Below are 56,877 nucleotides of genomic sequence, written 5' to 3'. Positions count from 1 at the left end.
CTGATCGCCCGACTGCAACGGGACCTGGCCGGCAAGGCCGACCAACTGGCCCGGGCGTCGGTGCAGACGGTGGCCCGGACGGTGGTGGAGCAGTTGGCCGCCCCGTTGCGCGCCGAGTTGGCGACCCAGGAGGCCGAGGAGCAGTCCGGGCCGATCTCCCGGCTGCACGCGGCGCAGCGTGAGGTCGACGAGCTGCGCCGCTGCTCCACCCGGTGGCAGAACACCCTCAGCGACGAGATCGCCGATCTGCTGTCCGACATCGAGTACGACCTGCGCGACCGGACGCGGGAGATCCTGCGTACTGTCGACGAGGCGTTCGACACGGCTGATCCGTTGGTCGCCTGGGACACCTTCCAGGACTGGCTGGAGCGGAGCATGGTGGAGGCGGCGGAGGCGAACCACGAGTGGCTGATCCAGCGCTGCGACTGGATCGCCCGCCGGGTGGCCGCCAACTTCAACAGGTACGGCTACGACGTGCTGCCGCCCTGGTCGATGACCATGCCGGAGGACATCGGGCAGCGACTGCCCGAGTTGCAGATGCCGACGATCGACAGGTTCACCACGGGCCAGAAGCTGTTCACCGGCATGAAGGGCTCGTACGGCGGCATGCTGATGTTCGGTCTGGCGACCACCCTGGCCGGCATGCCGATGATCAACCCGGTCTCGGTCGGCATCGGGGCGCTGTTCGGCGGCAAGAGCATCCGCGACGAGAGCAAGCAGCTGCTCCGTCGTCGTCAGGCGACCGCCAAGACGGCCATCCAACGACATGTCGACGACTTCTTCGTCCGGATGATCCGCGACTGCCGGGACACCGCCCGCCAGGTGCAGCGGATGCTGCGGGACCACTTCACGGGGCTGACCGAGGAGCTTCAGGAGGCCATCGTCCAGTCGTTTCGCAGCGCCAAGCAGGAGGCCGACACCGATGCGTCGCTGCGTGAGCAGCGGCAGCGCGAGATCCGGCTGAAGATGACCCGGTTGGCCGCGCTCTACGAGCAGGCCCAGCAGTTGACCGGCACCCGTTCCGCCCCGCTGCTGCTGGAGCCGCAGGGATGACCGTCGGCCTGCGCCTGGACGAGGCGGCCTGGGGCCTGTTGCACCAGGCCATCGACCTCTACCAGGACCACCCGCGGGCCGTCGGGCAGCTGCGCCACCAGGTGGCCCGCCTGGAGCAACCGCTGCGGATCGCGGTCGCCGGGCCCTGGCGATCCGGCAAGTCGACGGTGCTCAACGCCCTGATGGGCGAGGAGGTCGCGCCGGTCGAGCGGGCGGACGGGGCGTTCACCTGGTACGAGGACGGCGCCGAGCCGCACGCGACCGCCTATCCGGCCGGTCAGCCTCCGCAGGAGTTGGCGGTGGTCAAGTCGGCCACCGGCCTGCGGGTGGATCTCGGCTGGGGCGCGGGGGACGTGCGCGACATCGTGGTGCGGTGGCCGACGCGGGCGCTGCGACAGGTCACGCTTATCGACACCCCGGCGGTCACCGCCGGCGCCGAGCAGGGTCGGTCGCCGGTGTTGGAGCGGGTGTTACGGGACGCGGACGCGGTGTTGTATCTGACCCGCGACGCGCGCGACAGTGATCTGCGGGTGCTGGAGTCCGGCCGGGACAGCGTGGTCGGGCAGGCCGCCCCGGTCAATGTGATCATGGTGTTGTCCCGGGCGGACGAGATCGGCGGGGGCCGGATCGACGGCCTGCTCACCGCCCGGCAGCTCGCCCGTCGGCACTACCGCGACCCACGGGTGAGCGCGCTCAGCGTGAACGTGGTGGCGTGCAGTGGGCTGCTCGGCCTGGCGGGCCGGATGCTCGGCGAGTCGGACTTCGCCGCGCTCGCCACCATCGCCCGGGTGCCCCGGGCCGAGCTGGACGCCCACCTGATCTCCGCCGACCGTTTCCTGCACGGCGAGCTGCCGGTACGGCTGGAGACCGAGGTGCGTGCCGCGCTGCTGGATCGGTTCGGGCTCTTCGGCGTCCGGTTGGCGGCCACGTTGGTGCGCAGTGGCTTCGACAGTCGGGTGACGCTCTCGGCGGAACTCATCAGGCGCAGCGGTCTCACCGAGCTGCGTGAGTCGGTGACGCGCTGCTTCATCGACCGCGCCGACGCCCTCAAGGCCCGGTCCGCGCTGGCCGCGGTCGAGGCGCTGCTGCGGTCCGAGCCCACCCCGGGTTCCGCGGAGCTGGCCGGCGCGGTCGAGCGGATCCTCGCCGGTGCGCACGAGTTCCGCGAGCTACGCCTGCTCGTCGCGCTGCGGAACGCCCGGCTCGGCTTCGACGCGGAGTTGGCCGCCGAGGCGCAGCGGCTCGTCGGGGGTGACGGGGTGGGCCTCGCGGCCCGACTGGGCGTCGAGCACGAGGCGACAGTGCAGCGGCTCTGGGAGGTGGCCACCGACGCGCAGTGGCGGTGGCGGGACCGGGCGGAGGACCCGCTGCTTCCGCTGGCGCAGCGGCGCGGCGCCCAGGTCGTCGTCCGTAGCTGCGAGGGGATGATCGCCGAGTTGGTGGCGGGCGGCCGTTGAGCGGACGGCGTCACCCGCGAGCCGGCCGGTCCGTGGCTTCCGCGGCCCGAAAACCGTTATTCGATCTTGCTTGGCACAGTCGCCCGTGACCTGCGGAGATAACGCTCTCACGGATGACGGAAGAGGCTTGACGCGCCGGTGATCCGGACGCCACGATGCATTCACATACCTCGTTCCACCGCCAGGCGTGATCGGCGCACGCCGTCCCCGCACCACGAAAGGACAACCGTGCGCAAATCCCTGAGATCGTGGCTCGGCGTCGCGCTGAGCGCGATCCTCGTGGCGGGCGGCATCGTCGCCGCGCCACCCACGGCCAGCGCCGCACCGTTCACCGTGCTGGTCTTCAGCAAGACCGCCGGATTTCGGCACGGATCCATCGCCCCGGGCATCACCGCCATCCAGCAACTCGGCGCCGCCAACGGTTTCACAGTCGAAGCCACCGAGGACGCCGCCCAGTTCACCGACGCCAACCTGGACCGGTTCGCCGCGGTGATCTGGCTGTCCACCACCGGCGACGTGCTCAACGCCGCCCAGCAGGCCGCGTTCGAGCGCTACATCACCGGCGGTGGCGGGTACGTGGGCGTGCACGCCGCCTCCGACACCGAGTACGACTGGCCCTGGTACGGCGGGCTGGTCGGGGCGTACTTCGCCTCGCACCCGGCCGAGCAGACCGCCACCGTCAAGGTCGCCGACCAGGTGCACCCGTCCACCGCGACGCTGCCCCAGCGGTGGAGCCGGTTCGACGAGCTGTACAACTACCGCACCAACCCCCGGGGCGCCGCGCACGTGTTGGCCACCCTGGACGAGAGCACCTACACCGGCGGCAGCATGGGCGCCGACCACCCGATCTCCTGGTGCCAGAACTACTCCGGCGGTCGAGCCTGGTACACGGGTCTGGGCCACACCGACGCGTCGTACACCGAGGCGACCTTCCGCCAGCACCTGCTGGGCGGGATCCGGACCGCCGCCGGCGCGGCCGAGGCCGACTGCGGCCCCACCGTCACCAGCAGCTTCCAACAGGTCGAGTTGGCCAAGGGCGCGGCCGAGACCGGTGAGCCGATGAGCCTCACCGTCCTGCCGGACCGGGGCGTGCTGCACACCTCCCGCAACGGCGTGATCCGGCACACCGACGCCGCCGGCAACACCAAGGTCGCCGCCACCCTGCCGGTCTACACCGGCGACGAGGAGGGCCTACAGGGCATCAAGGCCGACCCGAACTTCGCCACCAACCGCTGGGTGTACGCGTACTACGCCCCACCGCTGAACACTCCCGGTGGCGGCGCCCCGGCCACCGGCACCCCGGCCGACTTCGCCGTCTGGGACGGCGTCAACCGGCTGGCCCGGTTCACGGTGAACGCGGACAACACCATCAACCTCGCCAGCGAGACGCTGATCCTGAACGTGCCGACCAGTCGGGGCATGTGCTGCCACGTCGGCGGCGACATGGACTTCGACGCGGCCGGCAACCTCTACCTGTCCACCGGTGACGACACCAACCCGTTCGACTCGGCCGGGTTCACGCCCATCGACGAGCGGGCCGGACGCAACCCGGCCTCGGACGCCCAGCGCACCGCGGCGAACAGCAACGACCTGCGCGGCAAGGTGCTCCGGATCAAGCCGAGCGCGGCCGGTGGCTACACCATCCCGGCCGGCAACATGTTCGCCCCGGGCACCGCGCGGACCCGCCCGGAGGTCTACGCGATGGGCTTCCGCAACCCGTTCCGGATGAGCGTGGACAAGGCCACCGGCGTCGTCTACCTCGGCGACTACGGCCCCGACGCGGGCACCGCCGACCCGAACCGGGGACCGGCGGGCAACGTGGAGTTCGCCCGCATCGACCGGCCCGGCTTCTACGGCTGGCCGTACTGCACCGCCCGCAACGACGCCTACAACGACTACACCTTCCCGTCCGGTCCGTCCGGGCCGAAGTTCGACTGCGCGGGCGGGCCGGTGAACAACTCGCCGAACAACACGGGCATCACCCAGCTGCCGCCGGCCATCCCGGCGTGGCTGCCGTACGGCGGCTCCGGCTCGCCGCCGGAGTTCACCGGCGGCGGCCTGTCGCCGATGGGCGGCCCGGTCTACCGGTACGACCCGAACAACACCTCGCCGGTGGCGTTCCCGGAGTACTACGACGGGACCTACTTCGCCGGTGAGTTCGGTCGCCGCTGGATCAAGAACATCAAGCTCGACCCGGCCGGCCAACCGCTGAAGATCAACCCGTTCCCGTGGACCGGCACGCAGGTCATGGACATGGAGTTCGGGCCGGACGGCGCGCTCTACGTGCTCGACTACGGCACCGGCTGGTTCAACGGCGACGCGAACTCGGCGCTCTACCGCATCGAGTACGCCCGTGAGGGCAGAGCGCCCGTCGCCAAGGTGTCCGCCACCCCCACCAGCGGCACCGCGCCGCTGACGGTGGCCTTCTCCTCGGCCGGCACCCTCGATCCGGACGGTGACCCGTTCACCTACGCCTGGGACTTCGACAACAACGGCACCACCGACTCGACAGCGGCGAACCCGAGCTTCACCTACACCACCAACGGGACCCGCAGCCCGACACTGACGGTGCGGGACACCACCGGCAAGACGGCCACCGCGAGCGTGGTCGTCACGGTCGGCAACAGCGCGCCGGTGGTCACCGTGAACACCCCGTTGAACGGGCAGACGTTCGCCTTCGGGGACGCGGTGCCGTTCAGCGTCACTGTCACCGACGCCCAGGACGGTGCGATCAACTGCGCCCGGGTGAAGGTGAACTACGTCCTCGGCCACGACTCGCACGGCCACCAGCTCGGCAGCGCGCAGGGCTGCACCGGGGTCATCCAGACCACCGCCGACGGTGAGCACGACACGGCGGCGAACATCTTCGGCATCATCGACGCCGAGTACACCGACCTGGGCGGGGGCGGCCAACCGGCGCTGACCACGCACACCCAGGCGGTGCTGCAACCCCGGGTCCGTCAGGCGGAGCACTTCGGTGACTCGTCCGGCGTCCAGATCGTCGCCGGGGCGGCCGGGCACGGCGGCGCGGCGGTCGGCTACATCGACAACAACGACTGGATCTCGTTCCGCCCGTACAACCTGACCGGCGTCCAGTCGTTCAGCGCCCGGGTCGGCGCCCCGGCCGGCGGGGGCGGCACGTTGGAGCTGCGGGTCGACTCACCCACCGGGCCGCTGGTCGGCTCGGCCACCGTCACCCCCACCGGTGGGTACGCCACCTTCGCCACTGTCACCGGCGGGGTCACCGCCCCGACCGGCACCCGGACGCTGTACCTGGTCTTCAAGGGCGCCGGCCCGTGGTTCGACATCGACGAATTCACCCTCTCCACCAGCCCCGGTGGACCCGGCCCCGACCCGGACCCGCCCACCGGGAATCTGGCACGGGGCAAGCCGGCCCGCGCCTCCAGTTTCGAAGGTGGGTATGTCGCAGCCAACGCGTTCGACGGCGCGACCGGCACCCGGTGGAGCAGCGCGTTCAGCGATCCGCAGTGGGTCGACGTGGACCTGGGCGCCTCGTACGCCATCAACCGGGTCAAGCTGACCTGGGAGGCGGCGTACGGCAGCGGGTACCAGATCCAGACCTCGCCGGACGGGGTCACCTTCACCACGATCCGCACGGTGACCGGCGGCGACGGCGGGGTGGACGACCTGACCGGGCTCACCGGGACCGGCCGGTACATCCGGCTGTTGGGCACCACCCGGGGCACCGCCTGGGGTTACTCGCTGTTCGAGTTCGAGGTGTACGGCGGCACCGGTGGTTCCACCGGCGGCAACCTGCTGCTGAACAAACCCACCTCGACGTCCAGCAACGAGGGCGCCGACGTGTCGGGCGCCCAGGCGGTCGACGGCAGCCTCACCACCCGCTGGTCGAGCACCTTCTCCGATCCGCAGTGGATCCGGGTCGACCTCGGCAGCCCCACCGCGATCGGCCGGGTCAAGCTGAACTGGGAGGCGGCGTACAGCAGCGCGTACCAGATCCAGACCTCGAACGACGGCACCACCTGGACCACCGCGAAGACGGTGACCGGGGCCGACGGCGGCGTGGACGAGCACACCGGGCTCGGCGCCAACGGTCGCTACCTGCGGATCTACGGCACCGCCCGGGGCACCGGATACGGCCATTCGCTCTGGGAGGTGGAGGCGTACACCAGCTGAAAAACCGCCGCTGACGTGGCCGGCACGGGCACCCCGGGCCGGCCACGTCCGGCACTCAGCTGCTGGGGGTCGGTGCGGGCGTCCGGGTGAACGGCCACGGGTAGTCCCCGAACAGGTTGGTGCACGCCGTGAGTAGACCCTTCCGCGCGGTGGCGACGCGTTGGGTGGCGGGTCCCTTGTCAACTGTGGGGTCGTTCAGCACCCAGAGTTCGGCGACCTCCTTGGCTGTCGACCCCAGCCGCTGACCGGCCTCCCGGACGCCGGGATCGGTCGATTCGATGGCGCGCACCGCGGTGCCCGCGTCCCCGAACGGGGGGGCGTCCGACTCGATGTCGAGGACCACGCGGGTGCACGCGTTGGCGGCGGACTTGTCCGAGGGGGTGGTGGAGCTGGGCGTGGGGGAGGGCGCCTCGGCGGAAGAGCAGCCGGCCAACAGAAGGGAAGCGACAACGAGGGTGCGGATCACGGCCGGGAGCTTAACCATCGTCGGCCCGCCAGGCGACATTGCATATACCGATCATCGGTATATGCTCCTGCCATGACCGACAGCCCCCTTCGGGAACCGACGTTCCTGGTGCTCACCGCGCTCGCCGAGGCGCCCAAACACGGATACGCGGTCATCGAGGACGTGCTGCGTATCTCCGACGGCCGGGTGCGCCTGCGCGCCGGCACCCTCTACGCGGTCCTCGACCGGCTCCGCGCCGACGGCCTCATCGAGGTCGAGCGGGAAGAGGTGGTGCAGTCACGACTGCGTCGCTACTACCGACTCACCGCCCTGGGCGCGCGACGGCTCGCCGACGAGGCGTCCCGCCTGCGACACAACGCGGAAGCCGCGCGCACCCGGCTGCGCCGCGGCGGCCTGCTGGCCGACGGGGGGATGGCGTGAGCGGCGACGATCTGGAACGCCGTTACCGGCGCCTGCTGGCGGTGTATCCGTGGGAGCACCGTCGGGTGTACGAGGACGAGATGGTGGCCGTGCTGCTCGCCGAGGCGCGGCCGGGGCAGCGCCGACCGGCCGCCGCCGACGTGCGGAATCTCCTCGGCGCCGGCCTGCGGGCTCGGCTCCGGGTGGGCGCACGGGGGCTCACCACGTCGACCTGGGCGGACGCGGCGGCGGTGACGGGTCTGCTGGTCGGGCTCGTCCTGCTCGCCCTGGCCGGGAAGGCGACGCTCGACCAGCTCATCCACTCCCCGAGTCTGCCGCCCGGGTACCAGCCGGGCGGCCCGGACCTCGTCGACTGGCTGCGCGTCGCCGGTTGGGCGGGCGTCTGCGCGGCGGTGCTGCTCGGGTGGCGGTGGCTGGCCGCGGGCCTGGGCTGGGCCGGGGTGGTCGGTTGGGCTGTGTTCGTCGCCCCCGAGGCGAGCGCCAACCCGACGTACGTGGTGGACACCCTGCCGCAGTTCCTCCTCGCCGTGGTGGCGGCCGCCGCGCTCACCGTGCCGGCGCCGCGCCGCCGGGTGGTCGTGCTGTTGGGCGTACGCCGGCTGGTGGTGCTGCTGCTCGCGCCGGTCGCGATGGTCGCTCTCCTTGTGCTCAATCGGGTGACCAGTCCCACGTTCGACTTCGTCGACGAGGTGTCCTTCCGGGTCTTCTACGGCATCGAGGCGGGCAGTGCGCTGGTCCTGTGGCTCTTCGTCGCCGGCCTGGCGGTGGCCGCACTGGCCATGCTGGTCGCGGTGGCCCCGCTCACCCCGGGCGTACGCCGACGGATCGTCGTCATGCTCTCGCCCGTGGCGACCCTCGCCCTGGTGATTGACAGCACGCTCGCCGGGTGGTCCACCTCGACGATGAACATGGGACACGTCATCCCGCTGGTGCCGGCGCAGTGGGCGGTTCTGCTGCTCGTCCCACCGGTGACCTTCCTGGCCGGAGCACTGCTCGTCGAACGTCGAGAGGAGACCCTGCGCATGGTCGCCCTCGGCCGCGACGCGGACCGGGAACAGCCGGTGGACCGGTAGGCGCGACGCTCGGGCCGGTGGCGACGTCAGTCGTCGGCGACGGCCACCGGCTCCGAGCCGATGCAGCGCACCTTCAACTCGTACTCGCGGGTCGACCCCGCGAACGTGACCTCGACGTCGTCGTCCGGGCCCCGGTCCACGTCGCGGACCCGGTAGCCCTGGGCCGGCGCCCAGGAGACGAGGCGTACGCCGCCGGCGCCGCACTCGGCCACGGCCGTGCCGCCGTCGGTGGCGAACCCTCGACGGACCCCGGGGCTGGCGCTCGGTGCGGTGCCCGTCGTGCCCGGAGCGGCCGAGCCGACGCCCGTGGTGCCGGTGGGCACCGGCTCCGGCGAGGCGAGCGCCCGTTCGATCTCCGCGGCGCTGCGCACCCCGCCCGGGGTGCCGGTGATGCTCTCCCCGACCAGCTGGATCGCGCCCAACCCGATGAGGGTGGCCACGGCGACAGTGGCCACCCACCCGGCGGCGACGAGAATCGAACGACGGCCCATGCGCTGACTATCCCCGATCCGTCCTTGTCGTTGGCACATCCGGACGCTAAGGCATGGTTAACGTGCGCCTCACCGCCAGCGGTAGCGGTTAACCTGCCAGCTGTGGCCCGCCTGCTGCTCATCGAGGACGACCTGACGATCCGTACGCCGCTGATCCGGGCGTTGCGGGAGCGCGGGCACGCGGTGGCCGCCGCCTCGACCGCGATGGCCGGCCTCCGTGACGCCCTGGAGGACCGACCCGATCTCGTAGTGCTCGACCTGGGTCTGCCCGACCTGGACGGCCGCGAGCTGCTGCGGATGCTGCGTGCGGTCAGCTCCGTGCCGGTCATCGTGGCCACCGCGCGCGACGACGAGGCCGAGATCGTCCGGGCGCTCGACGCGGGCGCCGACGACTACGTGGTCAAGCCGTTCACCGCCGCGCAGCTCGACGCCCGCGTCCGGGCGGTGCTGCGGCGGGGCCCCGCCGGCGCGGACGGGCAGGACCCGTCGCTCGTCGTGGGCGGCCTGCGCGTCGACCCCCGGTCCCGACAGGTCACCCTGGACGGGAGCACTGTGGAGCTGACGCCGCGCGAGTTCGACCTGCTGCACCACCTCGCCGGCCGTCCCGGCCAGGTGGTGACCAAACGGGAACTGCTCACCGAGGTCTGGCAGATCCCGTACGGCGGCGCGGACAAGACCGTCGACGTGCACCTGTCCTGGCTGCGCCGCAAGCTGGGGGAGAATGCCCAGCAGCCGCGCTACCTGCACACCGTGCGCGGGGTCGGGGTGCGTCTGGAGGCGCCGGCGGCGCAACCGTGAGGGCCCGGCTCGCGCTGCTGGTCGCCGCGGTCAGCGTGCTCACCCTCGTCGCGTTCCTGGTGCCGCTGGCGCTGCTGGTGCGCACCGTCGCGGAGGACCGGGCCACCGTCGCGGCCACCGCCGACGCGCAGAGTCTGGTGCCGGTGGTCGGCACCGCCGACGCGGCGACGATCCGGCTCACCGTCGAGCAACTTGCCGCGGAATCCGGGCGACCGGTGAGCGTCTTCCTGCCTGACGGTTCGGTGCTGGGCGCGCAGACCCCCCGTACGCCGGCGGTGGCCCTGGCCGCGCGCGGGCAGAGCCTCACCGGGGAGTCGGCGGCCGGCCGGGAGGTGGTCATCGCCGTGCAGGGGCGGGCGGACGGCACGGGGGTGATCCGGATCGTGGTGCCCCGGCACGAGCTGACCGCCGGGGTCACCCGGGCCTGGTTGGTGCTGGCCCTGCTCGGCGTGCTGCTGGTGCTTATCGGTCTGTTTGTCGCCGACCGGCTGGCCCGTACCCTGGTCCGGCCGATCAGCGACCTCTCCGCCGTGTCGCACCGGTTGGCGAACGCCGAGCTGGACGCGCGGGTCACCCCGGCCGGCCCGGCCGAGCTGCGCGAGGTGGCCGGTGCGCTCAACCATCTCGCCACCCGGATCCAGGTGCTCCTGGTGCAGGAACGCGAACAGGTAGCCGACCTGTCGCACCAGTTGCGTACCCCGTTGACGGCGTTGCGGCTGGAGGCGGAGTCGTTGCGCGACCGCGACGACGCCGCCCGGATCACCGCTGCGGCCGACGGTCTCGAACGCGCGGTCACCGGGCTGATCCGGCAGGCCCGGTGGCGGCACTCGCCGACGGCGCAACCGGCCGCCTCGGACGCGGCGGCGATCGTCGCCGACCGGGTCGCGTTCTGGTCGGTGCTGGCCGAGGACACCGGCCGGGCCGTCACGCTCGACCTGGTTCCCGGTCCGCTGCCGGTCGGGGTGGCCGCCGACGACCTGGCGGCGGCGGCGGACGCCCTGCTCGGAAACGTCTTCGCGCACACCCCCGACGGAACGCCGTTCGCCGTCCGGCTCGCGCGCGACGCCGGGCAGGTGGTCCTCACCGTCGCCGACGAGGGGCCGGGCCTGCCGCCGGGCGCGGTCCGGCGGGGCGCCAGCGCGGCCGGGTCGACCGGACTCGGCCTGGACATCGCCCGCCGCGCCGCGCAGGCCGGCGGCGGTCGCCTGGAGTTGCGGACCGGCCCGACGGGCGGGGCGCGGGTACTGCTGCGGCTCGGTCCACCAGGCGCCCGGCGGGAGGCATAGGCGCTGCGGTGCCGGGTAGCTGCCAGCTATGGCGCGGTATACGAAACCCGAGCTCAGAGAGCAGATCAAGGAAGAGGTAAAGGCTTCCGACAAGGGCGGTAGGCCGGGGCAGTGGTCGGCGCGCAAGTCGCAGCTTGTCACTCAGGAGTACAAGAAGCGCGGCGGGGGATTTCTTGGCGAAAAGGACGAGCGGCAGAAGTCGCTCCAGCGCTGGGGCAACGAGAAGTGGCAGACGAAGGAGGGCGACACCCGCGCCCGCAAGGGCGACACGACGAGTCGGTACCTGCCCAAGAAGGCCTGGGACGAGATGTCGGACAGCCAGAAGCGCGCGACCGACACCAAGAAGCGGGCCGCGTCCCGATCCGGCAAGCAGTACGTCGCCAACACCGGGCCGGCGAAACGGGCCCGTCGAGACGCCACAACGGCCGGCCGGATCTCGGAGATGTCCGTCGCCGAGGCCGCCAAGTTGGTCCGTGGCCTCGACACGCGGCAGCTCAGGACCGCCCTGCGCAACGAGCACGCCGGCAAGGACCGCAAGACGCTCGTCCAGCGACTCGAAGCGGAACTCAACAGGCGCGGCTAGCCGCGCCGGTACGGTCAGGGCGCCTGACCGGCGGCCTCGAAGCCCGTTGCGGTGATCCGGTCGTCGTCTCGGCGGCGTACGATCCGCACCTCGGTGGTGGCCCCGGTGTCGGTCAACGGCAGCACTCCCACCGAGGCGGGCACGACGGCGGCGATGCTCGCCGGCGCGATCGTCACCCCGAGGCCGGCCGCGACCAGGTGCGCCACAGTCGTCCAACTGCTGGCTTCCTGGACGATGCGCGGGGTGTACCCGGCTTCCAGGCACGGCCGGAGATTGCGCTGGTAGGCCCGCTCGCCGGCGACCCGTGGGATGAAGACGAAGGGGTCGTCGCGCAGTACCGCGGCGTTGATCGCGAGCCTTCCCGCGTGCGGGTGGTCGGCCGGCAGGACGGCGACGAAGGATTCGGTGGCGAACGTGGTGGCGACCAGGTCGTCGTGGTCGTCCGCGTCCCGAACCACGCCGAGATCGACCTCGCCGTTCAACAACCGGTCGACGATGTGCGCCGTGTACGCCTCGTGCAGGCGCAGGTGGACGGCCGGATAGCGTTCGCGGAACCGACGGATCGGCCCTGCCAGCCCGAGGTGGATCGCCGAACTGACGAAGCCGATGTCGAAGCGCCCCTGCTCCCCGCGTCCGATCCGGCTCGCCTCGTGCACGTCGTCGGCCACGGCGGCCAGCACCCGCCGGCACCGGTCCAGATACGCCTCACCCGCGGGCGTCAGTGCCACCGACCGGGAGGTGCGAACGAACAGCGGCGTACCGATCATCGCCTCGAGTTGGCGGATCTGCTGCGACAGTGGCGGCTGGGCCATCCGCAGGCGCACCGCGGCCCGACCGAAATGGAGCTCCTCGGCGACCGCGACGAAGTAGCGCAGGTGGCGCAACTCGGGTTCCATACGTCAAGGATACGAATGACCCCGAACAAGATATTGGACGTTCGAATGGCGGCGGCCGGAGAATCGAACCATGAAGCCGAGCACGCTGACCGTCACGTCCATGACGACCGCCGAGGAGGCCGAGGCCTTCCGCACGCTGAACGAAGAATGGATCTCCCACTTCTTCACCATCGAGGAGTCGGACCGCAAGACGCTCAACGACCCGTTCGCCGCCATCGTCGACCGGGGCGGCGACGTGCTGATCGTCCGTGCCGGCGGGGAGATCGTCGGCTGTGTCGCGCTGGTCCGCAGCTCGGACGACGTCTTCGAACTGTCGAAGATGGCGGTGGCTCCGGCGGCGCGCGGCAGGGGCCTCGGGCGTCAGCTCATCGAGGCGGCGATCGGGCGCGCCCGCCAGCTCGGCGCCGCAACCCTGTTCCTGGGCAGCAACAGCAGGCTGGCGAACGCCGTGCACCTCTACGAAACTACCGGTTTCCAGCACGTCAGCCCGGAACAGATCCCGTTGCCGCCGTACGCCCGCGCCGACGTCTTCATGCGGATGGCGCTCTGACCGGTGCCGGCTGACGCTCCGGCTTAACCCGGTCTTAGCGTTCGGACAGCGCGGTGCTATCGCGATTCGACCGATCCTCGGAGTCGACAACCGAGGAAAGGTGGACACCACGATGAAGCGCACCAATCTGCTTCTGGCGACGGTCGGCGGGTCGGCGGTGCTGGCGGTGGCCGGGGTCGCGCTGGGCGTCGAGGCCGCGAACGACACGCGGCCGGGCGGCACGGCACTCGCCGCGGCGACCGTCGCCCCGTCGGCCACTGACGCGCCGGAGGGCGGGGCGACCACCGCCGCGCCGGGAGCCAGCGGTACGCCGTCGGCCGGCACCCCGTCGGGTACGCCGTCGAGCGTCGCGCCGACCACCGGCAGCGCTGTCGACGAGAAGCGCGCCGGTGAGATCGCGCTCGCCAAGGCCGGTGGCGGCCAGATCGTCGAGGTCGAGGCCGAGCAGGAGAACGGCCGGCCGGTGTGGAGCGTCGAGATCGTCGCTGGCGACACCGAGCACGAGGTGGACGTCGACCGGGACAACGGCTCGGTGGTCAAGGCCGAGCAGGAGCCGGTCGACGGCGACGACGAGGACGACGACGCGGACGACAAGTCCGACGACGATGACGACGACAGCTCCGACGACGACTGACACCCAGCCAGCGGCGCCCCGACCGGATCCACCACCCGGCTCGGGGCGTCGCCGTGTTGTCGCCGAGTTGTCGTGGCGGGGGAGCGGACGCCGCGCGGGCCGCGCGGTGGCTGGCTAGCCGGCAACGCCCTCGACGCCGGAGCGGGGCTCGAGCACCACCACTGCGGTTTCGGACGAGCGCAGCGCGGCGAAGGCGTCCAGGTTCGTGTCGATGTCGCGCCAGCGGGCCCAGAGGCGGGCCCGCTCCTCCCCGGTCGCGGCGCGCCCACGGACCAGCCGCTGACCGTCCACCAGGTCGACTGTCGCCTCCGGATGTGTCAGCAGGTTGAGCCACCAGGCGGGCTCGCCCTCGCCCCACCCGTTCATCGCCAGCGTGAACAGGTTCGGCCCATCCTCCAGGTACGCGACGATCACGCCGCGTTGCTGTCCGGTACGGCGGCCGGTGGTGGTCAGCCGCAGGGTGCCCCACCGGTCCGGGCGGGGCCGCCAGAGCCCGACTCGGCCGCGGAAGACCCGGTAGAGGCCCCGGTGCACCGACCAGGCCGTCCGGATGAACCAGCGTGGCGGTAGCTTCGGCTTCTTTGCTCGATCCTCGATCGACACGACGACCTCCCGCACCTGTGGGGCGATGGTACGAACAGGATGCCAGCCGCGCCCGCAGCGCGAAATGGGGCGATGCCCTGATCGGTGGGCGCCGGGGCGCCGCGCGTTCGTCCGGTACCGTTGGCGGGCGGTGTGCGGACACTGTCGAGGTCCTGGTTGAGTGGTGGAGTGGGTGGTGGCTGTGTGGGCGGCGGGTAAAATCATCCGGTTCGACGAGGCGCGGGGTTACGGCTTCATCGCGCCGTCGAAGGGCGGCGAGGACATCTTCGTCCACGCTAACGATTTCGGCGAGCAACGGCATCTCGTGCATCCCGGCATGCGGGTCGAGTACCAGGTGGAGGCCGGTGACCGCGGGCTGAAGGTGGCGTCCCTGCGGATCATCGAACCGGTCGCGGTCGCCCGGCCGGAACGGGTGCCGGACGTCGCGCCGACGCGAACCGGGCAGACCGGTGAGGACGACGGCATGTGCGACGTCCTGTCGCCGCGCGAGTTCAGCTACGAGGTGACCGAGCTGCTGATCGAGCGGGTGCCGACGCTGACCGCGGCCCAGATCTCCGCGATCCGGCAGTCGCTCGTCGACCACGCCCGATCACACGGCTGGGTCGAGAGCTGACCCGGTGGCCCGTTCCGGTCGACGGTGACCGCCGGTCACCCCGGTCCTGAGTGGGGCGCTACTCGTCTAGGCGTGTGCGCGCAGGTAGGTCTCGGCCAACTGACGCAGGCGGGTCCGGTCGAAGCTGTCCCCGTGTCCCGGATGGACGACGGACACGTCGAGGTCGGCGAGAGACTCCATGCTGCGCCGGTAGGCAGCCACGTCGGAGTTGGGCAGGTCGTCGATCAGGGCGCCCTCGTAGATGATGTCGCCGGAGTACAAGGTCCCGGTGCGCTCCTCCAGCAGGGCGATGCTGCCCGGTGTGTGGCCGGGGAGGTGGAGCACTGTCAGTGTTCGGTCGCCCAGGTCGACGCGGTCGCCGTCGTCGAGCAGGCGGTGCAGGGTCAGGGGTGCGATGCGGTAGGCGGCCGGGTCGTAGCCGGGATCGGGCAGGACGTCGATCATCAGCTCCGGGACCGGTTCTCCCGCTGCGTCGATCCCGAGCCTGTCGTAGAGTTCCGCGCCGTACAGGCTGGCCGGCACCCCCGCCGCCAGGACTTCCGCCTCGGCGGGATGCGCGGCCCGGTCCGCGAACTCGGCCGCCCCACCGACATGATCCAGGTGCGCGTGGGTGAGCAGGACCATCGGATCGCGGTCGAACAGGGCCGGAATCGCCTCCCGGAGGGCGACGACCCCGAGCCCGGCGTCGATCACCAGGTCGCGATCGTCGCCGCGCAACCACCAGAAGTTCGCCGACAGAAGCTCGTTGACGTGCGGTTCCGAGATCCTGATGACGCCACTACCCGCCTCGGCACGGGTGTACCAGTCGACCATGTCGACAAGTGTGTCAGTGGCGAGCCGGCGGGTCGGTCACAGCCCGGCGTGCATGGTCAGGCTCTGCCGCAGGTGCAGTTTCGGCCTGGACCCGACGATCGAACCGACGACCTCGCCCCGGCGGAACACCAGCAGCGTCGGCAGGGACATGACGCGGTAGCGCCGCGTGGCCTGCGGGTTGTCGTCGGAGTTGAGCTTGGCGATGACCATCCGGTCGCCGAACTCCTGCGCCAGCTCGACGAGGCTCTTCTCGATCATCTTGCAGGGCGGGCACCACTCGGCCCAGAAGTCGACAACGACGGGCCGGTCGCTGGCCAGCACCAGCTCGGCGAACGTGGTGTCGGTGACGGTGATCAGGGAGCCGACTGTCGTCTCCTGGGGCATGTTTCCTCCCGGTGTGCGATGGCGTGGGTGAGCTGGGCGCGCAACTGCTGACGGACCGCTGTGAGCCGATCGAGGTAGTCGTCGACCTCGGCGAGCTTGCGTCGCAGCACCAGCACGGAATCGGGGCAGACGTCGCCGGACGCGTTGCCCGCGCGCAGGCAGGCGACGAACGGACGGACGTCGTCGAGGCCGAAGCCGACGTCGAGCAGCGCCCGGATCTCCCGGACGACCCGCAGCTCCGCCTCGTCGTAGACGCGGTAGCCGTTGGCCGAGCGCTGCGGGCGGACCAACCCGTGGGCCTCGTAGTAGCGCAGCGTCCGGGTGCTCGTGCCGGCCCGTTCCGCCAGCTCACCGATCAGCATCAGACCTCCTCGACCTGCCCGTCGCGACCAGGCTAAACCTTGTCATCAGCGTCAAGGCAAGGTCGCGCCCGGGGACGGCTCAGGGCGCCGCGAGGCGGCGCCCTGAGCGTCTGCGCGTACCGGAGGAGAGTCAGCCGATGCGGAACTGTTCGCCGTAGACGGCGAACGTCAGTGGCGTGTTCAGGTTGAAGTTGCCGTTGTTGAGGAACACCCGCTGGGCCGTGTCGACGCGGGAGGTGTCCGAGTGGGCCTCCTCCTTCTTCATCTCGACGACCCTCTCGTCGAGGAACGCGTTGAGCCAGGTCCGCTCGTCGCCGCCCTGCGCCGGGGGCTTCGCCCGGGTGAGGGCGCGGCTGCGGATCTGACGCATCCCCTCGTACCCGTGCATGACCGCCGCGTCGTAGTAGGCGAACTGACCGAGTGCCCGGACCTGGTCGTTCTTGCCATCGCGTACCGACGGGTTGAAGTAGACCCGGTCCCGCTCGGCCTCCTGGGCGGCGCGGAACACCGAGTCGTTTGCCGCGGTCCGCCAGTCGCGGGGGAAGTTGGGGTCGAGACCCGAGTGCGAGGCGGTGCCGTTGACGGCGCGCAGCGCCGGCAGGTACCCGGCCAGCACGTTGCCGGGCTTGGTGGCCGTGTACGCCTCCACGAGTTCGAGCATGTCGCCGGTGCCGGAGCAGAAGCCGATGATGCCGGCGGTGTAGCCGCGACCGTCGCCGATGTCCTCGATGTAGGAGAACTGCGCACGCCAGTCGAGCGAGGAGTTCTCCGCGGCCGAGACGAGCTGCATGGCGACGTCCTTCTTCGCCGGGTCGTCGAGGTTGGCGCCGGCCGGCGCGGTAGCGGTCGGCGTGGGGGTGGGTGTGCCGCCGCCGGGCAGCGTCCACTGCTGGTTGGTGGTGCCCCCGCAGGTCCAGATCTGCAACCGGGCGCCGTTCGCGGTGCTCCGGTCGGTCACGTCGAGGCACTTGCCCGAGGCGGTGTTGACCAGGGCGCCGTTGCTGGGCGTCCACTTCTGCGCGCCGGTGTTGTTGCAGTCGTACAGCTGGATCTTGGCGCCGTTGGCGGTCGACGCGGCGGTGACGTCGAGGCACTTGCCGAGGGCCCGGATCGAGGCGTCGGTGTTGCCGACCGTCCACGTCTGGGCCGCGCTGCCGTTGCAGTCGTAGAGCTGGACCGGCGTGCCGTTTGCCGGGTTGGCCCCGGCGACGTCGATGCACTTGCCGCCGAGGCCGATGATCGGGCCGGCGGTCGCGGCGCTGGCCGACGGCAGGCCGTAGCCGACCGCCGCGACGCCGGTCAGCAGGGTGCCCACGACGTAGGCGGCTGTTCTCTTGCGCACCATGGTGTTCCTCGGGGAAGGGGCGGCATGCCGCCGGCCGGTCGGTGGCCCGGCGCGGCGATCGGCCCCGGCGGGCACCGCGAGCATCAGGAAACTGTATTAACAGATATCAGTACGTCGGTGCGCCGTCAATCGACGACCGCAGGCCGTGACGACGCGTGTTCGTCTCGTTGTCGGCGGGCGTTGCGCGCGAGGACGGCTACCGGGGTACCCAGTCGCCGGAGCACCCAGTCAGATGGCGTGAGCAGTGCCGCACCGCCCAGGTCGGGTAGGGCGACGGGAACGCGGACGGCACCCGCCGGGGTGCCGTCCGCGTGCTCACTGCTCGCGATAGGTGGCCAGGTCGAAGTCGGCGTACGCCCCGTCGCCGCCGAGATCCTGCACCCACAGGCCGACGAACGCGCCGGTGAAGCCCCAGGCGGCCGGCTCGCCGTCGATGATCAACGCGGCGTGCTCGTCGGACAGGATTGTCGCGTCCAGGTCGACCGGGAGCCGCTGCCAACCGGCGCCGAGGTCGTAGTCGAAGCGCACCACCGGCCCGTCGAACACCGCCCGCAGACCGACCCGGGTGATCCCGCTGGCGTCGACGGTCAGCTCGGGGTACGGGGTGCGTCGCCCGTTGTCGGAGCTGAGCAGCTCCAGCACCGCCCGCCCGTCGTCGGCGCGGGTCAGGTAGAGGTGGTGCCAGTTGAGGGTGTTGTAGTAGGCGGTGATCCCGGCGAGCTGACGGTGGTCGGCCGGGTCGAACTCCACGACCGTCTCCAGGGAGCAGTGCGTCGCCTCCACGCGTCGCGCGACCAGGCTGGGGGCCTGCCGGCCGACCGGTGACTGCCCGCCGTGCACGCGCAGGTGCGACGGACGCGACCGCAGGTCGATCCAGTCGTCGGCGGCCGGCCGGCGCAACGTCGACCAGCACGAACCCAGCTCGGGGGCGTCGAAGTGGTCGGTGTCGGGCTCCGCCGGCCACGGGTGCGCGGGCAGGTCCGGCGCGACGACCTCGTCCGCGGGCACCCCGCCGGGGATCCGGGGCCAGCCGGCCGCCGGCCAGTCGACCCGCTGGATCGCGGTCTCCCGGCCCAGCACGCAACTGCCCAGCGGTGAGTAGGGACGAGCCACCAGGTGGGCCAGATACCACTCGCCGCCCTGGGTGCGTACCAGGCTGCCGTGGCCGGCCTTCTGCAACCGCAGGTCGGGCCGGCCCACCGAGCTGAGCAGCGGGCCGTCCGGGTCCACCTCGTACGGCCCGAACAGCTCCCGGGACCGTGCCACGGTGACCTGGTGCTCCCAGCTGGTGCCGCCCTCGGCGGTGATCAGCCAGTACCAACCGTCGTGGCGGTACAGGTGCGGACCCTCGGTGACCCCGACCGGGGTGCCGGTGAACAGGATGCGGGGGCTGCCGACCAGTCGGCGCGTTGCCCTGTCGTACTGCTGGATCTCGATGCCGCCGAAGCGGTCCCGGCCGGGTCGCCAGTCCGCGCTCATGCTCAGCAGCCAGGTGCTGCCGTCGTCGTCGTGGAACAGCGCGGCGTCGAAACCGCGCCCGTGCAGTTTCACCGGATCCGACCAGGGGCCGGCGATGTCGTCGGCGGTGACCAGGAAGTTCTGTGGGTCCCAGTAGCCGCTGGCGAAGCTGGCCACGTCGCTGTAGACCAGGTGGAACTGACCGTCGTGGTACGTCAGGTCGGGTGCCCACACCCCGTTGGAGTCACCGCAGCCGCGCAGGTCGAGCAGCCGGCGGTCGGTGATGATCCCGCCCAGGGTGCGCCAGTTCACGAGATCACGCGAATGGTGCACACGCACGCCCGGGTACCACTCGAAGGTCGAGGTGGCCAGGTAGTAGTCATTGTCGACGCGCAGGATCGACGGATCTGGATGGAACCCGGCAAGGACCGGGTTGCGGATCGACCGGGCAGCGGTCGCCACGTCAGCGATGTCGGTCGACACGGGGGCTCCTCTGGACGGCTGTCTGGAACTTTCGGAAGAATTCTCCGGAAGTCCTGCCTACGCTAGCCGGTCTTTTCGCAATAGGACAGAGGTATTGACCGTCGCGGCCGCAGCTCGTAGCGTGCCGGCCATCGATCGTCGTTATCGGCGAAGCAATGAAAGTTCCGGAGATCCATAAGTCCCACCCCCGCTGACTTGGCGGGCGTCCGAGCACCCCGTGAGTCCCCGAAAGGATGGATCATGTCTACGCACCTCTCCCGCCGAACGCTGCTCGGCCTCGCCGGTGCCGGCGCCGGCGCCTACCTGCTGAGCGCCTGCGGTGGCGACGACAAGTCCAGCGACCCCAACGCGCCGCAGACCATCAACTGGTGGCACATCCAGAACACCGAACCGATGCTTCCGGTCTGGGCGGCGCTTGCCAACGAGTACAAGACCGCACACTCGAACGTCACGATCGATATCCAGCCCCTGGAGAACGAGGCGTTCAAGGCCAAGCTCACCACCGCCACCCAGGCCGGCGACCCGCCCGACCTCTTCCAGTCCTGGGGCGGTGGCGTGCTCAAGCAGCAGGTGGACGCGGGCCTGGTCAAGGACATCACCGACGACGTGAAGCCGTGGATCGGGGGCCTGTTGCCCGCCGCCATGGAGCCGTACACGATCGACGGCAAGATCTACGGCGTCCCGTTCGACATCGGCATGGTCGGTTTCTGGTACAACAAGGACCTCTTCGCCCGCGCCGGCATCACCGCGACACCCACCACCTGGGCGGGCGTGCTCGAGGCGGTCGGCAAGCTCAAGGCCGCCGGCATCACCCCGGTCGCCCTCGCCGGCAAGGACAAGTGGCCGGCCCACTTCTACTGGTCCTACCTGGCCATGCGGATCGGTGGCGTGGGCGCGCTGCAGAAGGCCGTCGACGACAAGAACTTCGACTCCCCGGAACTCGTCGCCGCCGGCGAACGCCTCAAGGAACTGATCGACCTCCAGCCGTTCCAGAAGGGGTTCCTCGGCGCGGCGTACGGCACGCCCGACGGGCAGGCCGCCACGATGGGCAACGGCGGGGCGGCCATGGAGCTGATGGGGCAGTGGGCGCCGGCGGTGCAGGCGTCCAGCTCCACAAGCAAGAAGGGCATCGGCGACAAGCTCGGCTTCTTCCCGTTCCCCACAGTCGACGGCGGAAAGGGCGCCACGACCGAGGTGTTCGGCGGCGGCAACGGCTTCGCCATCGGCAAGGATGCCCCCGCGGCCACCGTCGACTTCCTGAAGTTCCTGCTCAGCGCGGACAACCAGCGCAAGTCCGCGCAGACCGGCGCGGTGCTGCCGACAGTGAAGGACGCCGCGTCGGCCATCCCCGACGCCAACGGCAAGCTCGTCGCGCAGACCCTGGCCGCCTACACCGGCTTCCAGCTCTACCTCGACCAGGCGTACGCGCCGGCGCTCGGTTCGCAGATCAACGACAGCGTCGCCGAGCTCGTCGCCGGCAACAAGCCGCCCGCGCAGATCGTCAAGGACATCACCCAGGTGGCGAAGACCGTCTGACCGTGACCACCCACCCATCCGTAGCCGGCAAAACCCCAGTGGAGTAGGCATGACCAGGCCATCGACCGTGTCGGAGACCAGGCCCGGCGACACGGCGACGGACCCACCGGCACCGGGGCCGGGCACCGCGCGACAGCGCGGCCGCCAGCCCCGGCCGGGCCGCGGCGGCGTCCTCGCCATCTTCCTCACACCAGCCCTGGTGCTGTTCCTGCTGCTGGTCATCGCCCCGATCCTGGTGGCCAGCTACGCCAGCCTCTACAAGTGGAACGGCTTCGGGCTGCCGGAGAACTTCATCGGGCTGGACAACTACACCCGCGCCTTCCAGGACCCGACCTTCCGGGGCGACCTGTGGCGCGGCGTGGTGCTGGTGCTGCTGTCCCTGCTCGTCCAGCTGCCCGCGGCGCTGGCCCTGGCCATGCTGCTCAATCAGCCGCTGCGCGGCCGGGCCGCCTACCGGCTGATCTTCTTCGCCCCGTACGTGCTCTCCGAGGTCACCACGGCGGTCCTGTTCGACCTGGTGTTCTCACCAAACCGGGGCCTGGGCGACGCGATCGCGACGTGGTTGAGCGCCGACGCCGGCGCGGTCTTCGCCGACCCGGACACCGTGCTGTACGCCGTCTTCCTCGTGGTGTCCTGGAAGTACTTCGGCCTCTACATGATGCTCTTCCTGGCCGCCCGGCAGGGCATCCCGAAGGAGTTGTCCGAGGCCGCGGTGACCGACGGCGCCTCCGAGTGGCAGGCGTTCCGGCACGTCACCCTGCCCCTGCTCGGGCCGACGATCCGGATCAGCGTGTTCCTGTCGGTCATCGGCACCATCCAACTGTTCGACATGGTCTGGGTGCTCACCCGTGGCGGCCCGATCCACTCGTCGGAGACCATGGCCGTGACGATGTACGAGTTCGGCTTCCGCCGCTTCGAGGTCGGCTACGCCAGCGCGATCAGCATCATCATGTTCCTGCTGAGCCTCGTCTTCGCCCTCTTCTACCAGCGCATCGTGCTGCGTCGGGACACCGCGGGCGCGATCACCAACCAGGGAGGCCAGCGATGACCGGCACGGTGCGTAGCGCCCAGCGGAGCCGCAGGCTCGTACTGCACCTCGTCTGCGTCGTCGTCGGAGCGCTCATCGTCGTACCGGTCTGGTTCGGCGTGCTCGGCGGATTCAAGGACAACGGTCAGCTGTCCACCAATCCACTGGGGTGGCCCGACCCGTGGACGCCGTCGAACTACACCGACATCCTGACCTCCGGGGTGTTCTGGCGGCAGCTCGGCAACAGCCTGCTCATCGCCGTGAGCAGCACCTTCATCGTCGTCGCCGCCGCGGCGATGGCCGCGTTCGTCTTCGCGCGGTACGCCTTCCGGGGCCGCGAGTTCCTGGTGACCCTGTTCGCGATCGGTCTGATGTTCCCGTTCGCGGTGGCCATCCTGCCGCTGTTCGTCCTGCTGCGCGGCATGGGCCTGCTGGACAATCCGCTCGGCGTCATCCTGCCGCAGGCCGCGTTCGGGCTGCCGATCACCATCATCATCCTGCGCCAGTTCTTCCGCACCATCCCGGCCGAGGTGGAGGAGGCCGCCGTCCTGGACGGCTGCGGTTCCTTCGGGTTCTTCTGGCGGGTCCTGCTGCCGATGGCCCGTCCCGCCCTGGCCACCGTGTCGGTGCTGGCCGTGGTGACCAGTTGGAACAACTTCATGCTCCCGCTTGTCGTCTTCACCGACCAAAGCTGGTGGACCCTGCCCGTCGGGGTCCAGGCGTTCCAGGGCCAGTATTCGGCCGAGACCGCACGGGTGCTGGCGTACGTCGTGCTGTCCATGCTGCCGGCCCTGGGCTTCTACGCCGTGGCCGAACGGCAGCTCATCGGAGGCCTCACCGGCAGCGTCAAGGGATGACACCGCACCACAGCGAGCAGGCCTGAGGATTCCCGGCAGACGAAGGAGCGACAGTGGGCGCGGAGAACGGCCGAAACGTCACCATCGCGATGATCGCGCGGTTGGCCGGTGTCTCCGTGCCCACGGTCTCCCGGGTCATCAACGGACGGTCCGACGTCGCCCCGGACACCCGGGAACGGGTCGAGGCGCTGCTCAACCGGCACGGCTACCGCCGCCGGTCGCCGGCCCGGCGCACCGACGCGGCCCTCATCGACCTGGTCTTCAACGACCTGGACAGCCCGTGGGCCGTGGAGATCATTCGTGGGGTGGAGGACGTCGGCCAGACCAGCGGCGTGGGCACCGTCGTGTCGGCCATCCACTGGCGCATCTCCTCGGCCAAGCAGTGGCTCGACAACATGCGTACGCGCTCCACCGAGGGCATCATCTTCGTGACCTCGATGGTGAACCCACCGTTGCAGGCCGAGCTGCGCCGCCTTCACCTGCCGGTGGTCATCATCGATCCGGCCGGCGTCGACCCGCAGGAGTCGCCCACCATCGGCGCCACCAACTGGGCCGGCAGCCTGAGCGCCAACCAGTACCTGATCAGCCTCGGCCACCGCCGGATCGGCTTCATCGCCGGGCCACCGCACCTGATGTGCAGTCGGGCTCGGATGGACGGCTACCGTGCCGCCCTCGGCGCCGCCGACATTCCCCTCGACGACAACCTCATCCGTCCCGGCAACTTCTACCACGAGGCCGGGTTCAGCGCCGGTACCCAGTTGCTGGCACTGCCCGACCCGCCCACCGCCATCTTCGCCTCCAGCGACCAGATGGCGCTCGGCGTCTACGAGGCGGTCCGCAAGCGCGGGCTGCGGGTGCCCGACGACATCAGCGTGGTCGGCTTCGACGACCTGCCGGAGGTCCGGTGGTGTTCACCGCCGCTGACCACCGTCCGTCAGCCCCTGGCCGAGATGGGCATGTTGGCCGCACGGACCGTGCTGCGCCTCGCCGGCGGGGAGCGGACCGAGAGCCCTCGGGTCGAACTCGCCACCGAGCTCATCGTGCGCGACAGCGCCGCGCCACCGCGGCGGCCGGCGCCGTCGGGGCGACCCCGGTCGTGAGGCCGGCCAGCTCCCCTCGCGGTGGCGGGGTTCGGTGGGCAGGGGAGAGCCTGCCGCGCCTCGACGGTTGACGCCCTCTCGACACTGACAATCGTCTATGGACATACGTGTCCTGTTAGCGCTAACGTGACGGACAGTCGTCGATTCTCGACTGGCTCCGGGCGATGGTGAGCGTTGTGACTCCTGGTCCGGAGACGCCGACGGCGGCGTGGGGCGGGTGGGACGTGGCCGACGCGGGACGGCCCCGGAACCACCACCGGGTGACCCGCGCGCCGTCCGTCCGAGGCGTGGTCGGCCACAGATCGCGCAGGGCAGAGCAACGGCCGGGACCGTCGTGTGACAACGGACCTGCCCGCCGTGCGCGGCTGAGCGTTGGCCCTGGCTGCGCCGGGGATCGTCGGTCCCGGCCCGGGTGGCCGGGTCGCGTCTGGTAGTCCCGCTGTTCGGAGTCCGGGCCCGAGCAGCGGGACTCCACCCGGGCTGAGGTCCACCCACCGAACGCACCCACCAGGAGACCTCGTGCGACAAAAACCACTCCATCACCGGCGGCCGGCGATCGCCGCCGTCGCCGCCACCATCGTCCTCGTCGGCGCGGCCGTCAGCCAGACCAGCGCCGCGGCGGCGGCCACCGGCTGCCAGGTCACCTACTCGGTCAGCTCCCAGTGGCAGGGCGGCTTCGGCGCCAACGTCACGGTCACCAACCTCGGCGACGCCGTCAACGGGTGGCGGCTGACCTGGAGCTTTGCCGCCGGGCAGACCATCACCCAGCTGTGGAACGGCAGCCACACCCAGACGGGCGCGCAGGTCACCGTCACCAACGCCGCCTACAACGCGGCCATCCCCACCAACGGCAGCACGAGTTTCGGCTTCAACGGCGCGTGGAACGGCAGCAACCCCGCGCCGACGTCCTTCGCCCTCAACGGCACGACCTGCACCGGCGCGGTGGACCCGACGACCCCGCCACCCACCACGCCGCCACCCACGACCCCGCCGCCCACCACGCCGCCACCCACGACCCCGCCGCCCACGACCCCGCCGCCCAGCACGAGCCTGCCCTGTGACATCTACACCGCAGGTGGCACGCCCTGCGTCGCGGCGCACAGCACCACCCGTGCCCTCTATGCCGCCTACAACGGCTCGCTCTACCAGGTGCGCCGCTCGTCGGACAACACCACCCGGAACATCGGTGCGCTGACCGCCGGCGGGCGGGCCAACGCCGCCAGCCAGGACAGCTTCTGCGCCAACACCACCTGCGTCATCACGGTGATCTACGACCAGTCCGGGCGCGGAAACAACCTCGGCTACCAGGGTGCCGGTGGGATCGGTGGCGCGGTCCAACCCGCTGTCGCGACCAGGGAGTCGTTGACGGTCGGCGGCGACAGGGTCTACTCGCTCTACATCCCCGGCAACAGCAGCTACTGGCGTGACGGGCACCTGACCGGCATCCCGACCGGTGCCGCGCCCGAGGGCATGTACATGGTGACAAGCGGTACGCACGTCAACAGCGGCTGTTGCTTCGACTACGGCAACAGTGAGACCACCCGGCGGGCCGACGGCCGAGGCACGATGGACGCCATCTACTTCGGCACGAGTTGCTGGTTCGGCGGATGCTCCGGCAGCGGTCCGTGGGTGCAGGCCGACCTGGAGTGGGGTCTCTACCCGGGCGGCAGCAGCTCCTGGAACCCGAATCAGCGAGCGTTCACCAGCAAGTTCGTCACGGCGACGCTGAAGAACAACGGGACGTCCCGCTTCGCCATCAAGGGCAGCAACGCCCAGTCCGGCAACCTCTACACGCTCTGGGACGGCGCGCTGCCCTCGGGCTACAGCCCGATGAGGAAGCAGGGCGCCATCATCCTCGGCAGTGGCGGCGACTGCTGCATCGACAACTCCAACCAGAGCGTCGGCACCTTCTACGAGGGCGCGATGGTGGCGGGCTATCCGTCCGACGCGACCGAGAACGCGGTGCAGGCGAACATCACCGCCGCCGGCTACCGCTGAGCCCGCGTGGCCGCCACCCCGCCCGCCGGCGGGCGGTGGCCCCGAACAGACCGGTGGCCCGGCCCGGGATCCCTCCCGTGCCGGGCCACCGGCCGTCCGAGCAACAAACGGGGTACGTCGGCGTCGGTCACCGCATCAGCTGCGGCTCCACCGCTGGCTGTTCGTGCCGTTGCAGGTCGAGAGGACCAGCTGGGCGCCGTTGGCGGTGCCGCCGGCGTTCGGCGCGAGGCACAGGCCGGACTGCACGCCGGTGACCGTACCGTCGGTGTTGAGGTTCCACTGCTGGTTGGTGCCGCCGTTGCAGTCCCAGATGATCGCCCGGGTGCCCGACGTGGTCCCCGCGCCCTCGGCGTCCAGGCACTTCGTGCCGTACACCTGGAGTTGCCTCGCGGAGGTCGGCGTCCACTGCTGGTTGGTGCCGCCGTTGCAGTCCCACAACGTCACCTGGGTGCCGTTCGTCTGCGACCTCGACGGGACGTCCAGGCACCGACCCGCGTTGACGTTGCGCAGCGGCCCCGCCGTGCCGCCCGGTGGCGGGGTGGTCGGGTTCGGCGGCGGGGTGGTGGGACTCGTGGTGTCGAAACCGAGGAACCGGATGGCCTGCGCGGCGTCGAACGGAATCGAGTGGCCGTACCCCTGGAAGCTGATGGCTTCGACCGGGGCCGTGCCGCCGGTGCCTCCGTACCGGGTACGGGTGGCGCTGGCCTGCGGGGAGTCGGTGTAGGCGGGGGTCTGGGACACGCCCGTGACGTTGGTCCACTGCTTGATCTGTTCGCCGAAGTTGACGTAGCTCAGCGTGGTGTCAGTGGTGCCGTGCCAGATCTGCATGCGGGGGCGCTTGCCGGTGTAGCCGGGGTAGGCGTTGCGCACCAGATCGCCCCACTGTTGCGGGGTCCGGACGATGCGCCCGCCGGAGCACTCGCTGTTCCACTCGGCGCCGTTGGTGGTGGCGAAGCAGCCGAACGGAACCCCGGACGAACTGAACCCGGCGTTGAACAGGTCCGGGTAGAGGCCGGCCATCACGTTTGTCATCATGGCGCCGGAGGAGAACCCACCGACGGCGATCCGGTTGGCGTCGACCGGGTAGCGGCCCCGGACGTAGTCGACCATGGACTTGAGGCCGATGGGGTCGCTGCCGCCGTCCCGCCGGAGCGCCTGCGGGGAGGAGACGTCCCAACACTTGCTGCTCCGGGTCACCGACGGGTAGATCACGATGAAGCCGTAGCGGTCGGCGAGGGTGCTGAGCCCGAAACCGGAGTGCACCGCCGGGCCACTGCCGGTGCAGTAGTGCAGGGCGAGGAGGAGGGCCGGCTGGGCCGCGACCCGGTCCGGCACGTACAGGTGCATCTGTAGGTTCGTCGGGTTGGTGCCGAAGTTTGTCACCTGGGTGAGCGTCGCGGCCGACGCTGGGGTGGCGGCCGTGACCACGGCCGTCGCCGTCGCCAGGGTCGTCGCGAGCGCGGCGGCCAGCAGTGCGATCCTTGATTTCATCGGCGCTTCCTCTTGTGCTGGGTCGGGGACTCGGCGGCAGCACGGGGTGCTCTGGTGGGGGTGCGGACGCGCGTCGTCCGCCGCGCGTCGTCGGCAGCCGCGGTCAGGTCCTGATGCGACGTCCGCCTGCCCGGGGGACGTCCTGATGCCGAGGCTGACCAGCGGGGGCTCACCCGGCGAGCCGCGAACGCTGTTCGCCTCGACATCGACTGTGAGCGATAACATGCCGTTCGTCAAGCTGTAACGTATGACGTCTGTCGACCGGCGCGGCCTTGAGTTTGCCGCGCCGACCGTGACATTCTTGTGCGTCGATGATCGGCCGCGCGCGGGCCGAGGTCCGTCCAATGGGCAACAGGATCCGGTACGGATGCTGGGGGACGGTGCGACGAGCGATGGACCGTGGAGAGCCATCCGTGCACTCATTCCCACGAAGGAACCCCAGCCCATGCAGAACCAGAAGAGGCGCGCGTCAGCGCTGGCGAGCGCGCTGCTCGTCGCGACCGCGCTCGTCGGCATCAACCCACCGGCGGCCAGCGCGGCTCCCGACCCGGTCACCGTGACAGTCAACGCCCGCGCGGGGCTGGCGACCGTGCCCGACACCGCGCTGGGCGTCAACCACGCCATCTGGGACCAGAACCTGGGCACCACGGAGACGTCGGACCTGCTGCGTGACGCCGGTGTGCAGATGATGCGGTACCCCGGCGGGTCGTACGCCGACATCTACCACTGGAAGGACCACACCGCTCCCGGCGGCTACGTCGCGCCCGGGACCGACTTCGACACCTTCATGGCGGCGGCCCGGCGGGTCGGCGCGCAACCAATGATCATCGCGAACTACGGCACGGGAACTCCCACCGAGGCGGCCGACTGGGTGCGGTACGCCAACGTGACGAAGGGTTACGGCGCGCGGTACTGGACGGTCGGCAACGAGAACTACGGCAACGGCCACTACGGGTCGGCCTGGGAGGCCGACGACCACCCGGACAAGAGCGCGACACAGTACGCCCGGCTGGTCGTCGAGTACGCCGACGCGATGAAGGCGGTCGACCCGAGCATCAAGGTCGGCGCGGTGCTGACGATGCCGGGCAACTGGCCGGACGGGATCACCGCCGGCAGTGACCCCGGCCCGTGGAACCAGACGGTGCTCTCCCTCGCCGGCCCGAAGATCGACTTCGTGGACGTGCACTGGTACCCGGGCGGCACCGCCGCCGAGTCCCTGGCCCGCACCAGCCACATCCCCGACGCGACGTACCTGCTCCGGCAGCAGATCAGCAGGTACGCCGGCCCGAACGCCGACCGCATCGGCATCAGCCTCACCGAGGTGAACGTCGACGTCGGCCGGACCACCCAGCCGGCCGCGCTCTTCCTTGCCGACGCCTACAGCGCGCTGCTGGAGAACGGCGTCTTCACCGTCCACTGGTGGAACGTGCACAACGGCATCGGCGCCGTGTCGGAGGTGGCCGGCCAGACCGACTACAACGACTTCGGGATGCTCTCCAGCGGCACCTGCACCGCGGACGGCTCGGTCTGCGAGCCGCCACTGAACACACCGTTCGCGCCGTACCACGGCCTGACCATGATGAAGCGGTTCGCCACGGCCGGCGACCAGTTCATCCGCGCCGGCACCGACGAACCGCTCGTCACCGCGCACGCCGTGCGCCGGAGCAACGGTGATCTCGCGGTCCTGCTGGTGAACAAGGACCCGGACGCGGCACACGAGGTCGCCATCGACTACGCCGGGTTCACCCCGTCCGCCGCCGCGCCGACCGTCTCCACCCTCACCAACGGCGCCACCGGCATCGCCACCAGCCAGTCCGGCTCCGCGACAGGTGCGACGCTGCCGGCGTACTCGTTGACGACGCTCGTGCTGCGCCCGGCCGGCGCGACCGCCGGCCGCCCCTCGGCGCCGGGGCAGCCGACCGCCAGTGACGTCACCGACCGCGCCGCGACGATCTCCTGGCCGGCGGCAACGCCGGGCCGCAGCCCGATCGCCAAGTACGAGGTGTACCGGCAGCACGGCGCGGTCAGCGAGCAACTCGGCGAGTCGACGACCACCTCGTTCACCGTCGGCAACCTGGTGCCGGGCAGCAGATACACAGTCAACGTGCTGGCCCGCGACACCGCCGGCCGGGTGTCCTGGGCCTCACCGCCGCTCACCTTCGCCACCGGCAGCCCCGCCGACGGCGCGTGCACCGTCCGCTTCACCACGAACAACGACTGGGGCAACGGCTACATCGGCGGCGTCGAGATCATCAACAACGGGACCAGCCCGATCAACGGCTGGACACTCACCTGGACCTGGCCCACCGGCTGGCAGCAGGTGAGCAGTGGGTGGAGCGCCACCTGGGAGCAGACCGGCACCGCCGTCCGGGTCACGCCCACCGACGACAACCGGCAGATCGCCGCCGGCGGCAGCGTGAGCGCCGGCTTCGTCGGGGCGTACAGCGGCCCGAACGTGCTGCCCACGGCGTTCACGCTCAACGGCACGGTCTGCACGACCGGCTGACACCCCGGGCCCGCCGCTGGTCCGCCGTCGCGTCCATCGTGCCGCCACGAGATCTTGGACAGTTTCCGTTACCCCCTGACGGAAACTGTCCAAGATCTGCGCGGTGCGGGATTCGTCAACCGGCCACTGACCGCAGCGGCACTCGCGCGTCACGCAGCGCGCGTACCAGGTCGGCGGTGAACGGATGCTCGTCCACCTGGAGTCCCTGCGGGTTCGGGATGACGACGTACGCGGAGGTGCCCTTCGCGGACGTCCGGGCGTCGGTGGTGAAGCGTTCGACGATGGCCCGGGCGCGCGGCAGGTCCGTTGCCGCCACCTCGATGGTGATCGGTCGCCACCCGCCGCCCAGGTCCGCCGGCGCCGGCGTGGCGGCGGCGCTGGCGCGGGCCGGGTCGACGCCCGCCGTGCGCCGGGCGGCCGGCGTGCCCGCTGGGTAGAGCAGCGCGTTGGCCACCAGGTGCAGGCCATTCTCGTTGTACGCCCGGAAGAGCGGATTGAACGCGAACAGCACCGCCCGACCGGCGCCGGCCGGCTCGTCGACCACTGCCGCGGTCCCCTTCAGTGTGTCCGCGCCGACGGTGTAGCCGTTGGCCCAGAACGTGTCACCCGTCGGGTAGCTGAGCACGTTCGTGCCGGTGGTGCTCGGGTTGAGGATCGGGTCGCTGTTGTTGAACTCGAAGTCCTCGGCCGGGCGACCCAGGGCGACCGGGTTGGCGGTGTCCACGTCGACCCGCAGGTGCGAGCCGATCACCAGATAGTCGGCGGGCTTGGTCTTCTCGGTGGTGGAGGTGAGCCCGGCCGCGCGGGCCAGCCGGGTGCCCTCGTTGCGCAGCCCGACGTAGGTGTGGCCCTGGGCGATCCAGTCGCGCAGGTTGGCCTGGCCGGTGGCGGTCAGGCCGCCGGTCGCGCTGCTGCCGTCCGGCACCAACAGCACCGTCCGACCGGTGAACGCCTCGGTGTTGTCGTTGATGTCGGCAGTGGTGACCGGGGTGAGGTCGAGCCCCCACCGCTTGCCGAGCACGTAGCGGGCCTCGCCGTGTGAGCCGGAGGTGGTGGAGATGCCGGTGCCCTGGAACAGGCCCACGTCGGGCAGGGCGAGCGGGGTGCCGGTGGGGCGTCCGCCCGGAGTGAGGGTCACCCCGAAGGACTCGGCGAGCTCGTCGACCGTACGGCTCAGCTTGGCCGCCGGGAACGCGACCCGGCTGGTCGCCAGGTCCCGCACCAGCGGAACACCGCGACCGAGCAGGTTGAACGTCAGCTCCGCGGCCGCCGCCGAGTCGAGCGGGTACGTGTACGAGCCCCACGGCCACGCCGGGGCGGTCCGTCCACCGGAGACCGCGCGGACGAGCTGGGCCTGCGGCCGGACGTTGTCGCCGGTGTAGATGGTGGAGACGCCCATCAGCAGCGGGTTGCTCCAGGACGACACGTCGTAGAAGTAGGGGAACGGCGTGTACGGGTCCTCGCCCATGATGGCCTGGATCCAGTGCTTCTGCGGCTGGTCCATCGGGATCCAGTACGCGCCGGCGGGCACCGTCACGTTGGTGGCGCTGCGGCCGCCGAAGACCCGCGCGGTCGGCACCCGGGTCGGCTTCCGCACCTCGTACACCTCGACGTCCATCCGGCGCAGCCGCTCGACGAGTTGGCGGACGTCGGCGAGCTGCCGGTCGGGCAGCAGGAAGTACGAGCGGACCCTGATGTCGGGGACCGGGAACTGGACCTCGTTTGTGGGTTGGACCACCTCGTTCGGCTCCAGCGTGCCCGCCCGGCCCTGGGCGAGCGCGTCGGTCCAGATGTCGAAGTAGCCGCTGAGCACCTCGCGCCTGTTCGCCGCGGCCCACCCCAACGTCGACCACTGGGTGTGGAACTGCTGCTGGACGCGGTCGGCCACCGCCGACGCGCTGCCCTTCTCGTACGTCATGCCGGCCGCGCCGAAGCCGGTGGTGGGCACTGTGTCGCCGTAACCCATGAAGAACATGTCGTACGTGTCGTAGTTGAAGTAGCACTCGGTGGTGACGGTCTCGTCGCAGGCGCCGTTGTAGCCGAAGCCGGCCTTGTTGGCCTCGCCGATCCGGTTGATCCAGTCCACCGCCTCGCCGGCGATCTCGTGGTGGATCGGGTCGGCGTTGGGCGGGAAGAAGTACTGCCGGCCGCCCATCTCGTGGGCGTCGACGAAGACCTGCGGCGGGTAGCGGCGCAGCAGTTCGAGCTTGCCGTCGGTCTCCTGCTGGGTGCGGGCGAACCAGTCCCGGTTCAGGTCGAAGCCGAACTCGTTCTGCCGCCGGGTCGCGTCGCGGCCGTCCGGGTTCTGGGTCGGCACGATGATGGTGACCAGGTTGTCGTTGCGCCGTGCGACCTCGCAGGACAGGCCCGCCGCCAACTCGTACAGCGTCTTGAGCGCCGCGTCGGTGCCGCTCTTCTCGCCGCCGTGCACGTTCGCGGTGACCCACACGATGGCCGGGCTGTCCTTCGCCGTCCGGGCGGCCGTCCGTGCGCTGGTCCGACGGGGATCACGCAGGTCCCGTACGTCGTCGGCGATCCGGCGCAGCTCGGCGGGCCGCACGTTGCGCTCGTTGGACACCACCGCGTACGGCAGGGGCTGGCCGGCCACGCTGGTGGCCAGCACTCCGGTGACGACCCGGTCCGAGGCGCGGTCGACCGCCGTCAGGTAGGTGCGGACCTCGTCGTTGGTGACGACCCGCTCCTGACCCACCCCGAGCGGGAAGCCGAACACGGCCTCCGGGGCGGGCACCGTGCCCAACCGTGCGGTCGGGTCGTCGCCGCACGGCGCGGGCCGCGCGGCGCTCGCGGCGGGCGTGCCGCTGAGCAGGGGAGTCAGGCCGAGCAGGAGCGCGATGGTGGCGGCACCCGCCAGCCGTCTCGGGGGGACCGTCCAGAACGAGCGCATCGATGGGGCCATGTGTCGTGTTTCCCTTCTGGGGAACAGCCTCGCAGTGGCCGGAGCCTATGAACCCGCCGACGTGGCGGTCAAGCGTTTGATCGACGATGGCGACTACACGGCGTGCCGGCTCCGACGCGGAGTGGCAGGATGACGACAGGTGCTTGTTGTCGTCTGAGGAGGAGGACACATGCCAGAGATGATCACGCTCTCGGTCCATCCGGACCTACCGTCCGCCGATGCTCGGCGCTCTCTGGCGTCCTGGTTGCGCGCCGAGGACAGGCTGCGCGACGGGGTGGCGTCGACGCCGGCCGGTGAGACGTCGACCGACGGCACGGACCCGCTGAGGGTGGCGGTCGACGGCGCGGGCGCCGCCATGGTGCTGGTACAGGCCATCGCCGGCTGGCTTGTCCACCGCCGCGAGGACGTGACGGTGCGGCTTGCACGGCCCGACGGGTGGACGGCCGACGTGGACATCCGCCAGGCGCGGGACATGGACCAGGTGACAGCGCTCATCGAGGCCGCGGTGCGCGCGGTCACCCCCGAAAAGGAGCGGCTCCCCTGATCACGTGATCAGGGGAGCCGCGTGCGGTAGCGCTAATGGGTTGTCAGGCCCAGGTTGATCGTTCTGGTCAGCGTGGCGTTGTCGTCGTCTCCGTCCAGTGACCAGATCATCGCGCCGGCCAGACCGGCCCGACGGATGTAGAGCGTCTTCTGCAACACGACCGCCGGATCGTCGTACGTCCAGAACGTCGTACCGTCGAACAACCAGGCGTGCCCGGCGCGGAGGTCGCGGTGCACTGTGTAGCCGTTGTCGGCCAGGGTCTTGAGCTGCTTGTAGTCCTCGTAGCCCGCCTCGAAGGTGGCCGGCGCGGGCCCGGTGGCCGGTTGGAAGAGGCCGTTGCCGCCGCCGGTGACGCCGGTCCAGCCCCGGCCGTAGTACGGGATGCCGAGAACGAGTTTGTCGCGCGGCGCGCCGCGGGCGATCCAGCCGTCGATGGCCACCTCGACGGAGAAGTCGGGGTTGTCCGGCGATCCCGCCGGTACGCGCAGCGCCGACTGCTGGTTGGCCACCGCCTCCCAGCCGCCGTGGAAGTCGTACCCCTGCACGGTGGCGAAGTCGAGGTACTTGAAGATCTTGCGGCCCTCGTAGCCGGCGTCCATGGTGGCCGGGTTGGCGGGCAGGAACGCGGTCAGCGGGTGGTGCGACCGGGTCGTGCGCCCGTACGCGTCGAGCTGCCGGCGGAACTCGGCGAGCAGCTTGGTGAAGTTCTCCCGGTCCTCCGGGCGGATGACGTTGCCGGGCTCACCCGCCCAGTTGGGCCACTCCCAGTCGAGGTCGACGCCGTCGAAGACGCCGGCTGCGGCGCCCGGGCTGCCGGGGAGGTTGCCCTTGAGGTACAGGTCGATGCAGGACGCGACGAACGCCTTGCGGGAGGCGTCGGTGCGGGCCGCGTTCGAGAAGTACGTCGACCAGCTCCAGCCGCCCAGCGAGATCAGCACCTTCAGGTCGGGGTGCCTGGCCTTCAGCTTGGCGAGTTGCCCGAAGTTGCCGTTGAGCGCCTGGCCCGGGGCGTCCGCGACGCCGTCGACGCTCTCCTCCGCCGGGACGGGCCGCTGGTAGTCGGCCCAGGCGTCGCCCTCGCCCGGCCCGCCGTCCAGGTAGCAGCGGCCGTCCTCGCTGACGTTGCCGAAGGCGTAGTTGACGTGGGTGAGGCGGCTCGCCGCCCCGGAGGTGTCGAGCTTCTTGACCGGGAAGGCCCGCCCGTAGATGCCCCACTGGGTGAAATAGCCGACCCGGTGGTAGCCGGCCCGGCGCTGCTGGTGCTCGCCGGCGCTGGCGGCGGAGGGCGGGGTGGCGGTGATCAGCAGGGTCGCCAGGGCGACGACGGCGGTGACACGGCGGTGGCGGAGTTGTCGCATCGGCACACTCCCACGACGGGTGGAGCACGATTAGTAAAGACACTTATCTGATTGATGAAGTTAAGCCGACCACACTCCACCGTCAAGAGTCGACCGCCCGCACTGTCAGCCGACCTGGTCGTTGTCCTTGAGCGAACCCCAGCCGTGCCACCGGTCGATCTCGATCAGGGCGCTGACCCGGGCCCGCTCCCGCCGCGGGTACGCGTTGCCCGTGTAGTGCAGGGACAACCGGTCGATGTCGGCCAGGTCCTCGTCGGCGCGCAGTTCGCCGACGTGCCCCACGATGCTCACGTGGGTGTACCAGCCGGCCTCGTCGAGCACGGTCAGGGACACCCGCGGGTCGTTGCGGATGTGCTGCAACCGGCGGCGGCTCTCGTCCAGGTTCACCAGGATCCGGCCGTCCTCCCACAGGTACCAGGTGGCGGCGGACACCGGCTGACCACCGTTGCGAAGCGTGGTCATCACGGCCGGGTTCGGCTTCCGGAGCATGGCGATCGCGGCCTCGGGAAGCGGTGGCTTGGACATGCAGTCTCCTCGTCGCGTCAGCGTTTACCCCTGCACGTTACGCACCCGCCGGTCGCGATCATGGTTGGACGCGCATGTCCATCGCGGGAACTGCCCGATGTGGCGGGCGAGTCCCGGTGGCAGCTCCCCGGCGCGCCGGGTGGTCAGCCGAGCCAGCGGCCGTCGCGCATGAGGACACGTCCCCGCAGCTCGTTCGCCTCACGCCAGGCCTGGACGCGTCGCGGCCGGATCAGGAAGTACTGGTACGGCTCGTCCAGCGCGCTGGGGTCGAAGCCGGTCTGGGTCGCGAACCTCTCACTCACCTCGGGGCCGAGGTCGGCGATGTCCACCGGCTCGGCAACACCGTCGACGATGACGACGTCGCGCGTCGGCCCGAGGCTGAGTCGTACCCGGCCGTCCGCCAGCAGGTTGCGGCTCGTGATCGAGGCCCGCGGCGTCGAGACGAGAAACGTGCTCCCGTCCCAGAGGAACGAGAGGGGGATGAGGTGCACGCCGTCCGGGACGCCCGACGTCGCGACCCAGAGGTCGATGTCGGTCTCCAGCCTGGCGCGCGTGTCCCGCAGCCTCTGTTCAAGCCCCCGCGGAGTCTCCGCCATGCTTCCTCCAGTCACCTCGGTGCCGCCGACGAGCACGCTACCCGTGGACAGGTGACCGGTGCCGTGGGTGAGTGCGGACGCCCACCCAGGCCGGCTCGGCACCCGCGTGCGGGTCCCCGTCCACCTCCGGAGAGGATGTCGTCATGACCAACTCCGCACTGCCCAGGCGTGTCGTCGTCACCGGTGCCACCGGCAAGCTCGGCCGTGCCGTGGTCGCCCACCTGCGGGCCGTCGGCGTCGACGTGCTGGCGGTGGACCGCGCCGGTGGCCGCGACCCGCGCGCCGTGGGCGGCGAGTTCCTCCTCGTCGACCTGACCGACTACGGGCAGGTGGTGGAGGCGTTCACCGGGGGAGCCGACGAGCACGCCGGTGGTGTCGACGCGATAGTGCACCTGGCGGCGGTCCCGGCCCCCGGGCTGATGCCCAACGCGACAACGTTCGCGAACAACTCCGCCGCCACGTACAACGTCTTCGCCGCGGCCCGGGCGGCCGGGATCAAGCGGGTGGTGTGGGCGTCGAGCGAGACGGTGCTCGGGCTGCCGTTCGACACCCCGCCGCCGTACGCGCCGGTCGACGAGGAGTACGCGCCGCGGCCCGAGTCGACGTACTCGCTGAACAAGGCCCTTGAGGAGGAGATGGCGCGGCACTTCTGCCGCTGGGACCCGGAGCTGGTGATGGTGGGTCTGCGCTTCTCCAACGTGATGGATGTCGAGGACTACGCGCCGTTCCCCTCGTTCGACGCCGACCCGCGGCTACGCCGGTGGAACCTGTGGGGCTACATCGACGCCCGCGACGGCGCCCAGGCGGTCGAGCGGGCGCTCGCCCACGACCGGCCCGGCGCCGACGTCTTCATCATCGCCAACGCCGACACCGTGATGAGCCGGTCCAGCGCCAGCCTGCTGGCCGAGGTCTACCCGGGCGTCGAGGTCCGCAAGGAGTTGGGCGAGCACGAGACCCTGCTCAGCATCGACAAGGCGCGCCGGGTGCTGGGTTACGAGCCGCGCCACTCGTGGCGGGACCACGTGGACCAGAGGTAGCCGAGGTCAGCGCGCGGCCTGGTAGGCGCGGCCGACGGCGGTCGCCTCGCTGCCGGTGCGGAAGAGCCCGGTCTGGTCCCTGTCGGTGGCGGGCAGACCGAACCACGCGTACCGGTGCAGCCAGGACAGGCCGCCCAGCATCCGGGTCGCCGCGGTCAGGAACGCGGCCTGCTGTGCCTGGGTCGGAAAGCGGACGCCGTTCGAGAAGTCGATCAGGGCGAACTCGGTGAGCCAGACCGGTAGCTGGTAGCGGTCGTGCACCGCCTGGAGGTACGACCTGAGCTGGTTGACAGCGTTGGCGGTGGTGAAGTCGCCGCCGTACCAGTGCAGGGCGATGAAGTCGACGCGGTGACCGCGCTGCTTCGCCCCGGCCATGAAACGGTCGAGCCACTCGCCCGGCCGGTCACCGCCCCAGGCCACCGCCGGGCTGCCCAGCGGCAGCCCCGTCGCTTCCAGCTGCGGCCACAGCTCCAACGCCTGCTCCACTGTCATCTCCGCCTGACCCTTCAGGTCCGGCTCGTTGAACCCGAGCAGGTAGCGGCCGTTCTGCCGGGCCTTCTGCAGGTTGCTGGCGGTGACGCTCTTCGCCCCCCAGATCATCGGGACGAACTCGGCGTTCTTCGGGCTGGTGACGCCCGGGTGGGCCACGTCCCAGGTGTAGTACCAACTCGCCCCGGAGCTGGCCAGTGCCTGGCTGACCCCGTCGAAGGTCCACACGCCGACACCCTTGCGTGTCGAGGTCACGGCGGTCGCCGCCGGGGCGGCCGGACGGCCGGTCGTCGGCGTCGCCGCCGGCCTGGTCGTCGGCGTCGCTGTCACCGCCGCCGGGCTGGTCGTCGCGGCCGGCGTGGTCGCGGTGGGTGCGCTGGGCTCCGGGCTCGTCGTCGGCGGCGTGTCGAGCGCCTGCGTGGCGGCGGGAGCGGGCGTCGGCCCGGTCGGTTGCACGACGACGAACACCCCGGTCACCAGTACGGCGACCACGGCCGCCACGGCCAGGGGCCACCACAGGCGTCGAACACCGATCGGGAGGCGGCGGGACAACCCGCGTCGGGGCTCCGCGTGGACGCCCCGGGTCCCCCTCGGGGTGTCCGCCTCACCCTGGCCGGTTGCGCGCATCGTCTCGACTCCTTCGTGTGATCGCACCGCTGATCGATGCTCGGTCGGCGGGAATCCCGCCAACGCCTCACCTCAGGAGACTGACCAGCCGCGCCCGGATAACAGTTTCGACGGTGGTCGGCCGGACGACAGTCAACGGCGCAGGGTCGTGGACGGCGCCTCGCCGAACCGCGTCCGATACTCGGTCGCGAACCGACCGAGGTGCACGAACCCGTGCCGCAGCGCGACTGTCGTCACCGAGACCCCCGGCTCGGCCGCCCGCAACGATCGGTGCGCCGCGTCGAGGCGACAGGCCCGCAGGTACGCCGTCGGGGTGGTCCGCAACTCCCGCCGGAAGCAGTCCTGCAACGTGCGGACGCTCACCCGCAGCGCCTCGGCGACATCACCGACGGTCAGTGCCTCGCCGTGGTGGTCGGTGATCAGGGCGCAGGCCCGGCGGACCAGTCGCCCAGGGTTGGCGTGGTCGCCCGGCGCGGCGAGCAGGTCGGAATGGCTGTGCCGGTGGGCCAGCAACAGCTGGCCGATGAGCCCCTGCTCGAAACGGGCGGCGACCTGCGGATGGTCGAACAGGGACGCGTCCGTCGGCTGTGCCAGCTCGTCGGCGAGGAACGCCACCCCGCGTGCCCACGCCCGCGCGGTCGGCGTGGTCATGGCCATGCCGATGTCGAGGCGGACCGGATCGTCCACCGGGCGGCCCAGCAGGCGGGCGAGTTCCCGGTCGACGGCGCGCCGGTCGGCGTAGAAGATCCGATGTGGCGACCCCTCGGACCACCGCATGTCCGAGGGGTCGTACGGGGACAGGACCGAGGCGACGTCGGGCGTCGAGGTCACCGTGTGGCCGGAGTGCTCGACCACCGTGCTGCCGGCCCGGGGAATCTGGACGAGATAGAAGCTCTCCAGGGCGGGGGGCTGGATCCGTACCGTCTGCCCGTAGTCCAGGTCGATGACGCCCACGCCGCCCACCCGGCGTGCCGCCATCCGCAGCTGGACGGCGCGTACGCCCGCCTGCGGGGTGAGTCGGTGCGGACAGAAGACCTTGCCGACCTCGGCGCGGGCCTGGTCGACGTCGTCAGTGCGGACCGTCACCGCATCCATCCGGCCCCTCCCGGGCGTCCTGGTGCGCTGACCATACGGCGGGACCGGAAGAACGGTGCCGCAAAGCCGCGCACCCGACACCGAGCCGGTCGGCTGCGCGCAGCGGACACACCTCGCGCGCAGCGGATAGCGACGACCGCGGTCCGCTGGTTAGCGTGCGCTCACCACCGCTGCCGCAGTGGTCCACGCGCCTCGGAGGATGCCATGAGGATTGCCGTCGTCGGTGCCGGATTCGCCGGACTGAGCGCAGCCAAGGTGCTGCGGCAGAGCGGGTTCGACGTCACAGTGTTCGAGAAGGCCCCCGACGTCGGTGGGGTGTGGAGTCGCACCCGGCGTTATCCCGGTCTGCACACCCAGAACAACAAGGGCACCTATCACCTCTCCGACCTGCCGATGCCCGCCGACTGTCCGCAGTGGCCCTCGGGTGAGCAGGTCCAGCGGTACCTCGAGAGCTACGTGGAGAAGTTCGGGCTCGGCAGCGTGCTGCGGCTGTCCACGGAGGTTGCCTCGGCCGAGCTCATCAACGACGACACCGGGTGGCTTGTCACGTCGCGGCCGACGGGGGCCCAGGACCCGGTGACGGTGCAGCGGTACGACCACCTGGTCGTCGCCAACGGCATCTTCTCCGACCCGGTCGTGCCGTCGTTCGACGGGCACGAGGGCTTCGCCGCCGCCGGTGGGCGCGTCCTGGCCACGGGGGAGTTCCACGACGTCGAGGCGGCCCGGGGCAGGAACGTCCTCGTCGTCGGGTACGGCAAGTCGTCCTGCGACGTGGCGGTCCCGCTGAGCGATGTCGCCGCCCAGACCCACGTGGTGGCCCGGGACCTGCTCTGGAAGATGCCCCGCAAGCTCGGCGGGGCGCTCAACTACAAGTACCTGCTGCTCACCCGGATGGGTGAGGCGCTGTTCCGCTACCTCGACCTGAAGGGCTTCGAGCGGTTCCTGCACGGTCCGGGTAACGGCCTGCGCCAACGGATGGTCGACAGCGTCGGCGCGGTTGCGACCAGACAGCTCCGACTGCGTGAGCTGGGTCTGGTGCCCAGGGGCAGCTTCGAGGACATCGCCCGCAGCACTGTCAGCCTCGTCACGGAGGGCTTCTTCGAGCGGGTCGCCGACGGCCGCATCACCGTGCACCGGGAGCAGATGATCACCGAGCTGCTCGTCGGCGACGACGGCCGGCCCGCCGCCCGGCTGGCCGACGGCACTGTGCTCCCCGCGGACCTGGTGATCTGTGGCACCGGCTTCCGCCAGCACGTGCCGTTCTTCGACGACGCCCTGCACGCCCGGCTACAGGACGACGCGGGCAACTTCCAGCTCTACCGCCAGATTCTGCCGATCGGCGTGCCACGGCTGACGTTCGCCGGCTACAACTCGTCGTTCTTCAGCCCGCTCAGCGCGGAGATGGCGGCGGTGTGGACGGCCGCGTACCTGCGGGGTGGGATCGCCCTGCCCGCCGAGGACCGGATGCGCGACGAGGTGCGCGCCCGGCTGGCCTGGATGGCGGCGCGCACCAACGGGCGGCACGCCCGCGGCACGAACATCATCCCGTTCTCGATGCACAACATCGACGAGGTGCTCAACGAGCTGGGGCTCAACGTCGGTCCGCTGACCCGGGCCTGGCAGTGGCTGCTCCCCGTGGACCCGCGCTCGTACCGGCGGGTGACGGCACGAATGATCGCTCGTACCGCCGACGGGGGCGCGACGGGCGAGGGGGCGTCGGTCCGGTCCGCGGGTGGGGCTATCCGGCATAACCACGAAGACTCTCATATTTCTGGATAAAGTACGCAGACAGGAACTGGGGGGCACGGTCGGTAGGAGGGTCGGGGACGATGGCAGCGGAGCAGGTCGCCGAACACCGTCACCGCACCGGCGTGCCCGTGCCGGCGGCTGTGGCCGGCTGAGCTGTCCCGCCGTCCGTGCAGACGCGCCCCGGGTTCCTGCGTGGGCTCGGCGACAGCAGGAGCCCGGACTCGGCGACCGTCCTGGAACTGCTGTTCGACATCGTCTACGTCTTCGCGCTCGCCCGCCTCGCCGGGCGGGTGGCGGACGACCTCACCATCGTCCGACACACGCTGCTGTCGGAGGCGGGCCAGACGGTGCTGTTCTTCACGGCGATGTGGATGATCTGGTCGCTCAACGCCCTGCTGGCCAGCACCTACGACCCTCGCCGACCGGACCTCCAGGCCGTCCTGCTGGCGACGATGTTCGGCACACTGGTGCTTGCCGTCTCGTTGCCGGAGGCGTTCGGCAAGCGCGGCGTGGTGTTCTCCTGCACCTACGTCCTCATCCAGATCGGCCGACCGCTCTTCCTGACGTTCGCCCTGCGTGGCCACCCGGGTCGGGCGTTCGCGGCCCGGGTGCTGACCTGGCACACCGCCTCCGGCGTGCTCTGGATCAGTGGCGGCATCAGCGGGGGCCTCGGTCGGGGCGTCTTCTGGACCCTCGCCCTCGCCATCGAGCTCATCGGCGCTGCCACGGCCTGGCCCGTGCCGTCGTTCCGTCCGGGGTGGTTCGGCAGGACGGGGGCCGACATCTCCCACGTACACCTCGCGGAGCGGTACAACCAGTTCTTCATGATCGCGCTCGCCGAGGTGGTGCTCGAAGCCGGCGCCGCCGTCAGTTTTCCGGGCTTCACCAGGGAGGGGACCATCACCCTCGTCGCCGCCTTCGTGACGGCGGTCTCGTTCTGGCGAATCTACTTCTACCACGTCCGGTCCGGTCAGGCCGCGACCCCGGGTGGGCAGGGGATAGAGCTGTCGCGGTGGGCGAGCTACAGCCTGCTGATCATCGTCGGAGGCATCATCTGCACGGCGGTCGGCTTCGGGCAGGTCATCGAGGACCCGCACTCGCCGATCGACTGGGCCCTTGTCGTCATCATGTTCGGTGGCCCGGTGCTGTTCCTGGTCGGGCGGAGCTTCCTGGAGAGGGAGAGCCGATCCGCGCCACGCTGCCGGATGCTGTACGTCGGCGCGGCGGTGCTGGTCGTGGCGGCGCTCCCGATGGTGCTGCTCCCGCCGGTGGCCGTGGCGGCCACGGCCGCGGTGATCCTGGCCGCCATCGCCGTCTTCGACCAGAGAGCCCACCGGCGTGGGTCGGAGACCAACCCGACGCTGTGATAATCCATTGCGGCTCGACGACCGCCGCGCGTATCGTCTGCCGGCACGCCGTCGAGCTGGGAGGAGGTCAGAACAATGTCCGATGTTCTGCGCCCCCTCCGCGCTCCGGCGTCCGCGCGGATCTGATCCGGGGCGCGCGCTTCCCGGAGGCCCAACCCATGACTGATCTGGTCATCCGTCCGCTCGTCGCGGGCGAGGAAAACCTGTTCGACTCCATGCCCGATCCACTGCCCCAACTGCGCCAGGTCGCCTACGCCGACGGGATCGCCGGCGGCGGCTACCGACCCGAGACCACCTGGGTCGCCCTGCGCGCCGGCCGGGTGGTCGGCCGGGCCGCCTGGCTGCTCCCGCCGGGCGCTGTCGGAGCCCCCTGGCTGGACCGGTTCGATCTGGACGCCGAGCCGGAGGTGGGCGCCGAGTTGCTGCACGCCGCCCACGAGGCGCTGGGCGGTCCCGGCCGGTACTACGCCGCGCTGCCGGCGCACTGGCGGCGTCGGCCGGAGGTGCTTGCCGTGGTGCGGGCGCCGATGGCGGCCGCCCGGCTCGCCGGGCTGGTCGAACGGGGGGAGCGGCTCAGGTGTTCCTGGGCGGGCACCCCGCTGCCGGCGTCCTCCGGGCGCTACGACTTCCGGCGGCCCGCCGACGCAGCGGAGATCAACGCCCTGGTCGCCCGGATCGCCGAGCCGGACGTGCTGACCGGCGTCGAGATCGCGCGGGCGGTCGCCGGCGTCGACCTGGCCACCCACCCCCTGGCCTGGCTCGGCGACGCGACCGAGGAATGGCGGATCGTGCTGGATGCCGGGGAGCCGGTGGGTCTGGTCGGCACGGCCGGAGACGCCTGCTACCCGCTGCTGGCCTATCTCGGCCTGCTCGACGAGGCGGCCCGACCCGAGTTGCTGGCCGAGGCGGTCCGGGTGCTGGCCGCCGGCGGTGCCCGGGAGGTCATCGCCGACGTGGACGCCCACCAGGTGGCGGTGCTCGCGGAACTGGAACGGACCGGGTTCCGGCAGTTGCGTGCCAGGGTCGCCTTCGCGCCGCCGGACGCCCAGGAATAGCGGACCGGGGTGCGCCCTGTCACCAGGGCGCACCCCTCGGCCGGCACCGACCCGCAGCCCTGTCAGCATCGGAGCATGCCGGAGATCATCGCCCTCGTCCTCGGTGGGTTGGCGCTGGTCGTGGCGCTGGTCGCCGGGTTGTATCTCTGGCCGCTGCGTCGCCGTGGGTTACGCGTCGCGCCGTCACCCCCGCTCGACTTCGACACCGCCACCCGCGCCGCCGAGGCCATCATCGCGGCCGAGGCGGCGGATCCAGCGGTCCGGCCGGAATCACGGAGCCGCCTGCTGAGCCACGGCGGCCGTACCGGCCGGGTCGTTCTGCTGCTGCACGGGTACACCCTCGCGCCCGAGCAGTACGACGAGCTGGCCGAGGAGTTCTTCGACAGCGGGTACAACGTCTGGATTCCACGGGCGCCCCACCACGGGACCGTCGACAGGGTGGCCCACCACCGGGTCGAGGCCGAGGAGCTGACGACGTACGCCGCGCGGGCGCTGGCCGTCGCGGCGGGCCTCGGCGACGAGGTGGGCATCGTGGGGATCTCCGGCGGCGCCGTGCTGGCCACCTGGCTGGCCCAGGTGCCGGGTGACGTCGTACGGCGGCTGCTGTTGCTGTCGCCGTTCTTCGGCCCGGACCCGCGTCAGGCGCCGGCCTTCGCGGTCCGACCGCTGATCACGCTGTACGGGCGGCGCATCCTCCCGGATCGCGTCACGTCCCGCGGCTACTCACTCTCCGCCGTCACCCAGTACCTGACGATCGCGCGTAGCCTGCCGAATCCGCCGCGCCGGACCGGTCTGCGGACCGCCGCGGTCGCCATCAGCCCACTCGACGGCGTGGTCGACCTCGCCACGGCGGTGAGCGTGCCCCGCCGGATCGCCGACGCGAACGCGATCCCGCTGCGGGTCTGCACCCTGCCCGAGGCGTTGGGCGTCGGCCACAACGTGCTCAACCTCGCCGCGCTCGGCGCGGAGGGGTCCGAGCTGCGCCGGCGGTACGTCGCCCTCTACGAGGGCGGTCCGACGCCGACGCCCGAACTCACCGGCGCGGCCAGCGGCGACGAGTGAGGTGGGGCGCGCGCCGGTGCGCCGGCGTCTAAACTGCGCCGTGTCGTGCCTCGTGCGGGCGGGTCACACCGGTCCGGCACGGCTATTGACTGCGCGAAATGTTAGCGCTAACGTGCCGCGCTACCGCACCGCGCTGCGCCGGATGCCACCCCTCACCCGAAAGGCGTCACCTGCAATGAGTACGGCCGGATCAACCGACTTGCGCGCCGCAGTCCTCGCCGCGAACCGCCTCATCTCCCAGGCCGGCCTGGCCGCGCTGACGTGGGGCAACGTGAGTGGGGTCGACCGCGAGGCAGGCATCTATGTGATCAAGCCTTCCGGCGTGGCGTACGAGGACCTCACCGCCGACCTTCTGGTCCCGGTGGACTTGGAGACCGGGCAGGTCGTGGCCGGAGAGCTGCGGCCCTCCGTCGACAGCGAGACCCATCGCGCGTTCTACCTGCACTGGCCGTCCATCGGCGGAGTGACCCACACCCACTCGACGCACGCTGTCGCCTTCGCCCAGGCCGGGCGGGACGTGCCGGTGCTCGGCACCACGCACGCCGACACCTTCGCCGGCCCGATCCGGGTGACCCGGGACCTGACGGCCGACGAGTGCGCCAACGACTACGAGTTCAACACGGCTCAGGCGATCATCGAGCTGATCGGGGGAGAGGCCGAGGCGCTGGCCAACCCCGTCGCCCTCGCCGCCAACCACGGCCCCTTCACCTGGGCGAAGGACCCGCTCAAGTCGGTGGAGAACGCGATCGTCTGCGAGGCGGTCGCGGAGATGGCCCTGAAGACGCTGTCGCTGAATCCCGCGGCGGCCGCCCCGCAGTGGTTGCTGGACCGCCACTTCACCCGTAAGCACGGCGCCGGCGCCTACTACGGCAACCAGCTTCCCGAGCAGAGCCGTCCGTGACCGTCGCGCCGCGGTGACACCGGCACGGGCACCGCGCCCGTGCCGGTGGTGCTCGCCGTCTGCGGGGTCTCTCACGTCGTGGGTGGGGTGGCCCCGTTGAACACCGGCGGGGCGTAACCCGCCGGCTTGTCGCCGATGCCGAGGCCGGGGCTCACCACCCAGGACTGGTACTGCGGCGTGAACATGCCGTACGGCAGTCCGAGGTCCGGGGCGCTGGCCTCGTCGAGCCGGCGACGGGCGTCGGCAGGGATCTCGAAGTCGAGCGCGCCGACGTTGCTGGCGAGCTGCTCGGGGCTGCTCGCCCCGACGATCACCGAGGCGACGGCGGGCTGGGTGGCCACCCAGTTGATCGCGACCTGGGCCATGCTGCGGCCCAGTTCGGCGGCCACGCTCTCCAGCGCGTCGATGACCCTCCAGTCGCTGGGGTTGATCTCCCGACCGGCGGCGTCGGGGTTGGTCAACCGGCCGGTCCCGCTCATGCCCTCGCCGGTCCGTCGGTACTTGCCGCTGAGCAGCCCGCCACCGATGGGGCTCCACGCGGTCAGCCCCATCCCCAGGCTCTGCGCCATCGACACGAACTCCGCCTCGATGCCCCGAGTCACAAGGGAGTACGGAAGCTGCATATTGATCATCGGGGCCAGCCCGTGTGCCTCGGCGTAGCTCTGCGCCCGGGCGGCGTACCAGGCCGGCACGTCGGAGAGCCCGGCGTACCGGATCTTGCCGGCGCGCACCAGGTCGTCGAGGGTGTGCACGACCTCCTCGACCGGGGTGATCCGGTCCCAGGTGTGCAGCAGGTACAGGTCGATGTAGTCGGTGCCGAGCCGGCCCAGCGACCCTTCGACCGCCCGCATGAGGTGCTTGCGACCGTTGCCGCCGGCGTTCGGGTCGGTCGGGTCGACGGTGTTGGTGGCCTTGCTGGTGAGCACGAGCCGGTCGCGCACGCCGGCCCGGTCGATCAGCCGGCCGAGGATCCGCTCGCTCTCCCCGGCGGTGTAGAAGTCCGCAGTGTCGATGAAGTTCCCGCCCGCCTCCAGGTATTGGCGGAAGATCGGCTCCGCCTCCTCCTCGGTCTTGCCGTACGCGGCGTGGAACCCGTCGACCCCGAAGTTCATGGTGCCCAGCGCCAGCCGGCTCACCCGCAGGCCGGACCGCCCGAGCAGGTAGTAGTGGTTCACGGTGGTGCCCCTCCCGATCGTGGTGTCGGCCCGGGTCGGGCCGCGCTGCAGACCTTTGCTCGGCAAAAATGGACCCGCAAGTCCAAACTCCGAGCTAGTGTCGGATCGGCAGGCACGGCGCGGAGACGGTGACGGAGGTCGCATGACACGGGCGTTCACCCGCAAGGGCGAGGCCACCCGGGCGCGGATCGTCACCGGCGCTGCCGCCGAGGTCCGCGACCGCGGCGTCGACGAGGTACGCCTCGAGGACGTGCTGGCCCGCACCGGCACCAGCAAGGGCCAGCTCTTCCACTACTTCCCCGACGGCAAGGAGGAGTTGCTGCTCGCGGTGGCCCAGCACGAGGCCGACCAGGTGCTCATCGACCAGGAGCCGATGCTCAGCAACCTGACCTCCTGGCCGGCCTGGCTGGCGTGGCGCGACCGTCTCATCGAGCGCTACCTCGCGCAGGGCGTGAAGTGCCCGCTCAACGGGTTGCTCGGTCAGACCGGCCGACGCGCACCGGGCGCGCAGGCGATCGTGACCGCGCTCATGTGGCGCTGGCAGAAGGCGATCACCGAGGGCATCCGGCACATGCAGTCGACCGGGGACATCGCCGCGGACGTCGACGCCGACCGCGCCGCCGCGGCGCTGCTGGCCGGCATCCAGGGCGGTGTGCTGCTGCTGCTCTCCACCGGGAAGATCGACCACCTCCAGGCGGTCCTCGACCTCACCATCGACTCGCTGCGCTCGGGTGCCCGAGTGACCGGGGGACAGGAAAGGAACGGCAATGGATAGGGACGACAATCAGCCACCGTTGGTGCTGCTGCACGGCCTCACCTTCGACAGGCGACAGTGGGACCCCGTCCGGCGCGAGCTCGCGGCGATCGATCCTGCCCGGCAGGTCCTCGCTCTCGATTTGCCCGGCCACGGTGACGCACCCCGGCGGTCGTCCTACGGGATGGCGGAGGTCGCCGACGTCGTGCACGAACAGGTGACCGGGGCGGGCCTCGCCCAGCCGATCGTGGTGGGCCATTCGGTCGGCGCGGTGGTCGCCACGACGTACGCGGCCCGCCACCCGGTACGCGGCGTGGTGAACCTGGACCAGATCCTGCTGCCCGGCCCGTTCGGTGTGGCCGTACGCCAGGCCGAGCCCACACTGCGCGGCCCGGACTGGCGGCGGGTGTGGGACGGGATGCTGGCCGGGATGGGCATCGACACGTTGCCGGCCGAGGCGCGCGAGATCGTGACCACCGCGACCGATCCCCGGCCGGACCTGCTGCTTGGTTACTGGGGTGAGATCCTGCGCGGGTCCGACGAGGGGATCGCCGCCGAGCGGACCCGCGATCTGCGGTCCCTCGGCGAGCGGAGGATTCCCTACCGCTGGGTGACCTCGTCCGAGCCGCCACCCCGCTATCTGGCCTGGCTGACGGATGCCCTGCCGGAGGTCGTGGTGACAGTGTTGCCCGGTAGCCACTTCCCGCACCTGGCGGAGCCGGCGGCGATCGCCCGGCTGCTGGCGACCGGAGGATGATCGGCATGTCGGCAGGAACGATGGCAGCGGTGTTGGGCAGCGGGATCGCGCTCTTCGCCGCCCTGCTGCTGACGATCATCGGCGTGCTGGGGCGTCGGGCGCGGGCCGGGCGACTGGCAGGCCGCTACACGTCGCGCCCGGGCAACTCGTCGGACAACAGCTCGTCGAGCATGGGCGGCAGCTGAGGCCCGGCCCGCCGGCGTGAGTTAACCTCGGACCCGAGTTGCCGGAGATCGGAGCAGGCGTGGCAGGTGACGACGACATCTCCGGGTGAGCACCCGGACCGGCCGCCGACGGACGCGTGATCGCGTCGCCGTCGCCGCGGCCCCCGTCGTCATGTCCCGCTCCCGCCGGGCCACCCGGGTGCGCCCGGATCTCCGTTCCCCGAGGTCCCCATGTCTGTTCGACCCGCTCTCATCGCCCATGACCTGGTGCGGATCCGCGGCACCCGCCGCGTGCTCGACGGCGTCTCGCTGACCGCCGCGCCCGGTCACCGGATCGGCCTCATCGGCGAGAACGGCACCGGCAAGACGACCCTGTTGCGGGTCCTGGCCGGCGTCGACGAACCCGACTCCGGCACCGTCGTACGCCCACCGGGCCTCGGCTTCCTGCACCAGGAGCTGCCGTTCGTCCCGTCCGCGACCGTCGCCGCGATCCTCGACGACGCGCTCCGCGAGGCCCGGTCCGACCTCGCCGAGCTGGACCAGCTCGGTGTCGCGCTCGCCGACTCGCCGGAGGGCAGCGAGGAGCACGACCGGCTGCTTGTCGCGTACGGCGAAGTCCTGGAGCGGGCGCAGGACCGCGACGCCTGGGATGCCGACCGGCGCGCCCGGACGGTGCTCGCCGGCCTCGGCCTCGGCGGCATACCCCACGGCCGGACGCTGGCCGCCCTCTCCGGCGGGCAACGGGGCCGCCTCGCCCTCGCGGCGATGCTGATCCGCCGGCCGGACGCGCTCCTGCTCGACGAGCCCACCAACCACCTCGACGACGCGGCTGCCGCGTTCTGCGAGGACCAGCTCCGCGCCCTGCCCGGAGTGGTGGTGCTGGCCAGTCACGACCGCGCCTTCCTGGACGCGGTCTGTACGGACATCATCGACCTGGACCCGGCGGTCGACGGGCCGGTCCGCCACGGTGGCGGCTACACCGCCTACCTGGCGGCCAAGCACGCCGAGGCGCAACGCTGGCGCCGACGCCACGACGACGAGCAGGCGCTCCTCGCCGAACTGCGCGAGGCCGCCGCCGTGACCGGACATCAGGTCGCCCACGGCCGGGGCCCCCGCGACAGCGAGAAGATGGGGTACGGGCACACCGCCGGCCGCGTGCAGAACCAGATTTCCCGCCGCGTCCGCGACGCCGCCCGTCGACTGGCGACGCTGGAACGCGACCAGGTCCCCGCGCCACCCGAGCCGCTGCGTTTCCACGCCCCGGTCATCGCCACCGGGGACGGCGCCGAGGCCATCGTCACGGCAGACCGGTTGGAGGTTCCCGGCCGGCTGCGGGTGGCGCACCTGGAGATCACGGCCCGGGACCGGCTCCTGGTGACCGGCCCCAACGGCGTGGGCAAGTCGACTCTGCTCGCCGTCATCGCCGGCCACCTGAACCGCGGTGGAGCCATCTGGCGGCGTCCGGATCTTCGTATCGGGCTGCTCGGTCAGGACAGCGTCTTCGCGGATGCGCAGCGCACAGCCCGGCAGGTCTTCGACGCGGCGGTCGGAACGGAACGGGCCGAAGCGGTGCCGTTGTCGGCACTCGGGCTGCTCGCGTCGACGGACCTCGACCGTCCGGTGGCCGAACTGTCGGTCGGGCAGCGTCGTCGCCTCGGTCTCGCGGTGGTCGTCGCCAACCCGCCGGAGCTGCTGCTGCTGGACGAGCCGACCAACCACCTCTCGCCGCGGCTCTGCGACGAGCTGGAGGAGGCCCTGGGAACCGGACCGGGCGCCATCGTCGTCGCCAGCCACGACCGGCGGCTCCGCTCCCGTTGGCCCGGCCGGGAACTCGCCCTACGGTAGGTGCGCGCCGCCTGGCGGCATGGGCCAGCGACGTCCGACGGATCGCGTCCCGTCATTCGCCGGTGCTGTCCCGGACGGCCGCGCCTGCCGCGCTGCTCGACGAGAATCCTCAGCGGGCCGCCATCACTGCTGCTCCAAGCGAGCGAGCCCGGCGAGGTCGGCGTTTCCCGTCCGGACGACCGCCGAGGCCAACACCCTGGTAGCGGGGTGGACTCCACCTCGCTGCTCGGCGGTGGCGATCCGGACCGCCTGGTCCAGGTGCGCTCGTACGTGCTGGCCGGCCCGCCGCTGGAAACCGACACCGGTGGCCGACCGTAACGTGGCCAACTCCCCGTCGGTGACCATGCCGGGCATGTCGTGGCCCTCGTGCGGGTTGGTCGTGGGCGCGCCAGACTCGGCAAGCAGCCGGCGGGCCGTACTCAGGTCGGCGCGGTGCGCCGTGCCGAGCCGGGCGGCGAACCTCAGCCACGCCGGGTCGGTGGTCCGGCTCGACATCAGGTCCAGCACCGGCAGCAGGCGTTCGTTCATCGCCACCGTCAGCTGGAGCCACGCGACGTCGGTGGGGCTGAACAGGCCGGCCGAGCCGCCGGGTGCAGCCGACCCGACCGGTACGGCGGTCGTAGCGGAAGACGGTGCGGCGGCGGCGGTCGTAGCGGTGGGTGGTGCGGCGGTCGTCGCTGCGGGCGTGGGCGGTGGCCCGCTGGCGCAGGCGGTGACGAGCAGCAGCGCCGCGAGGGCCAGGCACCCGGCCGTGCGCAGGGGGACCTTTCGCATCCGGCCTCCTCTCGCCCCGGACGGCGGGCCCGGCGTGACCGGACCCGCCTCCGCGGGGTGTGCCTGTCGGCTCAGAGCGGTCGGCCGTCGGCACCGCACTTGATGACGGGACGGATGCAGTCCTGCACGCGCCGGGCCATCTCCGCGACCGGCCAGGCGTTGAAGAAGTCGCCGTGCATGGTGTAGCCGGGCCCGGAGGCCAGCCGGAACCGCGACGGGTCACCGTTGACCGGGTACCGCAGCACCTGCCGCAACTTCGGCACGTGCACCGGGTGGGTGCTCGGGCAGGCCTGGTTCACCGGGTACGCCAGGTGGCTCTTGTGGTCCGGCGAGTCCAGGTCGCGGCCGTTCCAGCACTGCGGGAAGTCCAGGTACGACTCCAGCATCGTGCCGGACGGGCAGGTGACGAAGTCCTTCGACGGCGCCACCTGTCCCGCGTGCAGACACGACCACCGGGCGATGCTGTCGTTCGATCCGGTGGCCTTCGCGTTGCCGGCGACGAGTCGCAGCCCGAGCGGGAACGGCTGGGTGTTCGCGACGACGTCGGAGCGCACGCCCTCGCCCAGGTAGTAGAACGTGGCGATCGCCGGCTCCACCGGCACGTTGTCCCGGTAGAGGGTCGGCACCCAGTAGGACGAGACGTCCACCCGCGGGTTGCAGGTGCTCTGGGAGTTCACCAGGTCGGGCAGTGTGGTGTTGGCGTTCGTCACCGTGCTGCCGAAGAAGCTGTGCATGTGCGACGCCCCGGGCAGGCCGGGGAAGACGATCGGGTCGTCCGGCAGCCGGTGGCTGTAGGTGCAGTCGGCGGGGAACTCGGCAACCCGGATGGCGTTGGCGACCGGGGCGGCGTCGGCCCGCTGGGTGGTGGAGACGACGTACGTGCCGAGTAGCACCAGCAGGGCGCCGATCGCTGTGGCGAGGCGCAGTCGGCGGTGGTTGGCGGAGAGGGGTGCGGCCCTGTCCATCTCGTGACTCCTGTCGGGGGAACGGGTCAGGGGTAACTCCGGCGCCGCCGCCGAAGACGCCGGAGATTGCCCTGGCCAGACTGGTGGTGACCGGTGGAGCTGACACGAGAGAGCGCTCTCACCGGCTGCCCAAGCCTCGCCCTTTGGTTGAAACTTGTCAATACGTCCCGCAGTTGGTGGAAAATGACGACGCCGAAAGGGCCGGTCCCCGTGGTGGGGTCCGGCCCTTGTCGGTGTTGCGGTGCTGCCGTGGTGCGGGTCAGCTGGTGGCGTAGCCGCGGGTGGCGATCCAGTCGGCGAGGTGTTCGATGCTGATCTGGTAGGAGGCGGTGTTGGGGTCGGCGGAGTCGGCGATGGTGACGGTGGTGCCGTTGTCGCGGTAGCCGACGACGCTGATGTAGTGCCCGCCCTCGTAGGAGTGGGTGTTGCCGTCGGTGTCGGTGCTGGTGCCGGCGATGTTCGCGACCACGGCCCGGCCGTCGTCGACAGTCTTCACGATGTCGGCGCGCAGTGTGTCGGTCTGCTTGTCGTCGGCGTTGGGGTTGCTGATCTCGACGCTGTGGTACGCGTTCTTGCCGGTTTCCTTGTTCAACACCGGGGTGATGTCGTTGATCGAGTTGGTACCGGCCTCGGTGGTGCCCATCTCCTTGGCCATGTCATCGACGTTGATGTTCTTACCCTGCACACTCAACGCGTTACGGGTCGCGGCGGGACCGCAGTAGTAGAAGTTCGGCTGCGCCTCGTAGCGCACACCCAGCTGACGCTCACCCGAGGGCTTACGGTCGGTCTGGGTCTGGGTGGCCGGCTTGGCCTCCGACGCGGCGTACGCGGCGGTGACCGGACCGGCGATCGCACCACCGGTGAACGCGAGACCAGCAGCGGTCAGAGCAGTCTTACGAATCAGATCGGTACGCATGATGGCGTGCTCCTCTGCATCGGGGGAAACCCACACCACACAACCGGGGGACGTGTGCGGGCGGGGAAAGTTCGCGGGGATCAGCCCGGCGGCCTGGGTGGGCCTGCTCGGAGGTGTCCCGGAGGATGGTGCAACGGTCCAGGGCGGCGGATCATTCCGCCAGGGTTCTTCCGGACCGGGCCGGGCTGGTGGTGCTCGGCTCTGCGGGGGATGTAACGGTGGCGGCTGCGCGGGTGTTCCCCGGGGGCTGCCACATGCCCACGACCCGAGGTCGCGGCGGCATGCCAGGTATAACGACCCCGCCCCACCCACCATTCCGCGACCGGGGTGCCCCCGACCACGGCACACCCCCGACAAAGCGGACACCCACCCCACAACCCAACCCGTGAACCGGACACCACACCCCAGCAACCCCACCCGCACCCAAGCCAAGATCCGAGCAACTTCAGGGATAGTGCTGCCTCGCGGCGAGTTGAGGCAGCACTATCCCTGAAGTTGCGCGCACTGGGACCCGGACGGCGATACGGACACCGGCCGCCGGCGCACCCCGGGACGACACCCGCCCCAAGATCGCGCTCGAACCAGGAAACAGGCCCCTCCGCGCGCGGACGAGACCACTACAACCAGGATCCAGCACGATCACGCAGGGAGGCGGTCTGTCGCCGCCACCGGCGACGAGTGGGCAGCGGCGCGGACGTGCATGCGTGCCCCGCCTGCGGGCGCATCGGGTGTGCGGAACGTGCCTGGCGTGCCCGGCGTGCCCGGCGTGCGGGGCGTGCGAGGTGCGGGCATGCGGGGGTGCGTAGTCGCGCGGGTGGGGCAGCCCGAACGAGTCGAGCTGCCCCACCTGGACACGAGGACGGGATCAGAACCCGAGGACGCCCCGCCCGCCGACCACCGGCAGCCGCAGTTCGCTGTCGTTCGGCGCTACCCGCAGCTCGGTGCCGCCCAACGGCAGGAGGGTGTACTCCTGGTCGGTGGAGAAGACGACAACGCCGATCCGGTGCCCGGCCGGGAAGATGTAGTCCTTCGGCTCCATCGTCCACCGGTAGTCGGACAACTTGCCCTGCTTGACCGGCTCGGTGCGGGCGGCGCTCTTGCGGTTCTGCGGGTCCATCCAGCCCCGGGTCACCACTGTCGGCGCGGCGGTCGATCCGGCCGGGCCGTAGTCGACAAGGTACGCGGTGAGGTTCGCGTCCGGCTTGTTGTCGATCGCCATCCGCAGCCGCATTTCCGGACGTCCGGAGATGCGGACGTCCTGCGTCAGTGCGGGGGAGCGGTAGGCGAGCCGGTTCGCGCTCGCCGTGTCGGGGTTGGCGACCAGGGTGTCCGGGTGGATGGTCCGGCCCTCGTCGACGAAGCTCTGCTCGATTTTCGCCTTTGGCGGCTTGCCCGTGGTGAGGGCGCCCGGCGCGGTGGCGTCGGTGGCGGCGAACCGTAGGCCGACAGCGCGTGCGGCCGGGTCGGGCCAGTTGGCGTACGTGGTGTAGGCGCGGTCCTCGCGCTGGAGCACCGCTGTCGGTTCGTCCATAATGCCGTTGCGCACGTTCCACAGCCAGAAGTCGAACCAGCGGTTCTCGGTCTGCTTGTAGGTCCACGTCTGACCGCTCGGCAGGGTCACCGACGCGCTGTTGCCCGGGCCGCCGTGCCCGCCCTGGTGCAGCCAGATCTTGCGCGGTACGTCGTGCTTGGCGAGCTGGTCCCACCAGCCGGCGAAGTGCTCGGTCTTGACGTTCCAGTCGTTGAGGCCGTGCACCACGAAGACGCTGGCCTTGACGTTGCCGGCGTCGAGGTAGTCGCGGTCCCGCCAGAACGTCGAGTAGTCGCCGGTGACCCGGTCCTGCTCCGCGGTGATCGACGCCAACTCGTCCGCGCAGGGTCCCTCGGCCCGGGCCTGCCCGGCGGTGTACTGGGCCAGGATGTCGAGGTCCTCACCCTGGTACGTGCCGGGCGCGACGACCAGACCGTTGGCCCGGTAGTAGTCGTACCAGCTGCTGATCGCGGAGACCGGCACGATGGTCTTGAGTCCCTTGACCCCGGTAGTGGCCACCTGGTTGGGCAGCGTCCCGTTGTAGGAGACGCCGGTCATGCCGACCGCCCCGGTGGTCCAGCCGGCGGTGATTGGGGCGCCGTTCGCGTCGTAGCCCTTCGCCCGGCCGTTGAGCCAGTCGATGACCGCCTTGGTGCCGAGCGTCTCGGCCTGGTCGCCGCTGGTGGGGCAGCCGTCCGAGTCGCCGGTGCCGACGCTCTGGCCGAGCACCACCGCGTACCCGCGGGGCACGTAGTAGTCGTCAAGCGAGCCGGGCAGGTTGGCCTTCGCCTGGGCCCGCTGGACGCCGGCGTCGAGCGCCCGCCGCCCGGAGTGGTCGGTCAGACCGTTCTGCGGCAGGTCGTCGACAAGCACGCTCGGGTACGGCACGTCACCCCAGGTGCCCTTGCGGTACGGGCTGTGCTCGAAGATGACAGGCACCTTGAAGCCCTGCGTGGCGGTCTCCCGGGGGCGGGAGATGTCGATCGCCACCCGGTCGAGCCGACCGTCGTGATCGGTGTCGACAGGGGTCTGGACGAACACGCGCTCCTCGATCGCGTCGGCGAGCGAGAACACCGGTTGGGTCATGCCGTCGCTGACCACGATGCCGGTGGGCGTGGTGGTCGTGGGCGGGGCCGCAGTCGCGGTGGGGGCTGCGGTCAGGACCAGGGCGCCGGACACGCCGACGCTCAGTAGGGCCAGATGGCGGGGTCGACGCATGCGCGTCTCCCTTCGGTTGGGCTGGTCGCCGGGTGTCGGCAGGGCCAATCTCGAAGATCCATTCGTGGCCATGCTAGGTCCGGGCTCGGGTCCCGTCGATCCCTTCGGACGGGGATGCGCTCTTCATCCACAATGTGCTGTTTCGGAAAGCGGCGGGCGGCAATCGAAACGTCATCGAACCGAGCCCGGCGGTGACATGCTGCGGAAATTCCGGCCACAGCAGCGGAAAAACCAGTCATCGAAGGCCTCTGAAGATCGCGTACCCGTGCATATGATCTTGCGGGAAGTCGCCCGAAGAGGCGCTTTCGTCCACATAAGACGAGGAGCAGCATGCTCAGGACAACACGGTGGCTGTTGGCCGTCGCCGTCACGGCCACGACGCTGACCGCCCTACCGGGCGGCACGGCCACGGCGGGACCCAGCGGCATCGGCCTGACCGGCCCACCCGCAACCTCGATCGACGGCAAGACGCACACCGTCACCCTGCTGACCGGGGACGTGGTGACCGTCCGCAGCACCGGCTCGGGATGCCCGCACGCCACCGTCCGGCCGGCCGACGAGAACGCGGTGATCCGCCAGACCTGTGGCCCCGACGGCCACCTGCACGTCATCCCCGCCCGCGTCGCGTCCCAGATCGGCTCGGTGCTCGACCCCGACCTCTTCGACGTCACCACGCTGATCGCCGACGGGTACGACGACGACAACTCCGCGGAGCTGCCGCTCATCGTGCAACCCGCCACCGCGTCCGCCCGGGTCGCCGCCCTCGGTGACGTACTGCCGCTGCCCAGCATCGGCGCGGTGGCCGGCCGCGTACCCAAGAAGAGCCCGGCCACCGCGAAGCTGGCGACCAACTCGCTGCTCGCCGGCGCGAAGAAGGTCTGGCTCGACCGCAAGGTGCGCGCCACCGCGCTCACCGGCGGTGGACAGCAGCCGGACCTCGACCGCAACCTGCGGCAGATCGCCGCACCCGAGGCGTGGAAGTCCGGCTACACCGGCACCGGCGTCCGGGTCGCGGTGC

General features: G+C 71.0%; 50 protein-coding genes (2 of these 50 running past the window's edge). 29 read left to right on the top strand and 21 right to left on the bottom strand.

Going from position 1 to position 56,877, the window contains the following annotated elements; genetic code table 11:
- The 3 genes from ACQPWW_RS20440 to ACQPWW_RS20430 all read left to right on the top strand — a co-directional run.
- Positions 1–1,053, top strand: partial view of a dynamin family protein gene (locus ACQPWW_RS20440; RefSeq protein WP_433134449.1) — the 3' portion only. The gene continues 795 nt to the left of window position 1, outside the view; the window shows 1,053 of its 1,848 coding nt (coding positions 796–1,848); its start codon lies off the left edge, out of view; its stop codon occupies positions 1,051–1,053.
- A complete protein-coding gene (locus tag ACQPWW_RS20435) occupies positions 1,050–2,510 on the top strand; it encodes a hypothetical protein (protein ID WP_433124746.1) in 1,461 nt (486 codons plus the stop codon). Before ACQPWW_RS20440 ends, ACQPWW_RS20435 begins: the two co-directional genes overlap by 4 nt.
- A 228-nt stretch (positions 2,511–2,738) precedes the next feature.
- Positions 2,739–6,665: a ThuA domain-containing protein gene (locus tag ACQPWW_RS20430; protein ID WP_433124744.1), complete on the top strand. Its 3,927-nt coding sequence runs from the start codon at positions 2,739–2,741 to the stop codon at positions 6,663–6,665.
- Between the two features lie 55 nt (positions 6,666–6,720).
- Here the strand turns inward: ACQPWW_RS20430 and ACQPWW_RS20425 are convergent, their stop codons facing one another.
- Complete coding sequence (locus ACQPWW_RS20425) at positions 6,721–7,131, bottom strand: hypothetical protein (RefSeq protein WP_433124743.1); 411 nt, start codon at positions 7,129–7,131, stop codon at positions 6,721–6,723.
- A gap of 72 nt (positions 7,132–7,203) precedes the next feature.
- On the opposite strand from ACQPWW_RS20425, the gene ACQPWW_RS20420 reads away from it, so the two are divergent.
- Both ACQPWW_RS20420 and ACQPWW_RS20415 read left to right on the top strand, forming a co-directional pair.
- Positions 7,204–7,551, top strand: coding sequence for a PadR family transcriptional regulator (locus ACQPWW_RS20420; RefSeq protein WP_433124742.1), 348 nt, complete (start codon positions 7,204–7,206; stop codon positions 7,549–7,551).
- On the top strand, positions 7,548–8,624 hold the full coding sequence (locus tag ACQPWW_RS20415) for a hypothetical protein (protein ID WP_433124740.1): 1,077 nt from the start codon (positions 7,548–7,550) through the stop codon (positions 8,622–8,624). The genes ACQPWW_RS20420 and ACQPWW_RS20415 overlap by 4 nt, the downstream gene beginning before the upstream one ends.
- A 26-nt stretch (positions 8,625–8,650) precedes the next feature.
- Here the strand turns inward: ACQPWW_RS20415 and ACQPWW_RS20410 are convergent, their stop codons facing one another.
- Entirely contained in the window at positions 8,651–9,115 is a 465-nt protein-coding gene (locus tag ACQPWW_RS20410) for a septum formation initiator (RefSeq protein ID WP_433124739.1), read from the bottom strand.
- Between the two features lie 102 nt (positions 9,116–9,217).
- Here ACQPWW_RS20410 and ACQPWW_RS20405 point away from each other — a divergent pair, with 102 nt between their 5' ends.
- From ACQPWW_RS20405 to ACQPWW_RS20395, 3 genes are read left to right on the top strand one after another with little or no spacing between them, the layout of a single operon-like run.
- Positions 9,218–9,913 (top strand): response regulator transcription factor, encoded by a 696-nt coding sequence (locus ACQPWW_RS20405; protein ID WP_433124737.1) that lies wholly within the window; start codon positions 9,218–9,220, stop codon positions 9,911–9,913.
- Positions 9,910–11,199: a sensor histidine kinase gene (locus ACQPWW_RS20400; protein WP_433124735.1), complete on the top strand. Its 1,290-nt coding sequence runs from the start codon at positions 9,910–9,912 to the stop codon at positions 11,197–11,199. The genes ACQPWW_RS20405 and ACQPWW_RS20400 overlap by 4 nt, the downstream gene beginning before the upstream one ends.
- A gap of 28 nt (positions 11,200–11,227) precedes the next feature.
- A complete protein-coding gene (locus tag ACQPWW_RS20395; protein WP_433124734.1) occupies positions 11,228–11,782 on the top strand; it encodes a DUF5872 domain-containing protein in 555 nt (184 codons plus the stop codon).
- Positions 11,783–11,796: 14 nt separating this feature from the next.
- Here ACQPWW_RS20395 and ACQPWW_RS20390 read toward each other — a convergent pair whose 3' ends face one another.
- The gene (locus ACQPWW_RS20390; protein WP_433124731.1) at positions 11,797–12,678 is read right to left on the bottom strand and encodes a LysR substrate-binding domain-containing protein; all 882 of its coding nucleotides are present in this window, start codon (positions 12,676–12,678) and stop codon (positions 11,797–11,799) included.
- A gap of 70 nt (positions 12,679–12,748) precedes the next feature.
- Here ACQPWW_RS20390 and ACQPWW_RS20385 point away from each other — a divergent pair, with 70 nt between their 5' ends.
- Complete coding sequence (locus ACQPWW_RS20385; RefSeq protein WP_433124730.1) at positions 12,749–13,228, top strand: GNAT family N-acetyltransferase; 480 nt, start codon at positions 12,749–12,751, stop codon at positions 13,226–13,228.
- 112 nt (positions 13,229–13,340) lie between these two features.
- Positions 13,341–13,862 (top strand): PepSY domain-containing protein, encoded by a 522-nt coding sequence (locus ACQPWW_RS20380; RefSeq protein ID WP_433124728.1) that lies wholly within the window; start codon positions 13,341–13,343, stop codon positions 13,860–13,862.
- Between the two features lie 114 nt (positions 13,863–13,976).
- On the opposite strand, the gene ACQPWW_RS20375 is transcribed toward ACQPWW_RS20380, so the two are convergent.
- Positions 13,977–14,480 carry a nitroreductase/quinone reductase family protein gene (locus tag ACQPWW_RS20375; RefSeq protein WP_433124726.1) on the bottom strand — a complete coding sequence of 168 codons (504 nt, stop codon included), beginning with the start codon at positions 14,478–14,480 and terminating at the stop codon, positions 13,977–13,979.
- A gap of 166 nt (positions 14,481–14,646) precedes the next feature.
- On the opposite strand from ACQPWW_RS20375, the gene ACQPWW_RS20370 reads away from it, so the two are divergent.
- Positions 14,647–15,078 carry a cold shock domain-containing protein gene (locus ACQPWW_RS20370; protein ID WP_433134447.1) on the top strand — a complete coding sequence of 144 codons (432 nt, stop codon included), beginning with the start codon at positions 14,647–14,649 and terminating at the stop codon, positions 15,076–15,078.
- Between the two features lie 66 nt (positions 15,079–15,144).
- On the opposite strand, the gene ACQPWW_RS20365 is transcribed toward ACQPWW_RS20370, so the two are convergent.
- From ACQPWW_RS20365 to ACQPWW_RS20345, 5 genes are all read right to left on the bottom strand, one after another.
- Complete coding sequence (locus ACQPWW_RS20365; RefSeq protein WP_433124724.1) at positions 15,145–15,891, bottom strand: MBL fold metallo-hydrolase; 747 nt, start codon at positions 15,889–15,891, stop codon at positions 15,145–15,147.
- 36 nt (positions 15,892–15,927) lie between these two features.
- Positions 15,928–16,275, bottom strand: coding sequence for a thioredoxin (gene trxA / locus ACQPWW_RS20360; protein ID WP_433124723.1), 348 nt, complete (start codon positions 16,273–16,275; stop codon positions 15,928–15,930).
- Complete coding sequence (locus ACQPWW_RS20355) at positions 16,245–16,637, bottom strand: MerR family transcriptional regulator (protein WP_433124721.1); 393 nt, start codon at positions 16,635–16,637, stop codon at positions 16,245–16,247. The genes trxA and ACQPWW_RS20355 overlap by 31 nt, the downstream gene beginning before the upstream one ends.
- 130 nt (positions 16,638–16,767) lie before the next feature.
- Positions 16,768–17,982, bottom strand: coding sequence for a chitosanase (locus ACQPWW_RS20350; RefSeq protein ID WP_433124720.1), 1,215 nt, complete (start codon positions 17,980–17,982; stop codon positions 16,768–16,770).
- Positions 17,983–18,297: 315 nt separating this feature from the next.
- Positions 18,298–19,923 (bottom strand): glycoside hydrolase family 43 protein, encoded by a 1,626-nt coding sequence (locus ACQPWW_RS20345; protein WP_433124718.1) that lies wholly within the window; start codon positions 19,921–19,923, stop codon positions 18,298–18,300.
- A gap of 240 nt (positions 19,924–20,163) precedes the next feature.
- Here ACQPWW_RS20345 and ACQPWW_RS20340 point away from each other — a divergent pair, with 240 nt between their 5' ends.
- The 5 genes from ACQPWW_RS20340 (at position 20,164) to ACQPWW_RS20320 (ending at position 26,441) form a co-directional block, all read left to right on the top strand.
- On the top strand, positions 20,164–21,459 hold the full coding sequence (locus tag ACQPWW_RS20340; protein ID WP_433124717.1) for an extracellular solute-binding protein: 1,296 nt from the start codon (positions 20,164–20,166) through the stop codon (positions 21,457–21,459).
- A gap of 49 nt (positions 21,460–21,508) precedes the next feature.
- Positions 21,509–22,507: a carbohydrate ABC transporter permease gene (locus ACQPWW_RS20335; protein ID WP_433124715.1), complete on the top strand. Its 999-nt coding sequence runs from the start codon at positions 21,509–21,511 to the stop codon at positions 22,505–22,507.
- Positions 22,504–23,343 carry a carbohydrate ABC transporter permease gene (locus ACQPWW_RS20330; RefSeq protein ID WP_433124713.1) on the top strand — a complete coding sequence of 280 codons (840 nt, stop codon included), beginning with the start codon at positions 22,504–22,506 and terminating at the stop codon, positions 23,341–23,343. Before ACQPWW_RS20335 ends, ACQPWW_RS20330 begins: the two co-directional genes overlap by 4 nt.
- A gap of 53 nt (positions 23,344–23,396) precedes the next feature.
- Positions 23,397–24,443 carry a LacI family DNA-binding transcriptional regulator gene (locus tag ACQPWW_RS20325; protein ID WP_433124711.1) on the top strand — a complete coding sequence of 349 codons (1,047 nt, stop codon included), beginning with the start codon at positions 23,397–23,399 and terminating at the stop codon, positions 24,441–24,443.
- 519 nt (positions 24,444–24,962) lie between these two features.
- On the top strand, positions 24,963–26,441 hold the full coding sequence (locus ACQPWW_RS20320) for an arabinofuranosidase catalytic domain-containing protein (protein WP_433124709.1): 1,479 nt from the start codon (positions 24,963–24,965) through the stop codon (positions 26,439–26,441).
- 135 nt (positions 26,442–26,576) lie between these two features.
- Here ACQPWW_RS20320 and ACQPWW_RS20315 read toward each other — a convergent pair whose 3' ends face one another.
- Positions 26,577–27,932, bottom strand: a complete 1,356-nt coding sequence (locus ACQPWW_RS20315; RefSeq protein WP_433124707.1) for an extracellular catalytic domain type 1 short-chain-length polyhydroxyalkanoate depolymerase — start codon at positions 27,930–27,932, stop codon at positions 26,577–26,579.
- 445 nt (positions 27,933–28,377) lie between these two features.
- On the opposite strand from ACQPWW_RS20315, the gene ACQPWW_RS20310 reads away from it, so the two are divergent.
- Complete coding sequence (locus ACQPWW_RS20310; RefSeq protein ID WP_433124705.1) at positions 28,378–30,438, top strand: cellulose binding domain-containing protein; 2,061 nt, start codon at positions 28,378–28,380, stop codon at positions 30,436–30,438.
- A gap of 115 nt (positions 30,439–30,553) precedes the next feature.
- On the opposite strand, the gene ACQPWW_RS20305 is transcribed toward ACQPWW_RS20310, so the two are convergent.
- Complete coding sequence (locus tag ACQPWW_RS20305) at positions 30,554–33,355, bottom strand: M14 family zinc carboxypeptidase (protein ID WP_433124704.1); 2,802 nt, start codon at positions 33,353–33,355, stop codon at positions 30,554–30,556.
- A 169-nt stretch (positions 33,356–33,524) separates the two neighbouring features.
- Between ACQPWW_RS20305 and ACQPWW_RS20300 the strand changes: the two genes are divergently transcribed.
- Positions 33,525–33,899 carry an effector-associated constant component EACC1 gene (locus tag ACQPWW_RS20300; RefSeq protein ID WP_433124702.1) on the top strand — a complete coding sequence of 125 codons (375 nt, stop codon included), beginning with the start codon at positions 33,525–33,527 and terminating at the stop codon, positions 33,897–33,899.
- 32 nt (positions 33,900–33,931) lie between these two features.
- Here the strand turns inward: ACQPWW_RS20300 and ACQPWW_RS20295 are convergent, their stop codons facing one another.
- The 3 genes from ACQPWW_RS20295 to ACQPWW_RS20285 all read right to left on the bottom strand — a co-directional run bounded on the left by ACQPWW_RS20295 (position 33,932) and on the right by ACQPWW_RS20285 (position 36,378).
- The gene (locus ACQPWW_RS20295; protein ID WP_433124700.1) at positions 33,932–35,257 is read right to left on the bottom strand and encodes a glycoside hydrolase family 18 protein; all 1,326 of its coding nucleotides are present in this window, start codon (positions 35,255–35,257) and stop codon (positions 33,932–33,934) included.
- A gap of 105 nt (positions 35,258–35,362) precedes the next feature.
- Entirely contained in the window at positions 35,363–35,782 is a 420-nt protein-coding gene (locus tag ACQPWW_RS20290; protein ID WP_433124698.1) for a PPOX class F420-dependent oxidoreductase, read from the bottom strand.
- Positions 35,783–35,925: 143 nt separating this feature from the next.
- On the bottom strand, positions 35,926–36,378 hold the full coding sequence (locus ACQPWW_RS20285; protein WP_433124696.1) for a pyridoxamine 5'-phosphate oxidase family protein: 453 nt from the start codon (positions 36,376–36,378) through the stop codon (positions 35,926–35,928).
- A 143-nt stretch (positions 36,379–36,521) separates the two neighbouring features.
- Here ACQPWW_RS20285 and ACQPWW_RS20280 point away from each other — a divergent pair, with 143 nt between their 5' ends.
- Positions 36,522–37,415, top strand: coding sequence for an NAD-dependent epimerase/dehydratase family protein (locus tag ACQPWW_RS20280; protein WP_433124694.1), 894 nt, complete (start codon positions 36,522–36,524; stop codon positions 37,413–37,415).
- A gap of 6 nt (positions 37,416–37,421) precedes the next feature.
- Here the strand turns inward: ACQPWW_RS20280 and ACQPWW_RS20275 are convergent, their stop codons facing one another.
- Both ACQPWW_RS20275 and ACQPWW_RS20270 read right to left on the bottom strand, forming a co-directional pair.
- Positions 37,422–38,531 (bottom strand): glycoside hydrolase family protein, encoded by a 1,110-nt coding sequence (locus tag ACQPWW_RS20275; protein WP_433124693.1) that lies wholly within the window; start codon positions 38,529–38,531, stop codon positions 37,422–37,424.
- Between the two features lie 132 nt (positions 38,532–38,663).
- Positions 38,664–39,626, bottom strand: a complete 963-nt coding sequence (locus ACQPWW_RS20270; RefSeq protein ID WP_433124692.1) for an AraC family transcriptional regulator — start codon at positions 39,624–39,626, stop codon at positions 38,664–38,666.
- A 204-nt stretch (positions 39,627–39,830) separates the two neighbouring features.
- Between ACQPWW_RS20270 and ACQPWW_RS20265 the strand changes: the two genes are divergently transcribed.
- The 5 genes from ACQPWW_RS20265 to araD all read left to right on the top strand — a co-directional run bounded on the left by ACQPWW_RS20265 (position 39,831) and on the right by araD (position 45,760).
- Positions 39,831–41,405 (top strand): flavin-containing monooxygenase, encoded by a 1,575-nt coding sequence (locus tag ACQPWW_RS20265; RefSeq protein WP_433124690.1) that lies wholly within the window; start codon positions 39,831–39,833, stop codon positions 41,403–41,405.
- A 137-nt stretch (positions 41,406–41,542) separates the two neighbouring features.
- On the top strand, positions 41,543–42,742 hold the full coding sequence (locus ACQPWW_RS20260) for a low temperature requirement protein A (RefSeq protein WP_433124689.1): 1,200 nt from the start codon (positions 41,543–41,545) through the stop codon (positions 42,740–42,742).
- Between the two features lie 158 nt (positions 42,743–42,900).
- A complete protein-coding gene (locus ACQPWW_RS20255; RefSeq protein ID WP_433124688.1) occupies positions 42,901–43,797 on the top strand; it encodes an acetyltransferase in 897 nt (298 codons plus the stop codon).
- 75 nt (positions 43,798–43,872) lie between these two features.
- Positions 43,873–44,859 carry an alpha/beta hydrolase gene (locus ACQPWW_RS20250; RefSeq protein WP_433124687.1) on the top strand — a complete coding sequence of 329 codons (987 nt, stop codon included), beginning with the start codon at positions 43,873–43,875 and terminating at the stop codon, positions 44,857–44,859.
- A gap of 199 nt (positions 44,860–45,058) precedes the next feature.
- Positions 45,059–45,760 (top strand): L-ribulose-5-phosphate 4-epimerase AraD, encoded by a 702-nt coding sequence (gene araD / locus ACQPWW_RS20245; RefSeq protein WP_433124686.1) that lies wholly within the window; start codon positions 45,059–45,061, stop codon positions 45,758–45,760.
- A 71-nt stretch (positions 45,761–45,831) separates the two neighbouring features.
- Here the strand turns inward: araD and ACQPWW_RS20240 are convergent, their stop codons facing one another.
- Complete coding sequence (locus ACQPWW_RS20240; protein WP_433124684.1) at positions 45,832–46,935, bottom strand: aldo/keto reductase; 1,104 nt, start codon at positions 46,933–46,935, stop codon at positions 45,832–45,834.
- Positions 46,936–47,077: 142 nt separating this feature from the next.
- Here ACQPWW_RS20240 and ACQPWW_RS20235 point away from each other — a divergent pair, with 142 nt between their 5' ends.
- The 4 genes from ACQPWW_RS20235 to ACQPWW_RS20220 all read left to right on the top strand — a co-directional run bounded on the left by ACQPWW_RS20235 (position 47,078) and on the right by ACQPWW_RS20220 (position 50,455).
- Complete coding sequence (locus tag ACQPWW_RS20235) at positions 47,078–47,710, top strand: TetR/AcrR family transcriptional regulator (RefSeq protein ID WP_433124682.1); 633 nt, start codon at positions 47,078–47,080, stop codon at positions 47,708–47,710.
- Positions 47,703–48,446: an alpha/beta fold hydrolase gene (locus ACQPWW_RS20230; RefSeq protein ID WP_433124680.1), complete on the top strand. Its 744-nt coding sequence runs from the start codon at positions 47,703–47,705 to the stop codon at positions 48,444–48,446. The genes ACQPWW_RS20235 and ACQPWW_RS20230 overlap by 8 nt, the downstream gene beginning before the upstream one ends.
- 5 nt (positions 48,447–48,451) lie before the next feature.
- Positions 48,452–48,631: a hypothetical protein gene (locus tag ACQPWW_RS20225; protein WP_433124679.1), complete on the top strand. Its 180-nt coding sequence runs from the start codon at positions 48,452–48,454 to the stop codon at positions 48,629–48,631.
- A gap of 210 nt (positions 48,632–48,841) precedes the next feature.
- Positions 48,842–50,455 carry an ABC-F family ATP-binding cassette domain-containing protein gene (locus ACQPWW_RS20220; protein WP_433124677.1) on the top strand — a complete coding sequence of 538 codons (1,614 nt, stop codon included), beginning with the start codon at positions 48,842–48,844 and terminating at the stop codon, positions 50,453–50,455.
- A 123-nt stretch (positions 50,456–50,578) separates the two neighbouring features.
- On the opposite strand, the gene ACQPWW_RS20215 is transcribed toward ACQPWW_RS20220, so the two are convergent.
- From ACQPWW_RS20215 to ACQPWW_RS20200, 4 genes are all read right to left on the bottom strand, one after another.
- Positions 50,579–51,229: a DUF305 domain-containing protein gene (locus ACQPWW_RS20215; protein WP_433124674.1), complete on the bottom strand. Its 651-nt coding sequence runs from the start codon at positions 51,227–51,229 to the stop codon at positions 50,579–50,581.
- Between the two features lie 71 nt (positions 51,230–51,300).
- Positions 51,301–52,194 carry a DUF1996 domain-containing protein gene (locus ACQPWW_RS20210; protein ID WP_433124672.1) on the bottom strand — a complete coding sequence of 298 codons (894 nt, stop codon included), beginning with the start codon at positions 52,192–52,194 and terminating at the stop codon, positions 51,301–51,303.
- Positions 52,195–52,453: 259 nt separating this feature from the next.
- Positions 52,454–53,110, bottom strand: coding sequence for a C39 family peptidase (locus ACQPWW_RS20205; protein ID WP_433124671.1), 657 nt, complete (start codon positions 53,108–53,110; stop codon positions 52,454–52,456).
- A gap of 865 nt (positions 53,111–53,975) precedes the next feature.
- Positions 53,976–55,859, bottom strand: coding sequence for a Xaa-Pro dipeptidyl-peptidase (locus ACQPWW_RS20200; protein ID WP_433124669.1), 1,884 nt, complete (start codon positions 55,857–55,859; stop codon positions 53,976–53,978).
- Between the two features lie 330 nt (positions 55,860–56,189).
- Here ACQPWW_RS20200 and ACQPWW_RS20195 point away from each other — a divergent pair, with 330 nt between their 5' ends.
- Positions 56,190–56,877 carry the start of a S8 family peptidase gene (locus ACQPWW_RS20195; RefSeq protein ID WP_433124668.1) on the top strand. 2,666 nt of this gene lie beyond the right edge of the window, so only the first 688 of its 3,354 coding nucleotides appear in the window; its start codon is at positions 56,190–56,192; its stop codon lies off the right edge, out of view.

Source organism: Micromonospora sp. CA-240977 (genome assembly GCF_050942285.1).
Lineage (GTDB): Bacteria > Actinomycetota > Actinomycetes > Mycobacteriales > Micromonosporaceae > Micromonospora.
This window is presented reverse-complemented; position numbering and strand designations above follow the sequence as displayed.

Bases quoted from the DNA above. Each gene is read 5' to 3' on its own strand.
- ACQPWW_RS20435 (WP_433124746.1), top strand. From the start codon at position 1,050: ATGACCGTCGGCCTGCGCCTGGACGAGGCGGCCTGGGGCCTGTTGCAC.
- ACQPWW_RS20420 (WP_433124742.1), top strand. From the start codon at position 7,204: ATGACCGACAGCCCCCTTCGGGAACCGACGTTCCTGGTGCTCACCGCG.
- ACQPWW_RS20410 (WP_433124739.1), bottom strand. From the start codon at position 9,115: ATGGGCCGTCGTTCGATTCTCGTCGCCGCCGGGTGGGTGGCCACTGTC.
- ACQPWW_RS20395 (WP_433124734.1), top strand. From the start codon at position 11,228: ATGGCGCGGTATACGAAACCCGAGCTCAGAGAGCAGATCAAGGAAGAG.
- ACQPWW_RS20390 (WP_433124731.1), bottom strand. From the start codon at position 12,678: ATGGAACCCGAGTTGCGCCACCTGCGCTACTTCGTCGCGGTCGCCGAG.
- ACQPWW_RS20385 (WP_433124730.1), top strand. From the start codon at position 12,749: ATGAAGCCGAGCACGCTGACCGTCACGTCCATGACGACCGCCGAGGAG.
- ACQPWW_RS20380 (WP_433124728.1), top strand. From the start codon at position 13,341: ATGAAGCGCACCAATCTGCTTCTGGCGACGGTCGGCGGGTCGGCGGTG.
- ACQPWW_RS20365 (WP_433124724.1), bottom strand. From the start codon at position 15,891: ATGGTCGACTGGTACACCCGTGCCGAGGCGGGTAGTGGCGTCATCAGG.
- trxA (WP_433124723.1), bottom strand. From the start codon at position 16,275: ATGCCCCAGGAGACGACAGTCGGCTCCCTGATCACCGTCACCGACACC.
- ACQPWW_RS20355 (WP_433124721.1), bottom strand. From the start codon at position 16,637: ATGCTGATCGGTGAGCTGGCGGAACGGGCCGGCACGAGCACCCGGACG.
- ACQPWW_RS20350 (WP_433124720.1), bottom strand. From the start codon at position 17,982: ATGGTGCGCAAGAGAACAGCCGCCTACGTCGTGGGCACCCTGCTGACC.
- ACQPWW_RS20340 (WP_433124717.1), top strand. From the start codon at position 20,164: ATGTCTACGCACCTCTCCCGCCGAACGCTGCTCGGCCTCGCCGGTGCC.
- ACQPWW_RS20335 (WP_433124715.1), top strand. From the start codon at position 21,509: ATGACCAGGCCATCGACCGTGTCGGAGACCAGGCCCGGCGACACGGCG.
- ACQPWW_RS20330 (WP_433124713.1), top strand. From the start codon at position 22,504: ATGACCGGCACGGTGCGTAGCGCCCAGCGGAGCCGCAGGCTCGTACTG.
- ACQPWW_RS20315 (WP_433124707.1), bottom strand. From the start codon at position 27,932: ATGAAATCAAGGATCGCACTGCTGGCCGCCGCGCTCGCGACGACCCTG.
- ACQPWW_RS20310 (WP_433124705.1), top strand. From the start codon at position 28,378: ATGCAGAACCAGAAGAGGCGCGCGTCAGCGCTGGCGAGCGCGCTGCTC.
- ACQPWW_RS20305 (WP_433124704.1), bottom strand. From the start codon at position 33,355: ATGGCCCCATCGATGCGCTCGTTCTGGACGGTCCCCCCGAGACGGCTG.
- ACQPWW_RS20300 (WP_433124702.1), top strand. From the start codon at position 33,525: ATGCCAGAGATGATCACGCTCTCGGTCCATCCGGACCTACCGTCCGCC.
- ACQPWW_RS20295 (WP_433124700.1), bottom strand. From the start codon at position 35,257: ATGCGACAACTCCGCCACCGCCGTGTCACCGCCGTCGTCGCCCTGGCG.
- ACQPWW_RS20290 (WP_433124698.1), bottom strand. From the start codon at position 35,782: ATGTCCAAGCCACCGCTTCCCGAGGCCGCGATCGCCATGCTCCGGAAG.
- ACQPWW_RS20285 (WP_433124696.1), bottom strand. From the start codon at position 36,378: ATGGCGGAGACTCCGCGGGGGCTTGAACAGAGGCTGCGGGACACGCGC.
- ACQPWW_RS20280 (WP_433124694.1), top strand. From the start codon at position 36,522: ATGACCAACTCCGCACTGCCCAGGCGTGTCGTCGTCACCGGTGCCACC.
- ACQPWW_RS20275 (WP_433124693.1), bottom strand. From the start codon at position 38,531: ATGCGCGCAACCGGCCAGGGTGAGGCGGACACCCCGAGGGGGACCCGG.
- ACQPWW_RS20270 (WP_433124692.1), bottom strand. From the start codon at position 39,626: ATGGATGCGGTGACGGTCCGCACTGACGACGTCGACCAGGCCCGCGCC.
- ACQPWW_RS20265 (WP_433124690.1), top strand. From the start codon at position 39,831: ATGAGGATTGCCGTCGTCGGTGCCGGATTCGCCGGACTGAGCGCAGCC.
- ACQPWW_RS20255 (WP_433124688.1), top strand. From the start codon at position 42,901: ATGACTGATCTGGTCATCCGTCCGCTCGTCGCGGGCGAGGAAAACCTG.
- ACQPWW_RS20250 (WP_433124687.1), top strand. From the start codon at position 43,873: ATGCCGGAGATCATCGCCCTCGTCCTCGGTGGGTTGGCGCTGGTCGTG.
- ACQPWW_RS20235 (WP_433124682.1), top strand. From the start codon at position 47,078: ATGACACGGGCGTTCACCCGCAAGGGCGAGGCCACCCGGGCGCGGATC.
- ACQPWW_RS20230 (WP_433124680.1), top strand. From the start codon at position 47,703: ATGGATAGGGACGACAATCAGCCACCGTTGGTGCTGCTGCACGGCCTC.
- ACQPWW_RS20225 (WP_433124679.1), top strand. From the start codon at position 48,452: ATGTCGGCAGGAACGATGGCAGCGGTGTTGGGCAGCGGGATCGCGCTC.
- ACQPWW_RS20220 (WP_433124677.1), top strand. From the start codon at position 48,842: ATGTCTGTTCGACCCGCTCTCATCGCCCATGACCTGGTGCGGATCCGC.
- ACQPWW_RS20215 (WP_433124674.1), bottom strand. From the start codon at position 51,229: ATGCGAAAGGTCCCCCTGCGCACGGCCGGGTGCCTGGCCCTCGCGGCG.
- ACQPWW_RS20210 (WP_433124672.1), bottom strand. From the start codon at position 52,194: ATGGACAGGGCCGCACCCCTCTCCGCCAACCACCGCCGACTGCGCCTC.
- ACQPWW_RS20205 (WP_433124671.1), bottom strand. From the start codon at position 53,110: ATGCGTACCGATCTGATTCGTAAGACTGCTCTGACCGCTGCTGGTCTC.
- ACQPWW_RS20200 (WP_433124669.1), bottom strand. From the start codon at position 55,859: ATGCGTCGACCCCGCCATCTGGCCCTACTGAGCGTCGGCGTGTCCGGC.